The sequence below is a fragment of the Georgenia satyanarayanai genome (assembly GCF_009193135.1).
Lineage (GTDB): Bacteria > Actinomycetota > Actinomycetes > Actinomycetales > Actinomycetaceae > Oceanitalea > Oceanitalea satyanarayanai.
This window is the reverse complement of the sequence record NZ_VUKC01000009.1, coordinates 56085-113755: the sequence shown is the minus strand read 5'-3', so window position 1 is coordinate 113755 and position 57671 is coordinate 56085. Positions and strand designations below refer to the sequence as shown.

The 57671-nt window shown below is 73.4% G+C and carries 52 protein-coding genes and 1 pseudogene (2 of these 53 cut by a window edge); 39 read left to right on the top strand and 14 right to left on the bottom strand.

Translation table 11 applies throughout. From position 1 onward, the window contains the following. A protein-coding gene (locus GD632_RS11245; protein ID WP_152192151.1) for a DNA translocase FtsK crosses the window boundary here: on the top strand, positions 1 to 1388 show its 3' portion. It extends 1252 nt beyond the left edge of the window; 1388 of the gene's 2640 nt are visible here — the last part of the coding sequence; its start codon lies beyond the left edge, outside the window; its stop codon occupies positions 1386 to 1388. 144 nt (positions 1389 to 1532) lie between these two features. Here the strand turns inward: GD632_RS11245 and GD632_RS11240 are convergent, their stop codons facing one another. After that, positions 1533 to 2834 (bottom strand): CapA family protein, encoded by a 1302-nt coding sequence (locus tag GD632_RS11240; RefSeq protein WP_152192149.1) that lies wholly within the window; start codon positions 2832 to 2834, stop codon positions 1533 to 1535. 61 nt (positions 2835 to 2895) lie between these two features. Between GD632_RS11240 and pgsA the strand changes: the two genes are divergently transcribed. From pgsA to GD632_RS11225, 3 genes are all read left to right on the top strand, one after another. Next, complete coding sequence (gene pgsA, locus GD632_RS11235; protein ID WP_152192147.1) at positions 2896 to 3495, top strand: CDP-diacylglycerol--glycerol-3-phosphate 3-phosphatidyltransferase; 600 nt, start codon at positions 2896 to 2898, stop codon at positions 3493 to 3495. Then, entirely contained in the window at positions 3492 to 3983 is a 492-nt protein-coding gene (locus tag GD632_RS11230; protein ID WP_152192145.1) for a CinA family protein, read from the top strand. The genes pgsA and GD632_RS11230 overlap by 4 nt, the downstream gene beginning before the upstream one ends. Before the next feature lie 149 nt (positions 3984 to 4132). Next, the gene (locus GD632_RS11225; protein WP_226924811.1) at positions 4133 to 4444 is read left to right on the top strand and encodes a helix-turn-helix domain-containing protein; all 312 of its coding nucleotides are present in this window, start codon (positions 4133 to 4135) and stop codon (positions 4442 to 4444) included. 68 nt (positions 4445 to 4512) lie between these two features. Here the strand turns inward: GD632_RS11225 and GD632_RS11220 are convergent, their stop codons facing one another. The 3 genes from GD632_RS11220 to GD632_RS11210 form a co-directional block, all read right to left on the bottom strand. After that, positions 4513 to 5214 (bottom strand): hypothetical protein, encoded by a 702-nt coding sequence (locus GD632_RS11220; RefSeq protein WP_152192140.1) that lies wholly within the window; start codon positions 5212 to 5214, stop codon positions 4513 to 4515. A gap of 93 nt (positions 5215 to 5307) precedes the next feature. Further along, positions 5308 to 6087 carry an Fpg/Nei family DNA glycosylase gene (locus tag GD632_RS11215; RefSeq protein ID WP_152192137.1) on the bottom strand — a complete coding sequence of 260 codons (780 nt, stop codon included), beginning with the start codon at positions 6085 to 6087 and terminating at the stop codon, positions 5308 to 5310. Beyond that, the gene (locus GD632_RS11210; protein ID WP_152192135.1) at positions 6074 to 10792 is read right to left on the bottom strand and encodes a DEAD/DEAH box helicase; all 4719 of its coding nucleotides are present in this window, start codon (positions 10790 to 10792) and stop codon (positions 6074 to 6076) included. The genes GD632_RS11215 and GD632_RS11210 overlap by 14 nt, the downstream gene beginning before the upstream one ends. An 87-nt stretch (positions 10793 to 10879) precedes the next feature. Here GD632_RS11210 and GD632_RS11205 point away from each other — a divergent pair, with 87 nt between their 5' ends. The 4 genes and pseudogenes from GD632_RS11205 to GD632_RS16525 all read left to right on the top strand — a co-directional run bounded on the left by GD632_RS11205 (position 10880) and on the right by GD632_RS16525 (position 12958). After that, positions 10880 to 11110, top strand: coding sequence for a DUF3046 domain-containing protein (locus tag GD632_RS11205; protein ID WP_152192133.1), 231 nt, complete (start codon positions 10880 to 10882; stop codon positions 11108 to 11110). Positions 11111 to 11330: 220 nt separating this feature from the next. Continuing rightward, positions 11331 to 12371, top strand: a complete 1041-nt coding sequence (gene recA, locus GD632_RS11200) for a recombinase RecA (RefSeq protein WP_152192130.1) — start codon at positions 11331 to 11333, stop codon at positions 12369 to 12371. Further along, positions 12368 to 12529, top strand: a pseudogene (locus GD632_RS16530) (recombination regulator RecX); the annotation flags it as partial. The gene recA and the pseudogene GD632_RS16530, both read left to right, overlap by 4 nt. Positions 12530 to 12631: 102 nt before the next feature. Continuing rightward, positions 12632 to 12958 carry a regulatory protein RecX gene (locus GD632_RS16525; protein WP_452176654.1) on the top strand — a complete coding sequence of 109 codons (327 nt, stop codon included), beginning with the start codon at positions 12632 to 12634 and terminating at the stop codon, positions 12956 to 12958. 35 nt (positions 12959 to 12993) lie between these two features. Here the strand turns inward: GD632_RS16525 and GD632_RS11190 are convergent, their stop codons facing one another. The 4 genes from GD632_RS11190 to GD632_RS11175 all read right to left on the bottom strand — a co-directional run bounded on the left by GD632_RS11190 (position 12994) and on the right by GD632_RS11175 (position 16276). Next, positions 12994 to 13884, bottom strand: a complete 891-nt coding sequence (locus GD632_RS11190; protein WP_152192125.1) for an amino acid ABC transporter permease — start codon at positions 13882 to 13884, stop codon at positions 12994 to 12996. Then, a complete protein-coding gene (locus GD632_RS11185; protein ID WP_152192123.1) occupies positions 13881 to 14531 on the bottom strand; it encodes an amino acid ABC transporter permease in 651 nt (216 codons plus the stop codon). Before GD632_RS11185 ends, GD632_RS11190 begins: the two co-directional genes overlap by 4 nt. 70 nt (positions 14532 to 14601) lie before the next feature. Continuing rightward, a complete protein-coding gene (locus tag GD632_RS11180) occupies positions 14602 to 15459 on the bottom strand; it encodes a glutamate ABC transporter substrate-binding protein (RefSeq protein WP_152192121.1) in 858 nt (285 codons plus the stop codon). 46 nt (positions 15460 to 15505) lie between these two features. Next, entirely contained in the window at positions 15506 to 16276 is a 771-nt protein-coding gene (locus GD632_RS11175) for an amino acid ABC transporter ATP-binding protein (RefSeq protein ID WP_319633117.1), read from the bottom strand. Between the two features lie 117 nt (positions 16277 to 16393). Between GD632_RS11175 and miaB the strand changes: the two genes are divergently transcribed. From miaB to dapF, 3 genes are all read left to right on the top strand, one after another. After that, a complete protein-coding gene (gene miaB, locus GD632_RS11170) occupies positions 16394 to 17914 on the top strand; it encodes a tRNA (N6-isopentenyl adenosine(37)-C2)-methylthiotransferase MiaB (protein ID WP_152192118.1) in 1521 nt (506 codons plus the stop codon). A gap of 120 nt (positions 17915 to 18034) precedes the next feature. Beyond that, entirely contained in the window at positions 18035 to 18943 is a 909-nt protein-coding gene (gene miaA / locus GD632_RS11165; RefSeq protein ID WP_152192116.1) for a tRNA (adenosine(37)-N6)-dimethylallyltransferase MiaA, read from the top strand. Between the two features lie 71 nt (positions 18944 to 19014). Then, complete coding sequence (gene dapF / locus GD632_RS11160) at positions 19015 to 19926, top strand: diaminopimelate epimerase (protein WP_152192114.1); 912 nt, start codon at positions 19015 to 19017, stop codon at positions 19924 to 19926. On the opposite strand, the gene GD632_RS11155 is transcribed toward dapF, so the two are convergent. Further along, the gene (locus GD632_RS11155) at positions 19923 to 20528 is read right to left on the bottom strand and encodes a class I SAM-dependent methyltransferase (protein WP_152192112.1); all 606 of its coding nucleotides are present in this window, start codon (positions 20526 to 20528) and stop codon (positions 19923 to 19925) included. The two genes, dapF and GD632_RS11155, sit on opposite strands and share 4 nt — an antisense overlap. A 93-nt stretch (positions 20529 to 20621) precedes the next feature. Between GD632_RS11155 and hflX the strand changes: the two genes are divergently transcribed. The 7 genes from hflX (at position 20622) to GD632_RS11120 (ending at position 30243) form a co-directional block, all read left to right on the top strand. Then, on the top strand, positions 20622 to 22109 hold the full coding sequence (gene hflX, locus GD632_RS11150; RefSeq protein ID WP_152192202.1) for a GTPase HflX: 1488 nt from the start codon (positions 20622 to 20624) through the stop codon (positions 22107 to 22109). Then, on the top strand, positions 22106 to 24118 hold the full coding sequence (locus tag GD632_RS11145) for an ATP-dependent DNA helicase (protein ID WP_226924810.1): 2013 nt from the start codon (positions 22106 to 22108) through the stop codon (positions 24116 to 24118). Before hflX ends, GD632_RS11145 begins: the two co-directional genes overlap by 4 nt. Positions 24119 to 24402: 284 nt before the next feature. Beyond that, positions 24403 to 25413, top strand: a complete 1011-nt coding sequence (locus GD632_RS11140; RefSeq protein ID WP_193311448.1) for a TRAP transporter substrate-binding protein — start codon at positions 24403 to 24405, stop codon at positions 25411 to 25413. Between the two features lie 36 nt (positions 25414 to 25449). Beyond that, positions 25450 to 27360 carry a TRAP transporter large permease gene (locus GD632_RS11135; RefSeq protein ID WP_152192108.1) on the top strand — a complete coding sequence of 637 codons (1911 nt, stop codon included), beginning with the start codon at positions 25450 to 25452 and terminating at the stop codon, positions 27358 to 27360. Then, positions 27360 to 28562 (top strand): M24 family metallopeptidase, encoded by a 1203-nt coding sequence (locus GD632_RS11130; RefSeq protein ID WP_152192105.1) that lies wholly within the window; start codon positions 27360 to 27362, stop codon positions 28560 to 28562. The genes GD632_RS11135 and GD632_RS11130 overlap by 1 nt, the downstream gene beginning before the upstream one ends. A 7-nt stretch (positions 28563 to 28569) precedes the next feature. Next, positions 28570 to 29130: a MarR family winged helix-turn-helix transcriptional regulator gene (locus GD632_RS11125; RefSeq protein ID WP_152192103.1), complete on the top strand. Its 561-nt coding sequence runs from the start codon at positions 28570 to 28572 to the stop codon at positions 29128 to 29130. A 159-nt stretch (positions 29131 to 29289) separates the two neighbouring features. Continuing rightward, a complete protein-coding gene (locus tag GD632_RS11120) occupies positions 29290 to 30243 on the top strand; it encodes an L-lactate dehydrogenase (protein WP_152192101.1) in 954 nt (317 codons plus the stop codon). Here GD632_RS11120 and lexA read toward each other — a convergent pair. Further along, complete coding sequence (gene lexA / locus GD632_RS11115) at positions 30240 to 30908, bottom strand: transcriptional repressor LexA (protein ID WP_226924817.1); 669 nt, start codon at positions 30906 to 30908, stop codon at positions 30240 to 30242. The two genes, GD632_RS11120 and lexA, sit on opposite strands and share 4 nt — an antisense overlap. A 208-nt stretch (positions 30909 to 31116) precedes the next feature. Here lexA and GD632_RS11110 point away from each other — a divergent pair, with 208 nt between their 5' ends. Beyond that, positions 31117 to 31554: a LysM peptidoglycan-binding domain-containing protein gene (locus GD632_RS11110; RefSeq protein ID WP_152192099.1), complete on the top strand. Its 438-nt coding sequence runs from the start codon at positions 31117 to 31119 to the stop codon at positions 31552 to 31554. 91 nt (positions 31555 to 31645) lie between these two features. Beyond that, entirely contained in the window at positions 31646 to 32167 is a 522-nt protein-coding gene (gene nrdR / locus GD632_RS11105) for a transcriptional regulator NrdR (protein WP_152192096.1), read from the top strand. Between the two features lie 47 nt (positions 32168 to 32214). On the opposite strand, the gene mgrA is transcribed toward nrdR, so the two are convergent. From mgrA to GD632_RS11090, 3 genes are read right to left on the bottom strand one after another with little or no spacing between them, the layout of a single operon-like run. After that, entirely contained in the window at positions 32215 to 33240 is a 1026-nt protein-coding gene (mgrA, locus tag GD632_RS11100) for an L-glyceraldehyde 3-phosphate reductase (protein WP_152192094.1), read from the bottom strand. Positions 33241 to 33266: 26 nt separating this feature from the next. Then, complete coding sequence (gene serA / locus GD632_RS11095; RefSeq protein WP_264371889.1) at positions 33267 to 34475, bottom strand: phosphoglycerate dehydrogenase; 1209 nt, start codon at positions 34473 to 34475, stop codon at positions 33267 to 33269. 56 nt (positions 34476 to 34531) lie between these two features. Then, a complete protein-coding gene (locus GD632_RS11090; protein ID WP_152192088.1) occupies positions 34532 to 36742 on the bottom strand; it encodes a HelD family protein in 2211 nt (736 codons plus the stop codon). 116 nt (positions 36743 to 36858) lie between these two features. On the opposite strand from GD632_RS11090, the gene GD632_RS11085 reads away from it, so the two are divergent. The 5 genes from GD632_RS11085 (at position 36859) to GD632_RS11065 (ending at position 41454) form a co-directional block, all read left to right on the top strand. Next, positions 36859 to 37986 (top strand): SpoIIE family protein phosphatase, encoded by a 1128-nt coding sequence (locus GD632_RS11085; protein ID WP_193311447.1) that lies wholly within the window; start codon positions 36859 to 36861, stop codon positions 37984 to 37986. Further along, positions 37983 to 39596 (top strand): sensor histidine kinase, encoded by a 1614-nt coding sequence (locus tag GD632_RS11080; protein ID WP_226924809.1) that lies wholly within the window; start codon positions 37983 to 37985, stop codon positions 39594 to 39596. The genes GD632_RS11085 and GD632_RS11080 overlap by 4 nt, the downstream gene beginning before the upstream one ends. After that, positions 39593 to 40024, top strand: a complete 432-nt coding sequence (locus GD632_RS11075; RefSeq protein ID WP_152192084.1) for a response regulator — start codon at positions 39593 to 39595, stop codon at positions 40022 to 40024. The genes GD632_RS11080 and GD632_RS11075 overlap by 4 nt, the downstream gene beginning before the upstream one ends. A gap of 69 nt (positions 40025 to 40093) precedes the next feature. Continuing rightward, positions 40094 to 41044: a PAC2 family protein gene (locus GD632_RS11070; protein ID WP_226924808.1), complete on the top strand. Its 951-nt coding sequence runs from the start codon at positions 40094 to 40096 to the stop codon at positions 41042 to 41044. A gap of 206 nt (positions 41045 to 41250) precedes the next feature. Continuing rightward, positions 41251 to 41454: a cold-shock protein gene (locus tag GD632_RS11065; RefSeq protein ID WP_110852282.1), complete on the top strand. Its 204-nt coding sequence runs from the start codon at positions 41251 to 41253 to the stop codon at positions 41452 to 41454. Positions 41455 to 41509: 55 nt separating this feature from the next. Here the strand turns inward: GD632_RS11065 and GD632_RS11060 are convergent, their stop codons facing one another. Further along, on the bottom strand, positions 41510 to 42388 hold the full coding sequence (locus GD632_RS11060; protein ID WP_152192082.1) for a spermidine synthase: 879 nt from the start codon (positions 42386 to 42388) through the stop codon (positions 41510 to 41512). Positions 42389 to 42415: 27 nt separating this feature from the next. On the opposite strand from GD632_RS11060, the gene dinB reads away from it, so the two are divergent. From dinB to ftsZ, 14 genes are all read left to right on the top strand, one after another. Next, a complete protein-coding gene (dinB, locus tag GD632_RS11055) occupies positions 42416 to 43738 on the top strand; it encodes a DNA polymerase IV (RefSeq protein ID WP_152192080.1) in 1323 nt (440 codons plus the stop codon). Between the two features lie 52 nt (positions 43739 to 43790). Further along, complete coding sequence (locus GD632_RS11050; RefSeq protein ID WP_152192078.1) at positions 43791 to 44168, top strand: DUF3040 domain-containing protein; 378 nt, start codon at positions 43791 to 43793, stop codon at positions 44166 to 44168. A gap of 596 nt (positions 44169 to 44764) precedes the next feature. Next, positions 44765 to 45196 (top strand): division/cell wall cluster transcriptional repressor MraZ, encoded by a 432-nt coding sequence (gene mraZ, locus GD632_RS11045; RefSeq protein WP_152192191.1) that lies wholly within the window; start codon positions 44765 to 44767, stop codon positions 45194 to 45196. Positions 45197 to 45355: 159 nt separating this feature from the next. Then, positions 45356 to 46357, top strand: coding sequence for a 16S rRNA (cytosine(1402)-N(4))-methyltransferase RsmH (gene rsmH / locus GD632_RS11040; RefSeq protein WP_152192076.1), 1002 nt, complete (start codon positions 45356 to 45358; stop codon positions 46355 to 46357). Further along, entirely contained in the window at positions 46354 to 46737 is a 384-nt protein-coding gene (locus tag GD632_RS11035; RefSeq protein ID WP_152192074.1) for a hypothetical protein, read from the top strand. The genes rsmH and GD632_RS11035 overlap by 4 nt, the downstream gene beginning before the upstream one ends. Then, the gene (locus GD632_RS11030) at positions 46734 to 48485 is read left to right on the top strand and encodes a peptidoglycan D,D-transpeptidase FtsI family protein (protein WP_152192071.1); all 1752 of its coding nucleotides are present in this window, start codon (positions 46734 to 46736) and stop codon (positions 48483 to 48485) included. Before GD632_RS11035 ends, GD632_RS11030 begins: the two co-directional genes overlap by 4 nt. Positions 48486 to 48546: 61 nt before the next feature. After that, entirely contained in the window at positions 48547 to 49944 is a 1398-nt protein-coding gene (locus tag GD632_RS11025) for a UDP-N-acetylmuramoyl-tripeptide--D-alanyl-D-alanine ligase (protein ID WP_152192069.1), read from the top strand. Further along, complete coding sequence (gene mraY, locus GD632_RS11020) at positions 49938 to 51029, top strand: phospho-N-acetylmuramoyl-pentapeptide-transferase (protein WP_152192067.1); 1092 nt, start codon at positions 49938 to 49940, stop codon at positions 51027 to 51029. Before GD632_RS11025 ends, mraY begins: the two co-directional genes overlap by 7 nt. Beyond that, positions 51026 to 52483, top strand: coding sequence for a UDP-N-acetylmuramoyl-L-alanine--D-glutamate ligase (murD, locus tag GD632_RS11015; protein ID WP_226924807.1), 1458 nt, complete (start codon positions 51026 to 51028; stop codon positions 52481 to 52483). Before mraY ends, murD begins: the two co-directional genes overlap by 4 nt. Then, a complete protein-coding gene (gene ftsW, locus GD632_RS11010; RefSeq protein WP_319633116.1) occupies positions 52480 to 53748 on the top strand; it encodes a putative lipid II flippase FtsW in 1269 nt (422 codons plus the stop codon). Before murD ends, ftsW begins: the two co-directional genes overlap by 4 nt. Before the next feature lies 1 nt (position 53749). After that, positions 53750 to 54856 carry an undecaprenyldiphospho-muramoylpentapeptide beta-N-acetylglucosaminyltransferase gene (gene murG, locus GD632_RS11005; RefSeq protein ID WP_193311454.1) on the top strand — a complete coding sequence of 369 codons (1107 nt, stop codon included), beginning with the start codon at positions 53750 to 53752 and terminating at the stop codon, positions 54854 to 54856. Positions 54857 to 54891: 35 nt separating this feature from the next. Next, the gene (murC, locus tag GD632_RS11000) at positions 54892 to 56214 is read left to right on the top strand and encodes a UDP-N-acetylmuramate--L-alanine ligase (protein WP_193311453.1); all 1323 of its coding nucleotides are present in this window, start codon (positions 54892 to 54894) and stop codon (positions 56212 to 56214) included. Continuing rightward, positions 56211 to 57110: a cell division protein FtsQ/DivIB gene (locus GD632_RS10995; protein ID WP_152192059.1), complete on the top strand. Its 900-nt coding sequence runs from the start codon at positions 56211 to 56213 to the stop codon at positions 57108 to 57110. The genes murC and GD632_RS10995 overlap by 4 nt, the downstream gene beginning before the upstream one ends. Positions 57111 to 57509: 399 nt before the next feature. Beyond that, positions 57510 to 57671 carry the start of a cell division protein FtsZ gene (gene ftsZ / locus GD632_RS10990; RefSeq protein WP_152192187.1) on the top strand. 1044 nt of this gene lie beyond the right edge of the window, so 162 of the gene's 1206 nt are visible here — the first part of the coding sequence; it begins with the start codon at positions 57510 to 57512; its stop codon lies off the right edge, out of view.

The window sequence follows — 57671 nt, the reverse complement described above, 5'->3', positions numbered from 1 at the left end:
TCGCCTACGCCGTCGCCAGCGCCGACGTCCGGATCCTGTCGCCGATCCCGGGCAAGTCCGCCATCGGCATCGAGATCCCCAACGCCGACCGCGAGACCGTCTCCCTGGGTGACGTGCTGCGCTCGTCGGTCGCCCGCCGCACCGAGCACCCCCTGGTCATGGGCGTGGGCAAAGACGTCGAGGGCGGCTACGTCGTCGCGAACCTCGCCAAGATGCCCCACCTGCTTGTCGCCGGTGCGACCGGCGCCGGTAAGTCGAGCTTCGTCAACTCGATGATCACCTCGATCATGATGCGTGCCACCCCGGAGGAGGTGCGCATGGTCCTCGTCGACCCCAAGCGCGTGGAGCTGACGATCTACGAGGGCATCCCGCACCTCATCACCCCGATCATCACGAACCCCAAGAAGGCCGCCGAGGCGCTGGAATGGGTCGTGCGGGAGATGGACGCCCGCTACGACGACCTCGCCGCCTTCGGCTACAAGCACATCGACGACTTCAACGCCGGCGTGCGGGCGGGCAAGGTCAAGCCGCTGCCGGGCAGCGAGCGGACGATCTCGACCTACCCGTACCTCCTCGTCGTCGTCGACGAGCTGGCCGACCTCATGATGGTGGCCCCGCGCGACGTCGAGGCCTCGGTCCAGCGCATCACCCAGCTCGCGCGCGCCGCCGGCATCCACCTCGTGCTCGCCACGCAGCGGCCCAGCGTCGACGTCGTCACCGGTCTCATCAAGGCCAACGTGCCGTCCCGGCTCGCGTTCGCGACGTCGTCGCTCGCCGACTCCCGCGTCGTCCTCGACCAGCCGGGCGCCGAGAAGCTCATCGGCCAGGGGGACGCCCTGTTCCTGCCCATGGGCGCGCCCAAGCCGATGCGCGTCCAGGGCGCCTGGGTCACCGAGTCGGAGATCCACGCCGTCGTCGACCACGTCAAGAGCCAGCTGCAGCCCAGCTACCGCGAGGACGTCGTCGTCGCGGCCGCGAAGAAGCAGGTCGACGAGGACATCGGTGACGACCTCGACCTCCTGCTCCAGGCGGCCGAGCTCGTCGTCAGCTCGCAGTTCGGCTCCACCTCGATGCTCCAGCGCAAGCTGCGAGTGGGCTTCGCGAAGGCGGGACGGCTCATGGACCTCCTCGAGTCCCGGGAGATCGTCGGACCGTCCGAGGGCTCCAAGGCACGCGACGTGCTCGTCCAGCCCGACGACCTGCCCGCCACCCTGGCGATGCTCCGCGGGGAGATGCCCGCGCCGTCGGGGGAGGATGTGCCCTACGACGTCGCCGCCGAGGTCGACGCCACGACGGTGCTGCCCACCGGCGAGGCGGAGGTCGTCGAGGACTACTACGACGACGACGCCCCCTCCGACGAGGACGCCTGGAACCTCACCACCCGCTGACCCAGCGGCCCGCCCCTCTCTCGCGCCGACAGCTGGTCGGACAAGCGTCGTCGGTAGCAACTCGGCTGTCGGCGGTAAGTCGGCTGTCGGCGGTAAGTCGGCTGTCAGCGGTGGGGATGGGGCGGGATGCAGCCGTCGACGGGGTCAGCCCGTGGGGCGGGGGACCACGCGGGGCGGGGGGCCGGTCGGCTCGGGCGGCTCGGTGCGCTCGGGAGCGGCGTCCCCGACGACGTCGAGCACCTGCTGGTAGCGCGTGGTGATCTGCTCGTCGGTGAGGGTCAGCCCCTCCGGACGCTCCCCGGCGACGAGGTCGGACAGGACGTGCAGACGCTGCCCGCCGACGCGGTCGACGGTCACCGCCGTCCACTCCACCGACTCCACCCGGGCGGGCTCGCCGTCGGGCTTGAGGACGTGGGCGAGTGCCAGCAGGCCGGTGGCGGTCTGCGCCACGCAGCACAGCTCGTCCTGGTTGGAGATGAAGTTCCCCAGCCCGTAGGCCACCCACATCCCGTCGCCGCCGGGCCCACCGGGCAACCGCTCGATCGGCTGCGGGACGTGGGCGTGGTGACCGAGGACGAGGTCGACCTCACCGGAGTCGGCGAGGGCCTCGGTGAGGCTCGCCTGGTCGGGGTGCACGGCACCGCTGTACTCGCTGCAGCAGTGGATGCTCGCGACGACGAGGTCCGCGCCCGCCTCGCGGGCCTCGGCCGCCATCCGGACGAGCCGCTCGGCGTCGATGAGCTCGACCGCCCACGGGCTGTCGGCCGGTACCGGGATGCCGTTGGTGCCGTAGGTCGCCCCGATCTGGGCCACCCGGATGGTCTGCCCCTCGCGCTCGAGCTCGTACCACTGCGCGCTGTCCGCCTCCGCCTGGCTGCGCGCGGTGCCGACGTGCCCGAGACCCGCGGCGTCGAACACGTCCAGGGTGTGGGTCAGCCCCTCGATACCGCGGTCCAGGCTGTGGTTGGTCCCGGTCGAGCAGCCGTCCCAGCCGAGGCGGACGAGGTCCGCGGCCAGCTCCTCGGGGGCGCCGAACATCGGGTAGCCGCTCGGCTCCGTGCCGGACGGGGCGATGGGAACCTCCGCGTTGCACAGCGCGAGGTCGGCCCCCCGGGTGTACTCGGCGGTGGCCTCGAGCATGGGGACGAAGTCGTAGCCGTCACCGGTCCGCGCCGTGTTGATGACGGTCGTGTGGGGCAGGACGTCGCCGCCGCCGAGGACCGTGAAGCGGGCGTCGGGACGTGGCTCCGGAGTGGGGGTCGGCGTCGGCGTCGGCGAGGCCGTCGCGGTCGGGACGGCCGGTTGCGTCGGGGACGGGGCGGCGGTCGGTCGCTCCGGCCACGGTCGCCACAGGGCCGCGGCAGCGAGGAGGGCCGCGAGCACGACGACGCCCAGCACCACCCAGGGCACGGTCCGGGGGCGGGCGGGGAGGGCGTGGCGTCCCATGGCGCCGAGAGTACTGGGCTGCGGCGGGTAGGTCGCCACGGTGGCCCGTACCCTGGACCTCATGCCCATCGAGAATGCCGCGCACGTCCCGCTGTGGAACCTGGCGAACGTGCTGACGATGGTGCGGGTGGCGCTCGTGCCGGTCTTCGCCGTCCTCATGCTCGGGGACTCCACCGCTGCGCGGATCGCGGCCACCGTCGTCTTCCTCGTCGCCGCGGCCACCGACAAGCTCGACGGTCACATCGCCCGCAGCCGCGGCCTCGTGACGAACTTTGGCAAGATCGCCGACCCCATCGCCGACAAGGCCCTCGTCATCGCGGCTCTCCTGCTTCTGTGGGCCGAGGGCACGATCCCGTGGTGGGTGCCCGTCGTCATCATCGTCCGCGAGCTGGGCATCACGGCGCTGCGTTTCGTCATGGTGCGCCGCGCCGTCATGGCCGCCTCCAACGGCGGCAAGCTCAAGACGGTCCTCCAGATCGTCTTCATCACCGCCTACCTCATCCCGTGGGAGTCCCTGCTCCCGCAGGCCGCGGCCGACGTCGTGCTCACGTGCGCCTGGTGGGTCATGATCCTCGCCGTCGTCGTCACGGTCGTCACCGGCCTCGACTACGTCGTGCGCGCCGCGCGGATCGCCCAGGCCCCGGCCTCCGGACACCGGTGAGTGCCGGGGCCGTCGTCGAGCGCCTCCGCGGTGCGGGGCTCACCGTCGCCACCGGGGAGTCCCTCACCGGAGGCCTGGTCAGCGCCGCCCTCGTCGACGTCCCCGGCGCCTCCCGGGTGGTGCTCGGCGGCGTCGTCGCCTACGCGACGAGTCTCAAGGTGCAGCTCCTCGGCGTCGAGCAGGCCGTCCTCGACGACGGCGGCCCGGTCCAGGCGGAGGTCGCCCGCCAGCTCGCACTCGGAGCCGCCCGCCTCCTCGGCGCGGACTGCGGGGTCGGCACCACCGGGGTCGCCGGCCCCGGCCCGGCCGACGGTGCCCCAGCCGGCACGGTGCACGTCGCCGCCAGCCTCCGCGGCAGCGTCCGGTGCCGCCGGCTCACGATCGCCGGCACCCGGCCGCTCGTGCGACGCGCAGCGGTCGACGCCGGGCTCGCGCTCCTGCTCGGGCTGCTGGAGGACCGGGAACAAACGGTGACGACCGACCGTTGACACCATCGATGACGACGAACAGTGTTCCGGGCCGCACCCAGGTGCGACCGACACGCCGCCCAGTGGGACGGCGACCCACCCGACCCGCGGCCTCGCCCGCGTCGGGGTACGGTAAGACGACTTTCGGCGAGCGACAGGAGGTGGCCCCGGTGATCGTCCTACGACGCGAGATCGGTGATGTGCTCCGGACGGTGCGCCAGCACCAGGGCCGGACGCTGCGAGAGGTCTCCTCCGCGGCCCGTGTCTCCCTCGGCTACCTCAGCGAGGTGGAACGCGGCCAGAAGGAGGCGTCCTCCGAGCTGCTCGCCTCCATCTGCGCCGCTCTCAACATCCCGATGTCCTTCGTCCTGCGCAAGGTCAGTGACCGGATCGCAGTGGCCGAGGGCGTCCACGTCCCCGACACCGTGCCCGAGGAGCTCGTCTCCTCCCTCCGCGAGGAGCTGGCCGGCGTCGTCGCCTGACCTCCCGTCCCAGGTGAGCCCCCGGCTGGTCCGGGGGCTCACGTGTGCGCGGACCCGGCGGTGAGAGCTCAGGTGGGCGGTGCCGCGGACGTCGCCCTCCACCGTCGCGCGAGCCAGATCCCGCACGCCCCGACCAGGCCTGCCCCCACGGCCCCGGCGACAGGGAGCCACCTGCCTCCCTCCGGCTCCGGCTCGGCGGCGCCGCCGACCATCCCCTCGAGCTGGGCGGTGAGGGTCTCGGAGAAGGTGACCAGCGGCGCGGTCCGTGGCCCCTCGTAGAACCCCGGGACGAGCGTGGTCACCTCCTCGTCCAGGATCGTGAAGAACGCACCGAGCATGGGTTCCTCGACGACGGGCGACCCGGCCGACAGGGCCGCCAGGGCCTCAGCGAGCTCCGCGTGGTCGTCGATGCTCGCGAGGGTCACCCCACCGGCGTCCCGCCACGCGACGAGGGTCCCCGCCGGGGCACCGTCCCGGCTGTACGCGGCCACCCACTCCTCCCGCGGGACGAGGGGGACCTCGGTCGGCTCACCGGTGCGCACGGCCTCGCTCCACCGGTGCAGCGGGAACACGCCGCCCACCGCTGCCGGGCCGTCGGCCTCCTCGGTCAGGCCCGCGGTCATGGCCGTCGTGGCGGCGTGCTCGGCGAACCAGGCCGCGACGTCGTCCGGGACGGGGGGCCCGTCCGTCCCGGCACCCGCGAGGAGACCGAGCAGCGTCACGCCCAGGAGTCGACCGAGCGTGCGCACCGCGGGGCGGGACATCCTCATCTCAGGCCTCCGATCAGTGCCGCCAGCATGCCAGCGTGCCGACGACCCGGGGGAGCGTCGCCGGCAACGAACCGGTCTCGGTTCGCGGTGCGCCTACGCCGGCTGGCAGCGCGGGCAGAAGAACGCGGGTCGCTCCATGCCCGGCGGCCCGACCTGGAGCTCGGCGATCGGCGTGCCGCAGCGCCGGCACGGACGCCCGGCCCGACCGTGGACGTGCTTGTCGCGCCCCGGTCCGGTCTCCCCGGTGGCCGTGGGTAGCGGGGAGTCGGCCGAGCGCAGCATGAGGTGGCGGGCGGTGGCGCACACCGGCTCGCTCACCTCCCGTGCGGGCCGCAGCGGGTGGACGTGATGAGCCCACAGGGACTCGGCGAGGTAGAGCGTGCCGATGCCGGCGACGACGGTCTGGTCGAGGAGGACGGCGCCGATGGGGCGCTCACCCTGGGCCCGGACCCGCTCGCCGCACTCCTCGAGGTCGACGCCGTCGGCGAGCAGGTCCGGCCCGAGGTGGCCGACGACCAGGTGCTCGTCGCGGGTGCGGACGAGGTCGACCATCCCGAGCAGCCGGCCGATGCAGGTCCACCGCTCGGTGCCGAGCACGGCCCGGACCCGGTGGGCACGGTCCGCTCCGCGCTCCTCGCCGGCGCGGGTGATCCACCAGCTGCCGTCCATGCGCAGGTGGGTGTGGAGCGTGCGGCCGTCGTCGAGGCGGGTGAGCAGGTGCTTGCCCACGGGGTGGTTGCCGAGGACGACGGCGCCGGCGAGGTCCGTGTCGCCCAGTCGGCCCCACCGGAGCTCGCCGCGGACGAGCCGCTGCCCGGCAAGCGCGGCGTCCATGCGGCGGGCCACACGCAGGACGATGTCACCCTCGGGCACGCGTGGCTCCCTCCGCCGCCCGCCGTGCGGGGCCGTCCTCGCGCAGCCGCAGCCCGCGCGGGGTGGCGAAGAAGCCGGCCGCCTCGAGAGCCTCGCGCGCCGGGCCTCCTGCACCGAGCGCCGGTTCGCCGTCCACCCGCTGGAGGGTGACCCGGCCGAGCGTCCCTCGCGCCGCGGTCGCGGCGAGCTCCTGGGCCGCCGCCGACAGGCGGCCGGGGTCGGTGGTGAAGGAGAGCAGGGTCTTGCCACCGCGCTCGACGTAGAGGCACAGCTCCCCACCGACGAGGACGACGACGGCGCCCGCCGCCCGGCGTGGACGCGCGCCCTCGGTGGTGGCCACGGGCCAGGGCAGGGCGGCGCCGTAGGGGTTGGCCGGGTCGGTGGCGGCGAGGAGGAGCGGGGTGAGGTCCTCGCGCCGGACGGTGTCACGCAGGAGGTCGACGCACTCGGGCAGGGCGAACTGGGCGGCGCCCAGGCCCTCGACGAGGTAGCCGCGGCGGACCTTGCCCGCGTCCTCGAGCCGGGTGAGGACGGGGTACGCGGTGCCGAACCCGCCCGGAAGGTCCTCGAGTCCCGCCGCGCCGCGGGTGAGGACGCCGTGCCGCTCGAGGAGGGCGGCGACCTGCGCGAGCGCCGCGGTGGCGGTGTCCCCGCCCCGCGGGACCAGCGACCACCGGCCCGCCGCGGCGGGGGGCTGGGGGTTGCCCGGCCGGGTGCCGGCCGCGGCCATGAGCGAGCGACGGCGGGACAGGGTGCCGCCGGCCCGCGGCGGTCGCCGCGCCGCGTGGTGGGCCGGCCGGCCTCCGGAGAGGCGCGCGCGGACCGGGCCGAGGGAGTCGTTGGTGACGTGCCCGCCCCACGCGAGCTCCCACAGCGCCTCGAGCACCCGCTCGGTGCTCGCGAGGGCGTCCTCCTGCCGGCACGCGATGAGGAGGTCCCGGAAGAACTGCCCGCCGCCGGCCAGCGCCTCGAGGATCGCCCGCTGGAGGGGGTCGTCGGGCACCTCCTGGGGAGGGGGAAGGAGCTCGGGGCTGTCGGCGGGCGCGAGGACGAGGTAGCCGTCGACGCCCGGGAGCGCGCCGGCGCCGCACCACACGACCTCACCGGCGGTGGTGAGCTCGTCGAGCAGGGCCGCCCGGTACCCGCTCACGCGGGCAGGCAGGACGAGGGACTCCAGCGCCGAGGCCGGCACACGGGCACCGGCCAGCTGGTCGACGACCGAGCTGAGCGCCGCGGTGCCAGAGCCGGCCGTGCCCACCTGCTGCCAGCGAGGCAGGAAGGCGCCGAGGGTGGCGGCGGGGACGGCCTCGACCTCGCTGCGGAGCACGGCGAGGCTGCGCCTGCGGACGCGTCGCAGGACCTCGGCGTCGCAGTACTCGTCGGCGGACTCCGAGCCCGGGCGCAGCCGCCCGGTGACGAGTGCCGCCGTCGAGGTGAGCCGCCGCAGCACCGGCGCCAGGGCCGCCGTGCCCAGGCCCAGGTGAGCGGCGGCCTGGTCGGCGCGGAAGGGTCCGTGGGTGCGGGCGTAGCGGCGCACGAGGTCACCGAGCGGGTCGGGGACCGGTTCGAGCACCTCCTCGGGCAGTCCGACGGGCAGGGCGACGCCGAGCGCGTCGCGCAGGCGGCCGGCGTCCTCGAGCACCGCCCAGCGGGTCCCGCCGGCCACGGTCACCCGGATGACGCGCCGGGACCCCTCGAGCTCCTCGAGCCACCCCTCGGCCGCCGTGGGCGGGTCGCAGCGGGTGGCGAGCTCCGCCGTCGTCGCGGGACCGAGGCGGCGCACGAGGTCGGCGAGCGCCTCGACGTCCCGCGCCGGGTAGCGGCGCAGGCCCACCTCGGCCTCGATCTCGGCGAGCGCGGTGGCGTCGAGGAGGTCGGCGAGCTCGGTGGCACCGGGGCCGATGAGCTCGGCGAGGAGGCGCGGGTCCAGCGTGAGGGCGGCGGCGCGACGCTCGGCCGCGGGAGCGTCGCCGTCGTAGAGGAACTGACCGACGTAGCCCATGAGGAGGCTGCGGGCGAAGGGCGAGGGCGTGGGGGTGGCGACCTCGACCACGCGCAGCTCGCGGCGGGCGACCTGTCCCATGAGCTCGGCCAGCGCGGGGGTGTCGAAGTCGTCCTGGAGGCACTCGCGGACGGCCTCGAGGACGATGGGGAAGTCGGGGTGGTCGACGGCGACGCCGAGCAGCTGGGCCGCGCGGTGGCGCTGCTGCCACAGCGGCTGGCGGCGGTCGGGGCGGCGGCGGGGCAGCAGCAGCGCGCGGGCGGCGGCCTCGCGGAAGCGGGAGGCGAAGTGCGCCGAGCCGGCGAGCGCGTCGACGACCTGCCCGGTGAGCTCGTCGGGGTCGAGAAGGAGGTCCTCGGCGCTGACGGGCAGCTCGCCGCCCTCCGAGCCGACGTCCGGCAGGCGCATGACGATGCCGTCGTCGGCGGGCATCGCGGCGACGTCCATGCCGAGCTGCTCACGCAGCCGGGCGGCCAGGACGAGCGCCCACGGGGTGTGGACCCGCGAGCCGAAGGGGGAGTGGATGACCAGCCGCCAGTCGCCGAGCTCGTCGCGGAAGCGTTCGAGCACGATGGTGCGGTCGTCGCTGAGGTGGGCGTGCTCACGCTGCTCGTGGAGGTAGCCGAGGAGGTTGTCCCGGGCCCACTCGTCCAGGCCCTCCTCCGCGAGCCGCTCGTGGGCCCGCTCCGGCGGCAGGGCCGCGGTGGTGCGGACGAAGGCGCCCAGCGCCCGGCCGAGCTCGACGGGGCGACCGGGGGAGTCCCCCTTCCAGAAGGGCAGGCGCCCGGGCTGGCCCGGGGCGGGGGAGACGAGGACGCGGTCGGGGGTGATGTCCTCGATCCGCCACGTGCTCGAGCCGAGGGTGAAGGTGTCCCCGACCCGCGACTCGAAGACCATCTCCTCGTCGAGCTCCCCGACCCGGCGCCCGCCGCGCCCGGCGGAGGTGATGCCGTCGCCGCCGTCGGCGCTCACCGTCGCGGCGAGGAAGACGCCGTAGAGACCACGGTCGGGGATGGTGCCGCCGCTCGTCGTCGCCAGGCGCACCGCTCCGGGGCGGGCGGAGAGGGTGCCGGCGGCGCGGTCCCACACGAGGCGGGGACGCAGCTCGGCGAAGTCCTCGCTGGGGTAGCGGCCGGAGAGCATGTCGAGGACGGCGTGCAGCGAGGCGTCACCCAGCGACTCGAACGGGGCGCTGCGCCGGACGAGGGCGGCGAGCTCGTCCACCGACCAGTCCTCGACGGCGAGCATCGCGACGATCTGCTGCGCGAGGACGTCGAGGGGGTTGGCGACGACCTGGAGCGCCTCGATCGCGCCTTCCTGGGCACGCACGGAGGTGACGGACGCGGCGAGGAGGTCCCCGCGGTGGGTGGGCAGGACGACGCCGCGGGACAGCGCCCCGACCTGGTGCCCCGCCCGGCCGATGCGCTGGAGGGCGGAGGCGACCGACGGCGGGGCGCCGACCTGGACGACGAGGTCGACGGCCCCCATGTCGATGCCCAGCTCGAGGGTCGAGGTGGCGATGACGGCCGGCAGGGTCCCCGACTTCAGCGCCGACTCGATCCGGGTGCGCTCCTCGCGGCTCATCGAGCCGTGGTGGGCGCGGGCCAGCTCGCCGTCGGCGGCGGGGGAGGCGGTGCCGGACTGGCCGGGCACCTGCGCGGCCCATCCCGACGCGGCCTGCGACGGCGGTCGGTCCGCGGCGTCGTCGGCGGCGGGACGGGTGCGCTCGGCCCAGACCTCGTTGACCCGTGCCGCGAGCCGCTCGGCGCCGCGGCGGGAGTTGGCGAAGACGATGGTGGACCGGTGGGAGGTGATGAGGTCGACGAGCCGCTCCTCCACGTGCGGCCAGATGGAGGCGCGGTGCTGGGCGGGGAGGCGGCCCGCGGCGCTGCCGGACAGGTCCTCCTCGGCGGGTGCCGGCTCCCGGCCGGGGGCGTCGGGCAGGTCGGAGAGGTCGGGCACCGGGACGACGACGTCGACCTGGAGCTCCTTGGCGATGTCCGGGCGCACGACGCGGACCGGCCGCCCGCCGTCCTCCGGGGCGCGCGTGCCGCCGAGGAAGCGTGCGACGGCCTCGACGGGGCGGACCGTCGCCGAGAGGCCCACCCGCTGGGCCGGGCGGGGGAGCAGGGCGTCGAGCCGCTCGAGGGTGACGGCCAGGTGCGCGCCGCGCTTGGTGCCGGCGACGGCGTGGACCTCGTCGAGGATGACCGTCTCCACCCCGCGCAGCCCCTCGCGGGCGGCGGAGGTGAGGACGAGGTAGAGGGACTCGGGGGTGGTGATGAGGATGTCCGGTGGCCGGGTGGCCAGGGCGCGCCGCTCCGCGGGCGGGGTGTCACCGGTGCGGACACCGACCGTCACGTCGCGGACCGGGGTGCCCGCCGCGGCCGCCGCCCGCGTGATGCCGACGAGCGGGGAGCGGAGGTTGCGCTCGACGTCCGCGGCCAGCGCCTTGAGCGGGGAGACGTACAGCACCCGCGCGCGCCGCTCGGGCGCCGGGTCCGCCCCGGTGAGCAGCCTGTCCACCGACCAGAGGAAGGCCGACAGGGTCTTCCCGGAGCCGGTGGGCGCGACGACGAGGGCGTGGTCCCCGGCGCGCACCGCCTCCCAGGCGCCCGCCTGCGCAGCCGTGGGCGCGGCGAAGGCGCCGGAGAACCAGGCGCGTGTGGGCGCCGAGAAGCCGGCCAGCGCGTCGTCCACCATTCCGACATTGTGCAGGGGAGGTGTGACATCCACTCCTCGGCCGAGCTGCGCGGGCGGGGGACGGCGCCGGCGTGGCACGCTGGAGGCGTGAAGCACTCGGAGTTCCGGCAGGCGCTGGAGGAGACCTTCGGCTCGGCCTACGGGCGCACGCTCGCGGCCGAGCTCGTCCTCGTGCCCCTCGGCAACCGCACCGCGGACGCGGCGCTCGCGGCCGGGGTCGCCCCGCAGGAGGTCTGGGACGCGGTGTGCGAGGAGATGGATCTCGGCGAGCGGGTGCGCTGGCGCCACCGCGGCACCCTGGACCCCGAGCGGCGCTGAGCCGTCCCGCGTGTCGCGAGCAGTCGAACGCCCGTTCGGTCTACGCTGGTCCCCAGGGAAGGACGAGCCGCGGGTCCCCACAGCCACTGGGGCCCGCGACCCGGATGTCAGTGGTCGGACATAGCCTCCCCACAGGTAGCCGTCCGGAGAGGGCGGGCCCTGACAGACCAGCCCCGTCCCGCACGGCCGCGACCGCCGGCCACGACACAAGGAGACCCACATGGCCGCTCCCGTAGCAGACCGCAGCAAGGCCCTGGAGGCCGCGCTCAGCCAGATCGACCGCCAGTTCGGCAAGGGCTCGATCATGCGGCTGGGGGACGAGAACCGTCCGCCCGTCGCCGTCATCCCCACCGGGTCGGTGGCCCTGGACGTCGCCCTCGGCATCGGCGGGCTGCCGCGCGGCCGCGTCGTCGAGATCTACGGCCCGGAGTCCTCCGGCAAGACGACCGTCGCGCTCCACGCCGTGGCCAACGCCCAGCGCGCCGGCGGGATCGCCGCGTTCATCGACGCCGAGCACGCGCTCGACCCCGAGTACGCCAAGAAGCTCGGTGTCGACACCGACGCCCTCCTCGTCTCCCAGCCGGACACCGGCGAGCAGGCGCTGGAGATCATGGACATGCTCATCAGGTCCGGTGCGCTCGACATCGTCGTCATCGACTCCGTCGCGGCGCTCGTGCCCAAGGCCGAGATCGAGGGCGAGATGGGTGACTCCCACGTCGGTCTGCAGGCCCGTCTCATGTCCCAGGCCCTGCGCAAGATCACCGGTGCGCTGTCCGCCTCGGGCACCACGGCGATCTTCATCAACCAGCTGCGCGAGAAGATCGGTGTGTTCTTCGGTTCCCCGGAGACCACCACGGGTGGCAAGGCGCTGAAGTTCTACGCCTCCGTGCGCATCGACGTCCGCCGCATCGAGACCCTCAAGGAGGGCTCGGACCCGGTCGGCAACCGCACCCGCGCGAAGATCGTCAAGAACAAGATGGCCCCGCCCTTCAAGCAGGCCGAGTTCGACATCCTCTACGGCAAGGGCATCTCCCGTGAGGGTGGACTCCTCGACCTCGGTGTCGAGCACGGCATCGTGCGCAAGTCCGGGGCCTGGTTCACCTACGAGGGTGACCAGCTCGGGCAGGGCAAGGAGAACTCGCGCCGCTTCCTCAAGGACAACCCGGAGCTGGCCGTCGAGATCGAGAAGAAGATCCTCGACAAGCTCGGCATCGGGACCAAGCCGGAGGACGGCGCGGACGAGGCAAAGGTCGACTTCTGAGCCTCTCGTCCCGTCCCGGTGGTCGGAGGCCCGCGCAGGAGCCTCCGACCACCGGCGCTGCCGCCGAGGACGTCGAACCCCCCGGTGAGGAGGTCGCGCGCGCGATCCTCCTGCGTCAGCTCGCTGCCGCGCCCCGCAGCCGCGCGCAGCTCGCGGAGAAGCTCGCGGCCAAGGACGTCCCGGCCGAGATCGCCGAACGGCTCCTCGACCGCTTCGAGGAGGTCGGCCTCGTCGACGACGCCGCCTACGCCGAGATGCTCGTGCGCACCCGTCACGCGGAGCGTGGCCTGGCGCGGCGGGCGCTCACGCACGAGCTGCGCCGCAAGGGCGTGACCCCCGAGGTCGCCGCGCAGGCCCTCGAGCAGATCGACGACGACGACGAGCTCGCTGCTGCCCGCGACCTCGCCGTGCGCAAGGCCCGGGCGAGCCGCGGCCTGGACCGCGACAAGCGCCGTCGCCGGCTCGCCGGCATGCTCGCCCGCAAAGGGTACTCACCCGGCGTGGCCATGCGGGCCGTCGACGAGGCGCTCGCCGCCGACGGTGAGGACCCGGGCGGCATCGGCTCCCTGGGCGACGACCCGGCCTAGCCGACCGACGCGCGGCGGGCCAGGCCGGGTCGACCTCAGACCTTCTGCCCCGTCGCGAGCGGGTTGCCCGCGGACGCGAGCCCGCCGGGCGTCTCCACCTTCTGCCCCCGTTGGCGCAGGCGCCGCTCCACGGTGATCGCCACCCGGGTGAGCGTGAAGTTCAGGGTGAGGTAGATCGCCAGCGTCGCGACGAAGAACGGCAGCCGGCTCTCGTTGCCGAAGAAGTTGTAGTTGAGCTGGGACGCCCGGAGCAGCTCGTGGTAGGCGATGATGAAGCCGATCGAGGTGTCCTTGAGCAGGACGACCAGCTGGGCGATGAGGCTCGGCAGCATGACCCGCACGGCTTGCGGAAGCATGACGATGAAGAAGTTCTGGAACCACGAGAGCCCGATCGCCAGGCCCGCCTCGCCCTGTCCCTTCGCCAGGGAGGACAGTCCGGCACGCAGGATCTCGGCGACGATCGCCCCGTTGTAGATGACGAGCCCGAACACCACGGAGGCGAAGGGGCTGAAGCCGAAGACGAAGTACCCGAACATCATGAGCACGAGCACCGGCAGTCCGCGGAAGAGCTCGATGACGCCGGTGGTCGTGCCGCGGAGCGCCCTGCGCGGCGTGGTGCGCAGCATGACGAGGACGAGCGCGAGCAGCCCCGCCAGGGGCATGGCGAGCGCGGCGGCCTTGAGGGTGCCCTCGATGAGTCCGCCCCGCAGCAGCGAGTTCCACCACACGTCCTCGACCGTCTGACCACGCGGCGGGTCGACGAGCACGAGCCAACGGTCGTTGAAGATGTCGTTGCGGTACATCGCGAACAGGCCCCACGCGAGCACCGCGAGGATGAGGAGCCCGGCCAGCGCGGAGAGCATGCGCTGGCGTCGCCGGGTGACAGGGCCCGGCGCGTCGTACAGGACGGTGCTGACGTCACTCATCGTGCGAACGCCACCTTCCGCTCGATCCGGTTGGCGAGGGTACCCGCAGGCACGGTGATGAGGAGGTAGAAGACCGCGATGCCGCTGAACACCCACAGGGCGCTCCCGGGGTTGGCGAGCGACACCGTCCGGGCGGTCGAGACGAGCTCGGCCGTGGCGAACCCGGCGGCGATCGAGGTGTTCTTCACCATGGCGATGAGCACGTTGATGAGCGGCGGCACCACCGTGCGCAGTGCCTGCGGCAGGACGACGAGCTGCAGGGACTGGCCACCGGTGAGCCCGATCGCCCGAGCGGCCTCGGCCTGCCCGATGCCGACGCTGTTGATGCCCGAGCGCACCGCCTCGCAGACAAAGGCCGAGGTGTAGACGGACAGCGCGACGATCGCCTGGGTGCGGCCGATCGGGATGAGGACGTCCATGGTCAGCAGCACGCTCGAGACGAAGATGAACAGGAGCGTCAGCGGGGTGTTGCGCATGACCTCGACCCACGCGGTGGACACCCAGCGCAGGGTGGAGAGCGGGGACACCCGCATCGCGGCCAGGAGGACCCCGGCCACCAGCGAGATCGCGCCGCTGGCGACGGCCACGTACAGCGTGGTGAGGAAGCCGTTCCAGAAGGCCGGCAGGTTGTCGAGGACGACGTTCATTCAGTTCCCGATCGACGTGGGCGGCGGTCCGGGACGCCCGTGGCGCCCCGGACCGCCGAGGAGGTCCAGCTCAGTACCGGTCGACCGCCGGGGGCTCGGGCGTGTCGAGGACCGCGCCCGCGGTGTTCTCCCAGGCCTCGGCCCAGCGCCCGTCCTCGTAGGCCTCCTCGAGGACGTCGTTGATGAAGTCGCGGAACTCGTCGTCGCCCTTCGCGAGGCCGATGCCGTAGGGCTCCTCGGTGAACAGGTCACCGACGAGCTTGAAGTCGTCGGGCGACTCGTCGACGTACCCGGCGAGGATGACGTTGTCGGTGGTGACGGCGTCGACCTGGCCGCTGAGCAGCGGGTCGAGGCAATCGGTGTAGGCGCCGTAGGTGACGAGCTGCGCGTCGGGGTAGTTGTCCCGGATGTTCTGCGCCGGGGTGGAGCCGTCGGCCGAGCACACCGTCTTGCCGGCGAGGTCGTCCGGGCCGTTGATGTCGGTGTTGTCGGCCGCCACCATGAGCGACTGGCCGGCGACGTAGTACGGTCCGGCGAAGTCGATGAGCTCCTTGCGGTCGTCGTTGATCGTGTAGGTCGCCACGACGATGTCGACCGAGCCGTTCTGGATGAGCTGCTCGCGCTGGGCGGACTGGGCCTCGACGAACTCGGCCTCCACACCGAGGGAGTCGGCGATCAGCTGGCCGATCTCCACGTCGAAGCCCACCGGCACGCCGTCGGGGCCCTGGAGACCGAAGAGGGGCTGGTCGAACTTCGTCCCGATCGTCATGCTGCCCTCCTCGACGAGACGGGCCATGGTGCTGCCCTCGGGGAACTCCGAGGGGTCGACCGGCTCGGTCTCCGAACCACCGTTGTCGTCACCACAGGCGGACAGCGCGAGCATCCCCGCTGCCGTGAGGGCGATCATCGTCCTGCGTGTCTTCCGCATGCTTCTCTCCTTCGGTTGCCCCACCACAGCGGGTCGGGTCGGCTGGTCAGTGGGTGAGGATCTTGCCGAGGAAGTCCTTGGCGCGCTCCGTCTCGGCGTGGGTGAAGAAGGACTCGGGGTCCTTCTCCTCGACGATCTCGCCGGCGTCCATGAAGACGACGCGGTCGCCCGCGCGCCGGGCGAAGCCCATCTCGTGGGTGACGACGACCATCGTCATGCCGTCGCGGGCGAGGGAGGTCATGACGTCGAGGACCTCGTTGATCATCTCCGGGTCCAGGGCGGAGGTCGGCTCGTCGAAGAGCATGACCTTCGGCCGCATCGCCAGCGCCCGGGCGATCGCCACGCGCTGCTGCTGGCCGCCGGAGAGCTGGGCCGGCAGCTTGGACGCCTGGTTGGCCACCCCCACCCGCTCGAGCAGCCCCATGCCCAGCTCCCGGGCGTCCTTGGTCTTCATGCCCCTGACCTTGACCGGCCCCAGGGTCACGTTGTCGAGCACGGTCTTGTGGGCGAAGAGGTTGAAGGACTGGAACACCATGCCGACGTCGGCACGCAGGCGGGCCAGCGCCTTGCCCTCCTCGGGGAGCGGGGTGCCGTCGACGAGGATCTGCCCCGAGCTGATCGTCTCCAGCCGGTTGATGGTCCGGCACAGCGTCGACTTGCCGGAGCCGGAGGGACCGATGACGACGACGACCTCACCGCGGTGGACGGTGAGGTCGATGTCCTTGAGGACGTGCAGCTCACCGAAGTACTTGTTGACGCCGCGCAGCTCGACGAGCGGTTCATCGGTGGGCGGGGGCATGGCGTCGGGCTGACTCATAGGGGTCAACCTAACCAGTGCGGTGGGTCACGTCACGGATATCCAGGTCACAGTCCCGTCGCGGCGTCCCCACCGGGGCCGTGGGGTGCCGACCGGGCGAACTACACTTGTCCGACGATGACTGCCACCGCCAGCGCGCCCCGCACCTACGTCGTGCGCACCATGGGCTGCCAGATGAACGTCCACGACTCCGAGCGACTGGCCGGCATGCTCGAGGGCGCCGGCTACGTGCCCGCCGAGGCGGGCGCCGGCGAGGCGTTGGGCACCGGTGCGGACGTCGTCGTCATCAACACGTGCTCGGTGCGCGAGAACGCCGCCAGCCGCCTCTTCGGCAACCTCGGGCAGCTCGCGTCGGTCAAGCGCTCGCGGCCGGGCATGCAGATCGCCGTCGGCGGCTGCCTCGCCCAGCAGATGCGGGACGGCATCGTCGACAAGGCGCCGTGGGTCGACGTCGTCTTCGGCACCCACAACCTCGACGTCCTGCCCACCCTGCTCGAGCGGGCGCGGCACAACGCCGAGGCGCAGGTGGAGATCGAGGAGTCGCTCAAGGTCTTCCCGTCCACGCTGCCCACCAAGCGCGAGTCGGCCTACGCCGGCTGGGTGTCGATCTCCGTGGGCTGCAACAACACGTGCACCTTCTGCATCGTCCCCCACCTGCGCGGCAAGGAGCGCGACCGCCGGCCGGGCGACGTGCTGGCCGAGGTCGAGGCCGTCGTCGCCCAGGGCGCCATCGAGGTCACCCTGCTCGGGCAGAACGTCAACTCCTACGGCGTGGGCTTCGGGGACCGCGGCGCCTTCGCCAAGCTGCTGCGTGCGTGCGGCCAGGTCGCGGGCCTGGAGCGGGTGCGCTTCACCTCCCCGCACCCGGCCGCCTTCACCGACGACGTCATCGAGGCGATGGCCCAGACGCCCACCGTCATGCCGCAGCTGCACATGCCGCTGCAGTCCGGCTCGGACCGGATCCTGCGGGCCATGCGGCGCTCCTACCGCTCGGCGAAGTTCCTCGGCATCCTCGACCGCGTCCGTGCCGCCATCCCGGACGCCGCGATCAGCACCGACATCATCGTCGGGTTCCCGGGGGAGACCGAGGAGGACTTCCAGGCCACCCTCGACGTCGTCGCGGCCTCCCGCTTCGCCAGCGCCTTCACCTTCCAGTACTCCCCGCGGCCGGGCACGCCCGCGGCCGACCTGCCCGACCAGGTCCCGGCCGACGTCGTCGCCGAGCGCTACCAGCGCCTGGTCGCGCTCCAGGAGCGCATCGGGACGGAGGAGAACGAGCGTCAGGTCGGGCGCACCGTCGAGGTGCTCGTCTCCGACGGCGGCGGGCGCAAGGACGGGGCGACCGCCCGCATCAGCGGCCGTGCCGCCGACAACCGCCTCGTCCACGTCGCGCTGCCCGAGAGCGTGACGGACGCCCCGCGCCCCGGTGACATGGTGACGGCGACCGTCACCCACGGCGCCCCCCACCACCTCGTCGCCGACTCCCCGGCGCTCGGCGGCACCTACGCCCTGCGCCGCACGCGCGCCGGCGACGCGTGGGAGCGGGCCCAGCGCGGGGACCACGACCACGGCGGCGGTGCGTCCCCGGCCGTGGGCGGCGCCGTCACCCTCGGCATGCCGACCCTGCGCGCCCGCTGAGCGGCGTGCTCCCCGGACCTCTCGTCGCCCCTCCTCACCACGGCGCGCCCGTCCGCTCGGGCCGAGGTGAGCGGGAAAGACGACCGGTCCGCTGGTGCCGCGGTGGGTAGCCTGGACGCCGTGCCGGCCCCCGTCCTCGCTGTCGTCGGGTCCACCGCGACGGGCAAGTCCGACCTGGCCCTCGACGTCGTCGAGCTCCTCGGCGGCCCCGCGGCGGCGGAGGTCGTCAACGCGGACGCCATGCAGCTCTACCGCGGCATGGACGTCGGTACCGCCAAGCTCCCCGTCGCCGAGCGGCGCGGCGTCGCCCACCACCAGCTCGACGTCCTCGACGTCACCGAGGAGGCGAACGTCGCGGCCTACCAGCGCGAGGCCCGCACCGACCTCGCCGCCGTGGCCGGGCGGGGCCGCCGCGGTGTCCTCGTCGGAGGCTCCGGGCTCTACGTGCGGGCCGCCCTCGACGAGCTCGAGTTCCCCGGCACCGACCCCGAGGTGCGCGGGCTCCTGGAGGCCCGCGCCGAGGAGGAGGGGCCCGGGATGCTGTATCGGGAGCTCGCCGAGCGCGACCCGGTCGCCGCCGAGCGGATCCCGCCGGGGAACACCCGCCGGATCGTGCGGGCCCTGGAGGTCATCGAGCTGACCGGACGGCCCTACTCGGCCACGATGCCCGAGCACCGCTACCACCTGCCCGCCGTGCAGGTGGCCATCGACGTCCCGCGCGAGGAGCTCCTCACCCGCATCTCCGTCCGCGCCCGCGCGATGCTCGACGGCGGCCTGCTCGAGGAGACCCGCGAGCTGCTCGCCGCGGGGCTCGCGCAGGGCCGGACCGCGTCACGCGCCGTCGGCTACGCCCAGGCGGTCGCCGTCCTCGAGGGCCGGCTCAGCGTCGAGGACGCGCACGCCGCCATCTCCGTCGCCACGCGGCAGCTCGCCCGCCGCCAGCAGCAGTGGTTCCGCCGCGACCCGCGCGTCCACTGGCTGCCGCCCTCGGCGGACCTGCCGGAGCAGGTCGCCGCCCTCCTGGCGTAGCCCCACCCGGTCATCCGGGCAGGGATCGGACAGGTGCGGGGGAGGTGGTGGGGGCGCGTAGGCTCGTCCACATGTCGCCGCTGGCCCCGCTCCGGGGCGTCCCCCTCACCAAAGGGCACGCCACCGAGAACGACTTCGTCCTCCTCACCGATCCCGACGCCCGCCTCGACGTCGACGCCGAGACCGTGGCCGCCGTGTGCGACCGGCGCGCCGGCATCGGCGCCGACGGCCTCGTGCGCGCCGTCCGGTCCGCCGCGCTCGGGACGCCCGAGGCGCGCGCGGCGGCGGCGCAGGGCGCCGAGTGGTTCATGGACTACCGCAACGCCGACGGCTCGGTCGCCGAGATGTGCGGCAACGCCGCCCGGCTCCTCGCCACCTACCTCGTCGACGAGGGCCTCATCGCCCCCGCGGACGGCGAGGCGGTGCTCGTCGGCACCCGTGGCGGCGTCCGGGCGGTCACGCGCACCGGTGGGGACTGGACCGTCGACATGGGCCCGTGGCAGCTGCCCGGGGGTGGCGACGCCGTCACCCGCGGCTTCGACGTCGCCGTCCAGGTGCGTGGCCTCGAGGGCACGCGGGCCGGGCTGCGGGTCACCATGCCCAACCCGCACACCGTCGTCGCGCTGCCCGACGAGGAGGAGCTCGCGGCGGCTGACCTCGTCCCGCTCGTCGCCGTCGACCCCGAGCCCGCCGACGGCACGAACGTCGAGGTCGTCGTCCCGCTGGGGGAGACGACGACGGACGGCGAGCCCACCGGCACCGTCCGCATGCGCGTGCAGGAGCGCGGCGCGGGGGAGACCCGCTCGTGCGGCACCGGCGCGTGCGCCGTCGCGGTCGCGCTGCACGCGTGGGGCGGCGCGGGCGCGCCCCGCCTGTGGCGGGTCCTCGTGCCGGGCGGTGAGCTCGTCGTGCGGCTCACCGACGACGGGCGCGCGCTGCTCACAGGCCCCGCGACGCTCGTCGGGCGGGTGACGCTCCGCTAGGGGCGCCGCACGTCGAGCACCCGGAAGCCCTTGGAGCTCGACAGTCGCTCCGTCGGCATGCCGAGCTCGGTCTCGACCCAGCGCTGCAGGGAGTCGGCCCCGAGGTTCTTGCTCACCACCAGCCGCGCGCACCCGGCGGGTGCCAGCCGGCCCAGCCACGTGCGCAGCAGCGCGTGCAGCGCCTCCTTGCCGATCCGGATGGGCGGGTTGGACCACAGCTCGTCGATCCCGCCCGCGACGAGCGCCTCGGCCTCCTCGGGCGCGGCAACGACGACGTTGCCGAGCCCCAGGGCGGCGGCGTTCCGCGCGGTGAGGTCCCGGGCCCGCTCGTTGACGTCGACGGCGACGACGCGTGCTCCCGGGGAGGCGGCGGCCATCGCGAGGGTGACCGGACCCCAGCCGCAGCCGAGGTCCACGAGCGTCCCGGTGGGCGCCGGGTCGGGCACGGCGTCCAGGAGCACGCGCGTCCCGATGTCGAGCCGGTCGCCGGAGAAGACGCCCGGCGCGGTGCGGACCTGGACCGGCCGCCCGCGCAGGACGACGTCGAGGGTGCGGGTCTCCCCGGGGGAGGCCGGCCGCGCGGTGAAGTAGTGCTCGCTCACCCACCGAAACCTACCCCGCTGCTGGGGATAACTGGTCGCCGGACCGGGGCCGCCGTGGGATCCTGGGACGTGGTGGACGACGACTGGGAGACCATGGCAGATCACGACGACGACGCGGCGCAGGAACGCGACCCCGCACGGGACGTCGTGGCACGTGTGCTCGCCCGTGCCGGGACGGCACTCCAGACCGGCGACGCCGCGGGGCACGAGCTCGACGGCGACCAGCTCGACCGCGAGGAGCGCTCGGCGCTCCGTCGTGTCGCCGGCCTCTCGACCGAGCTCGAGGACATGTCCGAGGTCGAGTACCGGCAGCTGCGCCTCGAGCGGGTCGTCCTCATCGGCCTGTGGTCCGGACCGCAGGCGGAGCTCGCGGAGGTCTCGCTCCGCGAGCTCGCGGCGCTCGCGGAGACCGCCGGTTCCATCGTGCTGGACGCGGTGCTCCAGCGCCGCGCCACCCCGGACCCGGCCACGTTCCTCGGCTCGGGCAAGGCGGCCGAGCTCGCCGAGCTCGTCGCCGAGGTCGGTGCCGACACCGTCGTCGCCGACTCCGAGCTCAGCCCCTCCCAGCGCCGTGCGCTCGAGGACGTCGTCAAGGTCAAGGTCATCGACCGCACCGCCCTCATCCTCGACATCTTCGCCCAGCACGCCAAGTCCCGGGAGGGCAAGGCGCAGGTCGAGCTCGCCCAGCTGGAGTACCTGCTCCCGCGCCTGCGCGGGTGGGGCGAGTCGATGTCCCGGCAGGCCGGTGGCCGCGTCGCGGGCGGTGCCGGCATCGGCTCCCGCGGACCGGGTGAGACGAAGATCGAGCTCGACCGCCGCCGCATCCGCACCCGGATGGCGCGTCTGCGTCGCCAGATCGCCGCCATGGCCCCCTCCCGGGAGACCAAGCGCGCCTCACGGCACCGCGCGCAGGTCCCCGCCGTCGCCATCGCCGGCTACACCAACGCCGGCAAGTCCTCCCTCCTCAACCGGCTCACCGGCGCCGGCGTGCTCGTCGAGAACTCACTCTTCGCCACCCTCGACCCCACGGTGCGCCGGGCCGAGACCCCGGACGGGCGCGCCTACACCCTCGCCGACACCGTCGGCTTCGTGCGCTCGCTGCCGCACGAGCTCGTCGAGGCCTTCCGCTCCACCCTCGAGGAGGTCGCCGACGCCGACCTCATCCTCCACGTCGTCGACGCCGCCCACCCCGACCCCGAGGGGCAGGTCAAGGCGGTGCGCGACGTCCTCGCCGACATCCCCGGCGCGGACGACATCCCCGAGGTCGTCGTCCTCAACAAGGCCGACCTCGCCGACCCCGGCACCGTCGCGGGCCTGCGTACCCGCTACCCCGGCGCCGTCGCGGTGTCGGCACGCACCGGCGAGGGCATCGAGGAGCTGCGCGAGCGCATCGCCGAGCTCCTCCCGCGCCCCTCGGTGCGGGTCGAGGTCCTCGTGCCGTACTCACGCGGCGACCTCGTCTCGCGAGCGCACGCCACCGGTGAGGTGCTCGCCGAGGAGCACACCGGCGCCGGCACACAGCTGACGGCGCTCGTCGACCCGACCCTCGCGGCCGACCTCACCGCCGCCGCCTCGGCGTGAGCGGCACGCCCGAGCTGCTCGCCGCCGCGGTCCGGCGCCTGGGCGGCAGGGAGCGCGCGGGCCAGCTCGAGATGGCCGAGGAGGTGGCCCGGACCCTCCGCGAGCCGCGAGCCCTGCTCGTCCAGGCCGGCACCGGCACCGGGAAGTCCCTCGGCTACCTCGTGCCCGTCCTCGACCACGCCGTGCGCCACCACCAGCGCGCCGTCATCTCCACCGCCACCCTCGCCCTCCAGCGTCAGGTGCTCACCCACGACGTCCCGCTCGTCGCCGACGTCGTCGCCGCCTCCGGTGCACCGCGCCCCGAGGTGGCGCTCCTCAAGGGCTGGCACAACTACGTGTGCAGACACAAGGTGGCCGGCGGCTACCCGACCGAGGACGAGCCGGGCCTCTTCGCCGTCGACGCCGCCACGGCCGACGCCGCGGGCAGCGCCTCCCGGGGCCCGCTCGCCGAGCAGGTCGTCCGGCTGCGCGAGTGGGCCGAGGAGACCGACACCGGTGACCGCGACGACCTCGACCCGGGCGTCGGTGACCGCGCGTGGCGCCAGGTGTCGGTGACCAAGCTCGAGTGCCTCGGGGCGAGCTGCCCGATGCTCGAGGAGTGCTTCCCCGAGGCGGCACGCCGGGCCGCGCACGAGGCCGACGTCGTCGTCACGAACCACGCGATGCTCGGCATCGCCGCGGCCGGCTCGCCCCGGGTGCTGCCCGAGCACGAGGTCCTCGTCGTCGATGAGGCACACGAGCTGGCCGAGCGCGTGACGGCCCAGTCCACTCTCGAGCTGTCCACCGCCGTCGTCGACCGCACGGCGCGGCTGGCCCGCAAGCACACCGGGGTGGCCGTCGAGGCCCTCGACGCCGCCGGCCGCGCGCTGGGCGGCTGGCTGGAGACCGCGCCCACGGGCCGGCTGCGCTCGGTGCCCGCCGAGCTCCTCGACGCCGTCACCCTCCTCGAGGCCGGCAGCCGCGAGGCGATCAGTGCGATGCGCGGGGAGACCGACGCCGAGGCGGGCGGGCGGCTCATGGCGCGTTCGGCGATGGTCGTCCTCCACGAGATCGCCGAGCGCCTCCTCGGCGACGGCGTGGCCCAGCGCCGCGAGGTCCTGTGGTGCGAGCGCGGGCGCACCGGCTTCGAGTCGGCCCGCCTCCACCTCGCCCCCCTCGACGTCGCCCGCCCCATCGCCACCGAGCTGCTCGCCGGCAAGGCGGCCGTCCTCACCTCCGCGACGCTCTCCCTCGGCGGCAGCTTCACGCCCGTGGCGCGCACCCTCGGCGTCAGCCTCCTCGACCACCTCGAGGCCGACGACGACGCCCCGCGCCCCGCGCCCGGGCCGCGGTGGCAGGGGATCGACGTCGGCTCGCCCTTCGACTACGGCCGCCAGGGCATCCTCTACGTCGCCCGCCACCTCCCGGCGCCGGGGCGCGAGGGACCCGGGGCGGACGCGCAACGGGAGCTCGTCGAGCTCGTCCGCGCCTCCGGGGGCGGCGCCCTCGGGCTGTTCTCCTCCCGGCGCGCCGCGGAGGAGGCCGCGGAGCTGCTCCGGACCGAGATCGACACCCCGGTCCTGTGCCAGGGGGAGGACCAGCTGCCCTCGCTCGTGCGGCGGTTCGCCGAGGACGAGTCGGCGACCCTCGTCGGCACCCTGTCCCTGTGGCAGGGGGTGGACGTGCCGGGGCGCACCTGCCGGCTCGTCGTCATCGACCGCATCCCCTTCCCCCGGCCCGACGACCCCGTCCGCTCCGCCCGCTCGGAGGTCGTCGCCGCGGGCGGTGGCAACGGGTTCATGTCCGTGGCGGCCACGCACGCGGCGCTCCTCCTCGCCCAGGGCGCCGGACGGCTCATCCGCTCGACGGAGGACCGCGGCGTCGTCGCCGTCCTCGACTCGCGTCTCGCCACGGCCCGGTACGGCAGCTTCCTGCGCGGCTCCATGCCGCCGCTGTGGCCGACGACCGACGGCGAGGTGGCGCGCGCCGCGCTGCGTCGCCTGGCGGCACGGCCGGCGCTGACCCCCTAGCGGGGACTCGTTCTCGACAGCGCGGACGAAGCAGGTGGCTGCCTGCCGTCCGGCCCGCACCGGCCCGCGGGGCTGGCCCCACCCGAAGCGGTCGACGTTCCGTGGCAACAGATGGCAACCGGATTGACGAACGGTGTTGCCATGTCAACACTCAATGGTGTTGCAATGTCAACACGCAAGGTAACCCTCCCAGAGCGCCGGGCGCGGGGCACGCACACTCCGGCGACCAAAGGAAAGGCAGGACGATGCCGTCCCCATTGACCACCACGCGCAAGAAGACATTCATGCTCACCAGCCTCGGAGTCGGCGCAGCGCTCCTGGCAGCATGCGCCCCTGACACGGCTGACGACGGCGACATCGGTGAGGACGTCATCAGGTACCGGGTTGCGACCATCGAGGGCATCGGCACGCCCATGAACGACGGCTTCGACCGGTTCGTCGAGGAGGCCGAGACGTGCTCCGATGGCCGCCTCGTCGGCACAAACTACCCAGCTGGCCAGCTGGGTGGGTTCGTCGACCTGATCGACGGCAACCGCAACGGCACGTACGAGATCACCAGCGGCGGGTTCGACGTCGAGGACCAGCTCTCACCGACACTCGCTGCGCTCTCGCTCGGCTACGTCTTCGAGGACGAGGAGCACGTCGAGCGCGTCATCGACGGGATGCTGCCGCAGATGGCCGAGGAGCTTGAAGCGAGCACGGGCGCAACGATCCTGGGCATGGGCGAGGACGGCTGGCGCTGGACCTTCAGCTCAACACCCATCGAGACGATCGAGGACACCCAAGGCCTGGGCATTCGAGTGCCGGAGGCCGACATCCCCCTAGGGCTGTGGAACGCCCTCGGCGCCTCCCCGACCCCTGTGCCGTTCACCGAGATGTACAACGCCCTGGAGACCGGCGTCATCGAAGCTGGCGAGGGTGCCCTGGCGCAGATCGCCGCGAACGCCTTCCACGAGCCCGCCCCCTATCTCAACAACACCAAGCACTGGTTCAACATCAAGCCTGTCCGCGCGAACGCCGAGTGGTTCAACGGACTCGATGACGACCTGCAGGCATGCCTCCGGACCACTGCCGAAGACGTGTTCGCTGACGTTCGTGAAACCAGCCGCCAGCTCGAGGCCGAGACCGTTGCGGAGCTCGAGGCCGAGGGCGTCACGGTGTTCGAGGAGCCCGCGGACCTCGAGGTGTGGAAGCAGCGTTCGGCCACCTACGACGAGGTCTACTTCGGCGAGTACCCCGAGGCCGAAGAGTTCATCAACGACGTGCGGTCCTATGCCGCAGGCGACCAGGAGTAGGCCTTGACTTCCGCCGCGGCAACGAGCGGAGGAGGCGTGACCCACCCTCCGGACAAGCCACTCGTCCTCGAAGACATCGCCGAGTCCGAAGCCTTACCTCCTGCCCGGGATACCCGCCTCTCCCTGCTCCGGCAGTTTGATCGAGCCATCGACATCCTCGCCGCACTGCTCCTCATCATGATGGTCAGCGTCTCCATCGTTCAGGTGTTCATGCGGTATGTGCTCGGCTCGCCACTGCCATGGCCCGAAGAGATGGCCCGATGGGCGTTCCTCTGGCTCGTCATGATCGGCTGCGTGACCGTCACCCGCACAGGCAGCCACATTCGAATGTCGATGTTCGTGCACATGCTGCCTCAGCGGACACGCCCTTACACCGATCTCCTCGGTATCGCCCTGTCGGCTACGGCGCTGGCGCTGATCGGATACCTCGGCCTTCAACTCATGGGCCAGACGACCGGGGCATCGATCACCGGGGCGATCTCCTATCACTGGCTCTACCTCGCGCTGCCGGTTGGTAGCTTCCTGTCCCTGGCGACCTTGCTCCGCTCAGACGTGAAGGGTGTACCGCGAGGCGTCGTCTACGGGGTCGTCGCGTTAGGAGCGGGTCTGGCGTTCGTGGTCCTCGAGGGGGTCCAGCACTCCTACCTCGTCGTACTGGACCCCACCGCCACCTCCCTGGTCGCCTCGATGCTGCTCCTCGCCTTGGGAGCCCCCGTCGCTCATGCCCTGTTGGTCGGCGCCGCCGTCGCTTTCGCCGCAGGCGGGCTTCCCGACGTGGTCATCGCCAACCACTTCGCCTCACAGGTCTCCACCAACTTCACCCTCCTGGCGATCCCCTTCTTCATCCTCATGGGTGCGCTGATGAATGCGGGCGGGATCACGGCCGCCATCATCGATCTCGCCCAGCGATTCGTCGGCCACCTCACGGGAGGCCTCGGCCAAGTCAACGTCGCCACCTCGACGCTGCTGGGTGGCCTCTCGGGCTCGAGCTCAGCCGACTCGGCCATGGTGTCCAAGCTCCTTGTCCCGCCCATGGAGCGCGCAGGCTACCCTCGAGCGTTCGCCGCCGCCCTGACTGCGGTGGGAGCGATCACCACGACGATGATCCCGCCATCGATCTCGTTCCTGCTCTACGCCTCACTGGCGGGGGTATCGGTCGGGGCGCTGTTCATGGCCGGCATCATCCCGGGCCTGATCTTCGCGGCGTCCCTCATGATCGCTGTGAGGGTGCTGGCCGGTAGCCGGGTCTACCCAGGGATCCGAGCTGAGAAGCGATCAGGGTGGAGCGCCCGCGGTCGAGCTCTCGTGTTCGCGCTTCCTGCCTTGGTACTGCCGCTCGGCATCCTGATGCTTCTGCGCGGGGGAGCCGTCACCGCAACTGAGGCAGGCGCAGTTGCCTGTGTATTCGCCCTGATCATCGGCTTCGGGCTGTACCGCAAGTCATCGATCCGATCCACGTGGCAGGCGGCCAAAGAGTCAGCCAACGACACGGCGGTGATCTTGTTCCTCCTCGCCGCCTCCGGACCGCTGGCCTGGCTCCTGATCGCCGAACAGGTGCCAGCCACCGTGGCGGGTGCCCTCGAGGGTGTGGACAGTCAGCTGGCCCTCATGGCACTGATCGTGGTGTTTCTCCTCGTCGTCGGACTCATCCTCGAACCTCCACCCGCCATGGTCCTGGTCGTCCCCATCCTTGCTCCGATAGCCCAGGCCGCCGGCATCGATCTGGTGTGGCTCGGCGTCGTTCTGGTGCTGTCGATCATGCTCGGCCAGATCACCCCACCGGTCGGGGGCCTCATCTTCATCGTGGCTGGCGTCGTGCGCGCAAGAGTGGCCGCCGTCTACTGGGAGGCTCGCTGGCTGTACATACCTGTTGTCGTGGTGCTGGCACTGCTGGTACTCATTCCCGCCCTGTCTCTGTGGCTACCAGCCGCACTGGGTTTCGGCTGATGGACTCCATCAGCCCCGTGTTCGACACTAAGAAGGAGTTCCCATTGGTGACCGTTCCGCCCTCCACCCCCACACCGGCGTCCGAGCACGTCGAGCGCCAGCGCCGACTGCGTTCCGCCATGGCCGAGGAGAATATCGACGTCCTCGTCTGCTACGGCGATGCCTGGCGTACTGCCAATACCCGGTACTTCACCGACTTCCGCCCGGTGGACGGCATCAACGGCATCGAGCAGGCGGTGGTCCTGCTCCCCTTGCAGGACGAACCACAGCTCTTCGTCGCAGAGGGCTGCTTCGATGCCGCCCAGGAATCAACCACCTTTCCGGTCCGGTTGCTGGAGGAACTGCCCACTGTCTCAGCCGCACGGCTTGGTGCAGGCAGAGCTGGACTGATCGGCGTCGCCGGTATGGGACAACTGCCGGTGCCGGTGCACGCTGGCCTCGAACGGCTCACAGAGGGCCGCCGATCAGTCGAGACAGACATCCTTGCCAAGACCAAGGCAGTCAAGTCCGACTGGGAAGTTGAGCAGCTGCGTCACGCAGCGAGGCTGACTGACGCGGCTGTCTCGCGCATGAGGGAGGTCATCACCTCGGAGCAGCGCGTATCCGAACGGGAGCTCGCCCGCGAGGCAGACAGTGCCATGATTCAAGCTGGCGCCGACGGTGTGGCCTTCTTGTCGATGGTCCAGTCAGGAGAACGATCAGCCTACAGCCTGGCGCTGCCCTCGAACCGCGAGATCCGCGCGGGGGACCTTGTCCTGACGGACGTGGGTGCGCGCTACGGCAACTACGTTGCTGACGGTGGGCGGGGCTTCACAGTCGGTGACGTCTCGGACGAGGTGATGGACGTCGTGGACGCGTCGGTCTCGGCGGTGGAGGCCGGGCTGGCGTTCGCCCGCCCGGGCATCACCGCTGCCGCGCTGAACCATGAGATCCAGAGCGTCCTTCTCGACCGGGGCTATCGCGACTACTCCATCGAGGCACGCGGCCGCGGTACCGGTCACGGGACGGGCATGGACCCAGAGGAGGAGTTCCCGTGGATCGGCCCTACCAGCACGAACATTCTCAGTGCCGGCATGGTCTTCACCCTCAAGGCGACGATCAACAAGCCCGGGGTCGGTGGACTCCGCACGGAACGCGTGGTCCACCTGACCGACGAATCAGCGCAGCCGTTGGACGCCGCTCCGATGCGCAACCACTGGTGATACCGAAGTGACGGAGAACATCAGCATCGATGACGCAGAACGTAGTTCCACGAATGCCAAGGACCTCCGTCGGTCTCCCCTGCCACGCACCGCGGCAGGGGAGGCATCCACCCCCTACCACCTGGTGACCATCGGCAACGCGATCTCGTGGGGCAGCGCCAGGGAGTACCTGGACCGATTCGGGATCGGCGTGAACGAATGGCGGGTGATGGCTCACGTGGCGAATGACCCCGGCTGCACTGCAACGAGCGTCAGTCAGTTCTTGCGCATCGACAAGTCGGTCGTGAGCCGCAGTGTCAAGAGCTTGATCGGCAAAGGATACGTCGGTGTCGAGCCCGAGGGTGGAGCCCGCAAGATCTACCTCACCGAGTCTGGCGTGGAGCACCACGCTCGGGTCCTTCCGATCGCGTTGCGGCGAGAGGAGATCCTCCTGACCGGTTTCACAGCCGATGAACGCGCTGTTCTCATGCACATGCTACGAAGGATGCACTCGAACCTCGCCGCGATGAACGAGTTCGACCACCAGGCGGACCGCCTTGACCCGCCCCAAGGGCACCCTCCATCGTAAGCAGCCCGCCGAGGGCGGGCGCCCGTGTCCTACGGCACCGACGCGACGAGAGCTCGCCTGACTGTGAGGTGGCGCCGTCCTCCGCGCCATCACCATATGGCTCACAGCGTGAACAGATACCCCCTAGGCTCGGAGCCGTCGTCGACGGGAGGAGCAGCAATGGCACGCGCAGGAGCGAGCACGGTCGCGATCGTCGGGGCCGGTGCGGTCGGGGCGACCCTCGCCTACGCCCTCCTCATGCAGGGGGTGGCCGGGCGCGTGGTCCTCCACGACGTCAACCGCGCGAAGGTCGAGGCCGAGGCCCTCGACCTCGCCCACGGCATCCAGTTCATGCCGCACGCCCAGATCGTCGGCTCCGACGACGTCGAGGCCTGCCGCGGCGCCGACGTCGTCGTCATCACGGCCGGGGCCAAGCAGCGCCCGGGCCAGAGCCGCCTCGACCTCGCGGCCAGCACCGTGGGGCTCATGCGCACGCTGGTCCCGCGGCTCACCGCCGTCGCCCCTGACGCGATCTTCCTCATGGTGACCAACCCGGTCGACATCGTCACCCAGGCGGCCCTGGCGATCTCCGGGCTGCCGCGTGAGCAGCTCTTCGGCTCGGGCACCGTCCTGGACACCTCGCGCCTGCGCTACCGCATCGCCCAGGAGACCGGCATCGCGGCGCCCAACGTCCACGCCTACGTCGTCGGCGAGCACGGTGACTCCGAGCTCGTCCTGTGGAGCTCGGCCATGGTCGGCGCGGTCCCGCTCCTGGACTGGAGCAGCACGCACGCCCCGCTCCTCGACGAGCCCTCCCGGGCGGCCATCGCCGAGGAGGTCGTCACCGCGGCCTACAAGATCATCGAGGGCAAGGGCGCGACGAACTACGCCGTCGCGCTCGCCGCGGTCGGCATCATCCAGGCGGTGCTGCGGGCGGAGAACCGGGTCATGCCGGTCTCGACCCTCCTCACCGACTACGTCGGCATCTCCGACGTGTGCCTGTCGGCGCCCACCGTCGTGGGTGGTGACGGCGCCCAGGAGCGTCTCCTGCCGCCGATGACGCCCAGGGAGCAGGCCGGACTGCGCGCCAGCGCCGAGCACATCCGGGCCGTGGCCCGCGAGCTGGGGTTCTAGAGGCTGCGCAGCACCGACACGACGCGGCCGAGGATCTGGGCGGCGTCACCGTCGATCGGCGAGTACGCCTCGTTCGCCGGCATCAGCCACACGTGCCCGTCACGGCGCTGGAACGTCTTGACCGTGGCCTCGTCGTCGAGCAGGGCCGCGACGATCTCCCCGTTCTCGGCGACCGGCTGGCGCCTGACGACGACCCAGTCGCCGTCGCAGATCGCGGCCTCGAGCATCGAGTCCCCGCGCACCTTGAGGAGGAAGAGCTCCCCGTCCCCGACGAGCTGGCGGGGGAGGGGGAAGACGTCCTCGACCGCCTGCTCGGCGAGGATCGGGCCGCCGGCGGCAATCCGTCCGACGACCGGCACGAAGGTCGGGGCCGGGGCGTCGCTCGCGTCCTCCGGGCTGCCGAGCTGCGGCCCGCGCACCTCGCTGCCGACGATCTCGATGGCGCGCGGGCGCTTCGGGTCGCGGCGCAGGTAGCCCTTGCGCTCCAGGGCGGTGAGCTGGTGCTTGACCGAGGACGGGCTCTGCAGTCCGACGATCGTACCGATCTCACGCATCGTCGGGGGGTAGCCGCGCTCGTCGACGCTGCGCCGGATGGTGTCGAGGACGAGCCGCTGACGCTCGGTGAGTGCGCCGTCGAGGGGCTCCTGCTCCGGGAGCTCGTGCACCGTCGCGCCGCTGTCGGGCTCGTCCTGGCCTGGGTTCACGGCACGTGCTCCTCGAATGTCAGTGGTCGGTGATGGGCTCGTCCTCGACAGCGTAGAAGGCTCCCGGGCTGAGATCAAACATCTGTTCGACGGCGTGTCGACAGCGGCGGCCTCGGGTAGTACGGTGTCGCACAGACGTTCGACGTACAGACGTTCGAAGGAGTAGACGATGAGTGCACTAGCGATTCCCACGGCCCCGGTCCGGCAGGTGCCCGCCCGGCGCCGGGGGCACCTCCAGCTCGTCGGCCCCGGCTACGTGGCCCCCGGCCCCCAGCGCGTCGCGCCCGCGCGTCCCGTCCCGCGCCCGGCCGTCCGTCTCACCGCGCGCGGGCGGCTCGTGCGGTCCCTCCTCGTCCTCACCGTCGCCCTCACCGCGGCCGTCACCGGCGGCAGCTGGCTCGGGGGGCTGACCGCGGACGCGCAGGGCTACCAGGGGCCGGTGGAGCGGGTGAGCGTGTCGGCGGGGGACACCCTGTGGGCGATCGCCGCCGGCACGGCGGGGGAGGGGCAGGACGTGCGCGAGGTCGTCGACGACATCCTCGAGCTCAACGGGCTCGCCTCCGGCGACCTCGTCGTCGGTCAGCAGCTGGTCGTCCCGGCGGGCTGAGTCCGCGCAGCCTTGCACCTCGCGCTCGGGCGCCCGTACCGTGCTCCCAGCGGTGCCACACGGTGGCCTGCCCAAGCAGCGAGGAGCTCACGTGCACTGTCCGTTCTGCCGGAATGCGGACTCGCGGGTCATCGACTCGCGCACGGCGGACGACGGTTCCGCGATCCGTCGGCGTCGCGAGTGCACGGCCTGCCACCGTCGCTTCACGACGATCGAGACCTCCAGCCTGTCGGTCGTCAAGCGCTCCGGTGTGGTCGAGCCCTTCAGCCGCGAGAAGGTCGTCGCCGGGGTGCGCAAGGCGTGCCAGGGCCGGCCCGTCTCCGACGACGACCTCGCCCTCCTCGCGCAGCAGGTCGAGGAGACCGTGCGTGCGGCCGGGGCCGCGCAGATCAACGCCCACGAGGTCGGGCTGGCGATCCTCGGACCGCTGCGCGAGCTCGACGAGGTGGCCTACCTCCGCTTCGCCAGCGTCTACTCGGCCTTCACGTCCCTGGAGGACTTCGAGACGGCGATCGCGGCACTGCGTGCGGAGCGCCCGCTGGACCCGCCGTCCGCGGCGCCCACCGATGACGCCTCCGCTACTGTGGTGGCCAGCGAGCCCGGCTCGCGCTGACCACCGGTGACGGTGGCGGAGGGGAAGCCGCCACCGTCACCGGTCTCTCAGCGTCGCGCCCAGATGTTGATGCCGGCGTCCACGGCGTGCATGTCGATACGCTCGAGCTCCTCCGCGCCGAGGGCGAGGTTGTCCAGCGCCGCGAGGGAGTCGTCGAGCTGTCGCACGCTCGAGGCGCCGACGAGCGCCGTCGTCACGCGGGGGTCGCGCAGCACCCACGCGATGGCGAGCTGGGCCAGCGTCTGGCCCCGCTCCCGCGCGATCTCCGCCAGCGCCCTGATGTGGGTGAGCGTCTCGGCGGTGAGGAACTCCTCGCGCAGCGACCCGCCTCGGGCGGCGCGTGAGTCCTCGGGGATGCCGTCGAGGTACTTCTCGGTGAGCATCCCCTGCGCGAGCGGGGAGAACACGACGTTGCCCATGCCCGCCTCCTCGGTGACGTCCAGCACCGAGGGGCTGCCCTCCTCGACCCAGCGGTTGAGCATCGAGTAGGAGGGCTGGTGGACGAGCAGCGTCAGGCCGATCTCCTCGGCCACGGCGACCGCCTCGGCGGCGCGCTCGGCGGTGTAGGAGGAGATGCCCGCGTACAGTGCCCGGCCGGAGTCGACGGCGGTCTTGAGCGCCCCCATCGTCTCGCGCAGCGGCGTCCTGGGGTCGTCGCGGTGGGAGTAGAAGATGTCGACGTAGTCCAGTCCCAGACGGCGCAGGGAGGCGTCCAGGGAGGACAGGAGGTACTTGCGCGAGCCCCACTCGCCGTAGGGCCCGGGCCACATCCGGTACCCCGCCTTGGTGGAGATGACGAGCTCGTCGCGGTAGGGCGCGAGGTCCTCGGCGAGGAGCCGCCCGAAGAAGGACTCGGCCGCGCCGGGCGGCGGGCCGTAGTTGTTGGCGAGGTCGATGTGCGTGACGCCGCGGTCGACGGCGTGCAGGACGATCTCGCGCTGGGCCTCCTCGGCGTTGCCGTGGCCGAAGTTCTGCCACAGCCCCAGGGCGATCGCGGGGAGGTCCAGGCCGCTGCGCCCGCAGCGGCGGTAGGTCATCGTGTCGTAACGGTCGGGCGCGGGCTGGTAGCTCATGGCCTCACCGTAGTGCGGCCCGGCGGTCAGCGACCGGCGAGGAGGACCCGCAGCCGGATCGTGTCGGGTACCTCGTCCAGCGCCTGGCGGGCCTCGTCCGGCAGCTCCCCGCCGATGTCGGTGACGACGTAGCCGAGGTCGCCGCGGGTGCCGAGGATCTGGCCCTCGATGTTCGCGCCGCTCTCGGCGAAGGCCTGGTTGACCAGCGCGAGCGCGCCCGGCGTGTTGCGGTGGAGGTAGGTCACCCGGTAGCGGGCCGTCGGCGCGCGGTCCAGGGCGAGCGGCGGGACGTTGACGCTCATCGTCGTCGTGCCGTCCAGGAGGTAGGAGACGAGCTTGTTCGACACGAACGCCCCGATGCCCTCCTGCGCCTCCTCCGTGGAGCCTCCCACGTGCGGGGTGAGGATGACGTTGGGCAGGCCCCGCAGGTCGGAGTCGAAGGGGTCGCCGTTGCGCTTGGGCTCCTCGGGGAAGACGTCGACGGCGGCGCCGGCGATCTCGCCGGTCAGCACCCGCTCGCGCAGGGCGGCGTAGTCGACGAGGAAGCCGCGTGAGAGGTTGAGGAAGATCGCCCCGGGTCGCATCCGCTCGAACTGCTGGCGCCCGAACATCCCGGCGTTGCCCGCCCGGCCGTCGACGTGCAGCGTGACGACGTCGGCGACCTCGAGGAGCTCCTCGAGGCTGCCCATGCGCCGGGCGTTGCCCAGGGCGAGCTTCTCGGCGGTGTCGTAGAAGACGACCCGCATGCCGAGTGCCTCGGCGAGCACGGAGAGCTGCGTGCCGATGTTGCCGTAGCCGACGATGCCGAGCGTGCGGCCGCGGACCTCGTGCGAGCCGGCCGCCGACTTGTCCCAGCGGCCCGCGTGCAGCGCGCTGTCCTGCACCGTGAGGCGACGGTTGAGCGCGATGATCTCCCCGAGGGTGAGCTCGACGACCGAGCGCGTGTTGGAGAAGGGCGCGTTGAACACCGTCACCCCGCGGTGGGCGGCGGTGGCGACGTCGACCTGGTTGGTGCCGATGCAGAAGGCACCGATGGTGAGGAGGTCCGGCGCGGCCTCGAGGACGCGCCGCGTGACGGTCGTCTTCGAGCGGATGCCGAGCACCTGGACCCCGTCGAGGGCGGCGATGAGCTCGTCCTCGTCCATGGCGCCGGTGTGGCGCACCACCTCCAGCCCGGCGGACTCGAGGGCGGCGTCGGCGTTCTCGTGGGGGTTCTCCAGTAGCAGTGCGCGCACCCGCCCATGGTGGCGCACCGGTGGGCGTTCGGGGAAACCGATCCGCCCTGCGGACGTCAGTCGGCCAGGCCCGGGGGCAGTGCGCCGCGGTGCAGGACGTGGAGCAGCCGCGTCGGGCGGGTCATCGCGACGTAGAGGTCACCCGGCCCGCCCGTGGCGACCTCCTGGGGCTCCACGAGGACGACGACGTCGAACTCCAGCCCCTTGGCGGTGACGGCGTCCAGGACGACGACCGGTGCGGCGAGCACGTCCCCGCCGGGAGCCTCGAGTGCGGTCCCGAGCCGGGGGGCGAGCAGCTCCCGCACCTGCGTCACCCGTCCCGCGCCCGTGATCACGGCGAGGCGTCCCTGGCCCATGGCCGCGTGCTCGGCGACGACGACATCGGCCACCTCACGGTCGCCGGCCACGCTCGTCGTGCGCAGCGAGCCGGGGACCGAGCGGGCCGAGCGCGCCGGGGCGGCCTGGGCGCCGCCGGCGGCGCGCAGCACCCGCACGGCGGCGCTCATCACCTCGGCCGGCGTGCGGTAGTTGATCGTCAGGGCGGCGGTCCGCACGTGCTCGCTCGCCGCGGTCCCGAGCAGCTCACCCCAGCTGCGCGCGGGCTGGTGCCCCGAGCGCTGGTCGAGGTCACCGACGAGCGTCATCGACCGGCTCGGGTTGCGGCGCAGCAGGGCACGCCACGCCATGGGGGACAGCTCCTGCGCCTCGTCGACCACGATGTGGCCGTAGGTCCACTCGCGGTCGGACGCCGCCCGCTCGGCGAGCGAGCGTCGCGCCTCCGGCGCCGCAAAGCGCGCGGCGAGGGTCTGCGCGTCCACCATCCCGCCGCCGATGCCGTCCTCGCGGATCGCGTGCTCGGCGTAGGCGACGGCGGACGCCCGCTCGGCGGCGCGCGCCAGACGCGCCCGCTCCTCCTCGGGGTTCTCCAGGCGCCCCAGCAGGACGGCGAGCTCGTCGAGCAGGGGCAGGTCCGCCGGTGTCCACGGGGCGTCGGCGGGGCGGCGGAGCAGGCGACGGTCCGCCGGGCTCAGGCCGCGGCCGTGCCGGGCGAGGAACGCCGGATCGGCGTAGAGGCGGCGCAGCAGCTGCTCGGGCGTCGTGGGCATCCACCGCAGGTTGATCTCGCGGCGGGCGTCGCGCGACTCCCGCAGCGACTGGAGCAGCCAGCCCTGCTCGGACTCGAGGTCCAGTCCCTTCTCCTCCGCCCAGCGCCGGACGAGGGTGTCGAGCACGGCGGTCGCATACGTGCGACGTGCCACGTTGTACGGCCGGGAGCTGCGCCGGGCCCGCTCCTGGGCCGCGCGCACGTCCCCCGGCTCCAGGCGCACCCGCTCGCCGTCGACGTCGAGGAGGACCGGCTGCTCCAGGCGCCGGGGCAGCCCGCGCACGGCGTGGCGCAGCACCTGTGCCATCACCGCCCGGCCCTTGACCGCCGCGACCTCCTCCGGCTCCGTACCCGTCGCGGGGACGTCGGCGAGGAGGTCGTGGAGCGTCGTCGCGACGACGCCGCTCTCCCCGAGGGAGGGCAGGACCTGCTCGATGTAGCGCAGGAAGACCCGGCTGGGGCCGACGACCAGCACGCCCGAGCGCTCCAGACGCTCGCGGTGGGTGTAGAGGAGGTAGGCGGCGCGGTGCAGCGCGACCGCCGTCTTCCCGGTGCCCGGGCCACCCTCGACGACGAGCACGCCCTCGGAGTCGGCGCGGATGATCTCGTCCTGCTCGGACTGGATGGTCGCGACGATGTCGCCCATCCGGCCCTCACGGGCGGCGGCCATCGCTGCGAAGAGGGCGCCCTCACCGGTGAGTCCCTCGACGTCGGCCTCGGTGTCGAGCAGCTCGTCCTCCACGCCCGTGACCTGACGGCCACGGGTCATGAGGTGGCGCCGTCGCACGACGTCACCGCGCCGGGCGGCCGTGGCCTGGTAGAAGGGGCGCGCGGCCGGGGCACGCCAGTCGATGAGGAGCGACTCCTGGTCCTCGTCAGCGATCCCGATGCGCCCGATGTAGCGGCGCGCCGCGTCGGCGAGGTCGAGCCGGCCGAAGACGAGCCGGTTCTCCACCTGCTCCAGGCGCGCCAGCGTGTCCTCGTAGTGGACCGCGAAGGCGTCACGCTCCGAGCGGTTCTGCGGCGTGCCGCTCGCCCCCTGGCGGCGGACGTCCTCCAGGCGCTCGCGGTAACGGCGCCGGAGGTCGTCCAGGCGCCCGTAGACGTGGTCCACGAACTCCTGGTCCGCCTGCCACGTCGTCTCTACCTCGTTCGGCTGCACCGCGTCCCCGCTTCCGTCTCGACCGGCAGACCATTATGGACGACGGCGCGCGTGCCGTGCGTCGGTTGCCCCTGCCGCCGCTGCGTACGATGGCGCCACCGACCGGAAGGACGACTGTGACCGCTAGTGAGGCCCCCGCAGCCCTCCACCTGCTTCTCGTGGAGGACGACGACGGCGACGCCGTGCTCGTGGAGGAGCTCCTCCACGACGCCGGCATCGACACGGACGTCACGCGGGCCTGGAGCCTGGAGGCGGCCCTGGACGCCCTCGTCATGCCGGTCGACTGCATCCTCCTCGACCTCGGCCTGCCCGACGCCTCCGGGCTGGACGCCCTCCTCCAGCTGCGCGGCGCCTCCAGTGCGGCCGTCGTCGTGCTCACCGGTCTCGACGACGCCGACCGCGGCCTCGAGGCCGTCGGCGCGGGCGCGGACGACTACCTCGTCAAGGGCACGGTGGGAGGCGAGGCCCTCGGGCGCGCGGTCCGCTACGCCGTCGAGCGCCGCCGTGGCGACCGTGAGCAGCGCATCGAGGAGGAGCAGCGTGCCCACGTCGAGGCCGTCACGCGCCTCGCCGACGAGCTGCGGCCACCGCCGCGCCTCGCCGGGGCACCGGTCCGGGTCCTCGTCCGGAACAACGACGGCGGCCCGCTGTCCCCGCAGCTGTGCGACGTCGTCGAGCGGCCCGACGGCACGGTGCTCACCCTCACCGGGACCGCGCTGGGGGGCGGGCCGGAAGCGGCGGCGCTCGCCGTCGGAGTGCGCGGGGCCTTCCGCGGGCTCGCGCTGAGCGAGCTGCCCGCCGCCGAGGTGCTCACCGTCCTGGACCGTCTCGTCGCCTCCCACGGAGGCTCGGTGAGCGCCGTCGTCGTGGAGCTCGTGCCCGCCACCCGGGAGACGGTGTGCCACCTCGCGGGCCACCACGCCCCCCTGCTCCTGTCCCCGGACGCCGGCCCGCTCACCGCCGACGGCGAGCGCGGCGCGCCGCTCGGCTCGGGGCCGGCGCCGCGCCCCGCCGTCCAGACGCAGCTGCGTCAGCCCGACCGGCTCCTCGTCCTCCACGCCGCCGTGCTGGACCAGGCGGTCAGCGCCGCTCACGAGGGCTCCTCGCTCGCCGCGGTGCTCGAGGCCGCCTCCCGCGGCGCCGGTGACGACGCCGCGCTCGCGGACACGGTCGAGCGGGCGGTGCGCGCCTACGGCCCGGACGGGCAGGTCGAGTTCACCCTCCTCGGCTGGGCGCCGGCGTGAGGCCCGCACCCGGGGCGTGGACGCTGCGCAACCGGCTGCGGACGGCGATCGTCGTCGCGGGCATCTCGCTCGGGCTCGCCCTCATGGTCGCGCTCGCCGCCTTCAGCCAGCACTCCCGCTACCAGGACGAGGTGACGGGCGTCGTCTTCAACGCCGTCGTCGAGCTGGAGGAGCTGCAGGCCGACCTCATCGACGCCGAGGCCGCGGTCCGCGCGTACGCCCTCAGCGGTGACGAGGAGCTCCTCGCCCCCTACTCCGACCTCGCCTACGGCCGCCCGGACCGCGTGCGCGCCGGGCTCGCCGACATCATCGCGCGGGTCCCCGAGCTCGGCACGCACGTCGACGCGCTCGCCGACGCCACCGACGACTGGCGCGCCGGCTACGCCAAGCCCCTCGTCGACGCGACGCGCTCGCCCGGCGTCGAGGTGGACCTCGGCGAGTGGCAGGCCCCGGGAGCCGAGCTCTTCGACGAGGTGCGCGGGTCCCTGCGTGCGGCGCTCGACGACCTCATCGCCTACCGCTCCGAGGGCGCCGCCGCGATGGAGGCGTGGCAGCGGGTGCTGCTCGGCTCCGTCATGGCGCTGGCGGTCCTCGGCCTGGTCACCGGCGTCCTGCTGTGGCGCTACCTGCGCCGCTGGGTCACCGACCCCCTCGACGAGCTCGCCGAGGCCAGCCGGGCCGTGGCTGAGGGCGAGCTCGACCGGCCGGTGGCCGTCTCCGGGCCCGACGAGGTCGTCGCGCTCGCCCACGACGTCGACCTCATGCGCCGCCACCTCGTCGCCCAGATCGCGACGACCGAGCGCGCCAGGGTCGAGCTCGAGGCCTCCAACCGCGACCTCGAGCAGTTCGCCTACGTCGCCTCCCACGACCTCCAGGAGCCGCTGCGCAAGGTCGCGTCCTTCACCCAGCTGCTCGAGCGGCGCTACGGCGACCAGCTCGACGAGCGCGGGCACCAGTACATCGCCTTCGCCTCCGACGGCGCGCGGCGCATGCAGCGTCTCATCCAGGACCTCCTCGCCTTCTCGCGGCTCGGGCGCGGGGACGCGGAGCCGACGCAGGTCGACGTGGGGAGCTGCCTCACCGAGGCCCTGGACAACCTCTCGGAGATGGTCGAGGAGACCGGCGCGCAGGTCACCGCCGACGAGCTGCCGGAGGTCCTCGGCCACGCGGGCCTCCTCACCCAGCTCCTCCAGAACCTCGTCGCCAACGCCGTGAAGTTCCGCCGCCCGGAGCAGACACCGCACGTGCACATCGGGGTCCAGCGGGTGGGCTCGGAGTGGCTCTTCCGCTGCAGCGACAACGGCATCGGCATCGAGCCGCGCCACGCCGAGCGCGTCTTCGCCATCTTCCAGCGCCTCCACGCCAAGGACGCCTACAGCGGCACCGGCATCGGCCTGGCGATGTGCAAGCGCATCGTCGAGCACCACGGGGGTCGGATCTGGGTGGAGCACCAGGACCCGAGCAGGGGCACCACCGTGCGGTGGACCGTCCCCGTGTCCGCGCCCCGGGGGCTGCCGACCGTCGGGACACGCGCGGAGACGGGCGACGAGCGTGCCATCATGACCCCGGGCGCCGCCGGCGGCCCACAGACGAGTGAGGTGGACCGATGACCGACATGATCGAGGTGCTGCTGATCGAGGACGACCCCGGGGACGTCCTCATGACCGAGGAGGCCTTCGCCGACTACAAGGTCGCTAACCAGCTGACCGTCGTCGCCGACGGGGAGTCCGCCATGGCCTACCTGCGCAAGCAGGGGGAGTACGCGAGCGCACCGACCCCCGACCTCGTGCTGCTCGACCTCAACCTCCCGCGGATGGACGGCCGTGAGGTCCTCGGCGAGCTCAAGGCCGACCCGGAGCTGCGCCGCATCCCCGTCGTCGTCCTCACCACCTCCGACGCGGAGGAGGACATCCTGCGCAGCTACAACCTGCACGCGAACGCCTACGTCACCAAGCCGGTGGACTTCGAGCGCTTCATCGAGGTCGTCCGCAAGATCGACGACTTCTTCGTGTCGGTCGTGCGCCTTCCCGGCCGCTGAGCCGCCGGGAATGCGGGCCGGGGCCCGCGTGTTCCATCGGGTGACCGAAGCCTGAGGAGGAGAACCGTGGTGGAGCTGTACGACGTGCACCCCGAGGCAGGGGACATCCGTGCGCGCGTGCTCGTCAACGCGCTGACCGGGGCGATGGACGCGGGACACGCGGCCGCGCTCGCCGCGCGCCACCTCACCGCCACCCTCGAGCACCAGCGGCTGCTCACCTTCCGCGTCGACGAGCTCGTCGACTTCCGGGCGCACCGGCCGCCGATGACCTTCGAGAGCTGGCACTGGACCGACTACGAGGAGCCCTACGTCGTCCTCGACGTGCTCCGCGACGACGAGGGCACCGAGCTGCTGCTCCTCCACGGCACCGAGCCGGACCTGCGGTGGCACGCCTTCGTCGACGCCGTCATCGACGTCGTCGAGCGGTACGGCGTCCAGCGCACGATCAGCATCCACGGCGTGCCGATGGGGGTGCCCCACACCCGGCCCACGACCGTGACGGCGCACGCGAGCGAGCCCGGCCTCATCGCCGCGCAGCCCGAGATCATCGGCACCGTCCAGGTACCCGGCAGCGTCACCGGGCTGCTCGAGTACCGGCTCGGGCAGGCCGGCCACCAGGCTGTCGGCTTCTCCGCCAACGTGCCGCACTACCTCGCGCAGAGCCACTTCCACCAGGCGGCCGCCGAGCTCGTGCGGCAGACCGCCCGCTCCGCCGAGCTCGCCCTGCCCGTCGGTGACCTCGAGGAGGCGGCCACCGAGGCGGCGAACGAGATCGAGCGCCAGGTCTCCGCCTCGCCGGAGGTCACCGCGGTGGTCAAGGCCCTGGAGCAGCAGTACGACGCCTTCATGCGCGGCGTGAACCAGGAGACCAAGGCGACCCTTCTCGCCCAGCCGGTCGACCTCCCCACCGCGGACGAGATCGGCGCGGCCGTCGAGGCGTTCCTCGCCGACCAGGAGCTCACCGAGGGCCCCGACGACACCGCCGGGGAGGGCCTTCCCGGGCCCCGCGGGGACGGGTAGCACCCCGGCCCGCAGCACGGAGACGGGTGTCACCCAAGCGCTAGTCACGACGGCGCGGACGTGCCACACTTGGCGTCGTTGCAGTTGCAGTTCGCTTACGTATGACCCTGGCCATGGCTGGGCCTAGCACGACGTGGGACGAGGCATTGCGGCACGACGGAGCCGGCACACGGTCGGTTCCACAACGTCCCCGGAAGGACACTCACATGGCACAGGGAACCGTGAAGTGGTTCAACGCTGAGAAGGGCTACGGCTTCATCGCCCAGGACGGCGGCGGCGCCGACGTCTTCGTCCACTACTCCGCGATCGAGTCCGACGGCTACCGCTCCCTCGAGGAGGCGCAGCGCGTCGAGTTCGAGATCACGCAGGGCCCCAAGGGCCCGCAGGCGGAGAGCGTCCGCCCGCTCTGACACTCGTGGAGGGGCCCGTACCGGTGACGGTGCGGGCCCCTTCGTCGTCCCCGGCTCACGGCTCGCCGGGGGAAGCGACCGGGACGTCGTCGTGCCGGGGGGCGTGGGAGCCGGCGAAGTCGACGAGCTCCTCGCCGGCCACGAGCCGCACCGGCAGCGGCAGCCCGCGGAGCGCACGGGCCAGTCCGGGGGTGGCCACGGGGCGGGCCGAGCCGACCAGCACGACGTTGCCGTAGCGGCGGCCGCGGAGGATCGCAGGGTCGGCGATGAGCGCGACGTGGGGGAACACCTCGCGCAGCGTGGCCACCTCGGCCCGGGCGACGGTGAGCGGGGGCCGGTCGGTGAGGTTGACGAGGTACAGGCCGTCCTCGCTGAGTGCGCTGCGGGCCTCCGCGGCGGCCTCCACGGTCCGCACGTGGCCGGGGACGACGACGCCCGCGAAGACGTCCCGCACGACGACGTCCCAGGACCCGGGGACGAGCGTCCCGAGAGCGGCGCGCGCGTCGGCCACCCGCACGCGCAGGCGGGGCGCACGGGGCAGGTCGAACCACAGCCGCGACAGCCGGGCGAGCTCGGCGTCGATCTCGACGACGAGCTGGGTGGAGCCCGGGCGCGCGGCCTCCAGCGCCCGCGGCAGAGCGCAGCCGGCACCGCCGAGGTGGACGGCACGCAGCGGCGCGGGCGCCGGCGGTCCGGCCTCGTCGAGCACGACCGTCATCTGCTGCATGTACTCGAACTCGAGGTGGGCCGGGTCGGCGAGGTCGACGTAGGAGCTCTCGGCGTCGTTGATGAAGACGGTGACGGCCGACGGTCGCGACGGGTCGCGCAGGAGCTCGACCACCCCGGTGGAGGTCCGGACCGGGCCCTCGGGCAGGTCGGGGAGCGGCAGTCGCCTGCTGCGGCCGCGCCGTCGGGAGGCTGGGCGCTCGGGCATGCGCCCCAGGCTAGCCTTGAACACGACATGAGCAGAGGCGAGCGCAGCGCCGCGGCCCGGCGCGACTGGGGCGGCGACGACACGGGCACGAGCGTGCTCCACGTCGACATGGACGCCTTCTTCGCCGCCGTCGAGCTCCTCGACCGCCCGGACCTCCTCGGCCGGCCCGTCATCGTCGGTGGCGAGCAGCGCGGCGTCGTCCTGTCGGCCACCTACGAGGCCCGGCGTTTCGGCGTGCACTCGGCGATGCCGATGTCGCGGGCCCGCGCCCTGTGCCCGCAGGCCGTCGTCCTGCCGCCCCACCACGACACCTACACGCGCGTGTCCCGGCAGGTCATGGCGATCCTCGGTGACGTCACCCCCGTCATGGAGAAGGTGAGCATCGACGAGGCCTTCCTCGACGTGTCCGGCGCCCGGCGGCGGCTGGGGACGCCGGTCGAGATCGCGCGCGCCGTGCGCGAGCGCATCCACCGTGAGCTCGGCGTGCCCGCCTCGGTCGGGGTGGCGGCGACCAAGTTCGTCGCCAAGCTCGCCTCCAGCCACGCGAAGCCCGACGGGCTCCTCCTCGTGCCCCGGGAGGCCACCGTCCCCTTCCTCCACTCCCTTCCCGTGGGGGCGTTGTGGGGCGTGGGGGAGCGCACCCGCGAGCGACTGCACGTCCACGGCATCGACACCGTCGAGGCGCTCGCGGCCCAGCCGGTGCGCACCCTCCACCGGATCCTCGGGGTGGCCGCCGGCCAGCGCCTCCACGACCTCGCGAGCGGCCGCGACCCGCGCGCCGTCGAGCCCGAGCGGGTGGAGAAGTCGGTCGGGACCGAGACGACCTTCGCCGCCGACGTCAGCGACCGTGCCACCCTCGAGGCGGTCCTCCTCGACCAGGCGCACCGGACCGCGGCCCGCCTGCGGGCCGCCGGCATGGTCGGACGGACCGTCGCGGTCAAGGTCCGGTTCTCCGACTTCAGGACGATCTCGCGGTCGCGCGCCACCGAGGCGACGGACGTCGCCCACGACGTCTTCGCCGTCGCCCGCTCCCTTCTCGACGACGTCCCCCTGCCGCCGAGGGGCGTGCGGCTCCTCGGGGTGCGGGTCGATCAGCTCCAACCGGCGGGCGAGGGCGTCCAGCTGCGGCTCGGCGAGGACGAGAACCGGCGTGAGGCCGAGACGGCGATGGACACGATCCGACAGCGTTTCGGCCCCTCCGCGCTCCGCCCCGCGTCCCTCCTGGACCGCGCCGGGGAGCCGGGCGCGGGCCGCCCCGAGAGGCCGGAGCCGGCGGCGAGCAGCGACCGCGGCCGCCCGCGGGGAGAGTCGGACGCGGGTCGGCTTTCCCCCGGCGCTCCGGCGACCTAAACTTGGGTCAGTCGCCCTCGTGGAGGGCACACCCGACCGGATCGGAGGACCGATGCCTCTTTCTGAGTATGAGCAGCGGGTGCTCAGCCAGATGGAGCAGCAGCTCCGTTCCGACCCCCGCCTGGTGAGCACCTTCACCTCCGAGCAGCGCTACTCGGGCCGTCGCCTCGCCCTCGGGACCCTGGCGGTCCTCGCCGGCCTCGCGATGCTCGTCGGTGGTGTCGCCGCCTCCCTCGTGTGGCTCGGGGTCCTCGGCTTCGTCGCCATGCTCGGCGGGGTCATGCTGGCCATCTCCAAGCCGCGTCACGCCGCACCCAAGGCGCCGGTCTCCCGCCCCCGGGGCGGCAGGCCCGCCGCCCCCCGTGGCGGCGGCTTCATGCACCGTCTCGAGGAGCGCTGGGACCGCCGCCGCGACGAGCGCGGCCGCTGACCCGGACTCCCCGCACCCCGCCGCGAGAGCCGGACTCCTCCTGAGGAGTCCGGCTCTCTGCCGTCCGAGCCCGTCGCGCCGGCAGCCGGCCCCGGCGCCGACAGTCCGACGCTCCAGCGCACCGCCGCCCGACCCCTCCAGCGCGTCACCACCCTCCCCCTACGCGGGCTGTCGGCACGGAGAAGCGCCCTTCGCCGGGGGCCTCCACAACGCCCCACCGGATCTGAGACCACACGGGGGAGGGTGCGGGCGCTGAGGCCCGCGGAGGTTCGCCCGTCGACAGCTGAGGCGGAGGGATCCGGCCGTCGGGGGGCGCGAGGCGGCGCTCCACCTCCCTCCACCGCGCGGCCCCACTGAGCTCCACCGCTCTCGCGGCCCGGCCGACCGGGGCCTCGCGTGCCGCCGGACCGGGGGCGCGACGACGCGCCGGTGCCGCTCCGCCGCGAAACCTCCTCCACTTCTCTCCACCCGCGCTGACCTGCGACGACGGCGGGTAAACCGGCCAGTGTGACCCGCGGTTCCATTGACGGGGGAGGGAAGTGGAGTAATGTGGGGCGCATTGGCGGCGAGTGGTTTGGGGAAGGGTGGTGGCCTGCGTGTTCCTCGGCACCTACCACCCGCGGCTGGACGACAAGGGCCGCCTCATCCTTCCCGCCAAGTTCCGCGACCAGCTCGCCGGGGGGCTGGTCCTCACCAAGGGCCAGGAGCGCTGCCTGGCGGCCTACCCGATGCGGGAGTTCGAGGAGATCCACGAACAGCTGCGCAAGGCGCCGATCACCGACCGGCGCGTGCGTGACTACTCCCGTGTGCTGCTCGCCGGAGCCACCGACGAGCAGCCGGACAAGCAGGGCCGCATCACCATCCCGACCCACCTGCGCCAGTACGCCGGCCTCGAGCGGGAGCTGGCCGTCATCGGGACGGGTTCCCGCGTCGAGATCTGGTCGGCGGCCGCGTGGGACGACTACCTCGCGGCCTCCGAGGACGCCTTCGCCGACACCGCGGAGGAGGTGGTCCCCGGACTCTTCTGACGCGCCCGACCTCCGCACGACGAGGTCTCTCACCGCGACTCTGACGCACTTCCCCGGCGCCAGAGCCCGACGGCGGGAGTCCTGGTCGGGTGGTGGAGGGCCCCCGACCGCCCCAGTGGCACGACCGAGCAGCACCAGACCGAGAGAGGGAGGAGGGACATGACCGAGGACCGCAGCGCCGCCGAGCGTCATGTCCCTGTGCTCGCCGCACGCTGCCTCGACCTCCTCGCCCCGGCCCTCGATCGGCCGGGTGCCGTGCTCGTCGACACGACCCTCGGCATGGGTGGGCACAGCGAGCTCGCGCTGCAGCGCTTCCCCGAGGCGCGGGTCGTCGGCATCGACCGGGACCCGCAGGCCATCGCGCTGGCCGGTGGCCGGCTGGCCCCCTTCGGGGATCGCTTCACCGCCGTCCACGCCGTCTACGACGACATCGACCGGGTCGCGGCCGACCACGCGCCCGGGGGAGTGGACGGGATCCTCATGGACCTCGGCGTCTCCTCCCTCCAGCTCGACGAGGCCGACCGCGGCTTCGCCTACGCCCAGGACGCCCCGCTCGACATGCGGATGGACCCGACGCGGGGAATCAGCGCCGCCGAGCTCCTCGCCACGGCACCCGTCGGCGAGCTGCGCCGCATCCTGCGCGACTACGGGGAGGAGCGCTTCGCCGGGCGCGTCGCGTCCTCCATCGTCCGCCGCCGGGAGCAGCAGCCGATCCTGCGCACCGGCGAGCTCGTCGACCTCGTCCGCGCCTCCATCCCGGCCGCCACCCGCCGTACCGGTGGCAACCCCGCCAAGCGGACGTTCCAGGCGCTGCGCATCGCCGTCAACGACGAGCTGGCCGTCCTCGAGCGGACCCTGCCGCGGGCGCTGGAGTCGCTCGCCGTCGGCGGGCGGATCGTCGTCATGTCCTACCACTCCCTCGAGGACCGGGCCGTCAAGCGTGCGCTGGCCCGCGGGGCCACCTCCTCCGCGCCGCCGGACTTCCCGGTCGAGCCCGAGACCCACCGGCCCTACCTCCGGCTGCTCACGCGTGGCGCGGAGGAGGCCGACGAGGCCGAGCGCGCCGCGAACCCCCGGGCCACCTCGGTCCGCCTCCGCGCCGCCGAGCGCACCCGCCCCACCCCCGACCACATGCGTCCACGATCAAGGAGCGCCGCATGAGTGCGATGCCCGCCCGTACCGCCGCCGTCGAGCCGCGCCGGTCCTGGCGCCCGCGGCTCCAGGTCGTGCGCAGCCCCGCGCCGGCCCGGTCCCTCGTGCCCTACCTCCTCCTGTGCGCGACGATCCTGCTCGGCTCGCTCGTCGCGGCACTGCTCATCAACACCCAGATGGCGGTGGACGCCTACGCGATCCACGACGCCACGCGGACCCTCAACCGGCTCGAGGAGGCCCAGACCTCGCTCGTCCAGCAGGTCGAGCAGGCCGGCTCGCCCGCCAGCCTCCAGCGCCGCGCCGAGGACCTCGGCATGGAGCCCGCCGAGCGGGTCGACTTCATCTCCCTGCGGGAGGGCACGATCCTCGGCGGGAGTGACGCGGAGTGACCGGGCGCTCCCTCGTCCGGCGCCACAACGCCGTCCTCGCCGTCGTCCTCGCGATCGTCATCGTCTTCGCCGGCCGCCTCGTCTACGTCCAGGCGCTCGAGGGACCGCGCCTGGCCGAGGACGCCCTCAACACCCGGCTCTCGCACAAGACGATCCAGGCCATGCGCGGGGACATCCTCGACGCGAACGGGGAGGTGCTGGCCACCTCCGTCCAGCGCTACAACGTCGGCGTCAACCAGCTCAAGGTCCGGGAGTTCACGGCGGAGATCGACGGCGAGGAGAAGGAGGGCGCGGTCGCCGCGGCTGCCCTGCTCGCCCCGCTGCTGGACCGCGACCCCGCCGAGCTCGGCGCGGACATGGTCGGCGACTCGACCTTCGCCTACATCGCCCGGGGCCTCACCCCGGAGGAGTGGCGCGAGGTCCAGGCGCTCAGGATCCCCGGCATCGAGCCGGAGCAGACCTCCGAGCGGCTCTACCCCAACGGCAACACCGCCGGGAACGTCCTCGGCTACGTCGGGCGGGACAACGAGGGACTGGCCGGCCTCGAGCTCACCTTCGAGGAGCAGCTGCGCGGCGTGCCGGGCAGCAGCGTCGTCGAGATCGGCCGCACCGGCCAGTCCATCCCCACGGGTCTGCGTGAGACGGTCCCGGCCGAGCCGGGCGACACCGTCCACACGACGATCGACCGGGACATCAACTTCCGGGCGCAGCAGATCATCGACGAGACGGTCGACCGGTACAAGGCGTCGTGGGGCGCCATGGTGGTCCAGGAGATCGACACCGGCCGGGTCCTGGCGATCGCCGACTCCGACGCCGTCGACCCGAACAACTACCAGGCCAGCCCGCCGGAGAACCGTGGCTCGCGCGCCGTCCAGGCCGCCTACGAGAACGGCTCGACCGGCAAGCTGCCGACGTTCGCCGCCGCGATCGACCTCGGCGCGGTCACCCCGACGACGACCTTCACCACCCCCGACCGCTTCACGACGCCGTCCGGGCAGACCTTCTCCGACGCGGACCCGCACCCCACCGAGGAGATGACGGTCGCGGGGATCCTCGCGACGTCGTCGAACACCGGCACCGTCATGATCGGTGACCGGATCGGCGACGAGGAGCGCTACGAGTACTTCCGCTCCTTCGGCATGGGCGAGCGCACGGGCATCGAGCTCCCCGGCGAGACCCCCGGCATCCTCGCCCCGCCCGAGTCCTGGGACGGCCGTCAGCGGTACACGACCATGTTCGGCCAGGGCATGGCCGTCAACCTCGTCCAGAACACCGCCATCGCCGCCGCTCTCGGCAACGGTGGCGTCTACCACGCGCCGCGCCTGGTCGACGGGACGACCGACGAGACCGGTCGCTTCCACGCCGCCGAGGTGCCCGAGGGCAGGCAGGTGGTGAGCGAGGAGACCGCCGCGCAGATGGTGACGATGATGGAGGGCGTGGTCACCCAGGAGGGGACCGGTGTCCTCGGCCAGCTCGACGGCTACCGCCTCGCCGGCAAGACCGGGACGGCGCAGGTCCCCGACGAGAACGGCAACCTCACCCGCACGGTCGCGAACTTCGTCGGCGTCGCGCCCGCGGACGACCCGCAGTTCGCCGTCGGCATCGTCGTCTACCACCCGCGCCACCAGGTCCCGTCCTCGATCATCGCCGCCCCGGCGTTCAAGGACATCGCCGGCTACACCCTGCAGCACCTCGGCATCCCGCCGTCAACGACGCCAGCGTCACTCTTCCCGATGCGGGCAGAGTGAGCCCGCTGCGGATAGATTGTCGAGACGTGACTCCAGACGACCAGCTCCGGTGGGTGCAGCCGTGATCCAGCTCACCGTCGCCCAGCTCGCCCAGGCCGTGGGAGGACGCCCGGTGGGCGTGGACCCCCAGCTCCTCCTCACCGGGGGGGTCGTCACCGACTCCCGTCTCGCCGCGCCGGGCTCGGTCTTCGTCGCCGTCCGCGGCGAGCGCACCGACGGGCACGAGCACGCTGCCGCGGCGCACGCCGCCGGCGCGGCCGTCGTCGTCGCCGAGCACGCGGTCGACGCCCCGCACGTCCTCGTCGAGGACTCCGTCGCCGCCCTCGGCGAGCTCGCCCGCGAGGTCCTCGCCCGCCTGCGCGCCGAGGGCTCCCTCAGCGTCGTCGGCCTCACCGGCTCGGTCGGCAAGACGACGACGAAGGACCTGCTGGCCCAGGTGCTCGCCCACGCCGGGCCCACCGTCGCCCCGCGCGAGTCCTTCAACAACGAGATCGGCCTGCCGCTCACCGTGCTCTCGGCCACGCGCGAGACCCGCTACCTCGTCCTCGAGATGGGTGCGAGCGGGCCCGGGCACATCGACTACCTCACCCGCATCGCGCCACTCGACGTCGCCGTCGTCCTCGTCGTCGGCCACGCCCACATGGGTGGTTTCGGGACGATCGACGCCGTGGCCCGCGCCAAGGCGGAGATCGTCGCCGGGCTGCTACCCGGTGGCACCGCCGTCCTCAACGCCGACGACGCGCGCGTGGCCGCCATGGCCGCCGCGGCGCCCGGGCCGGTCACCTTCTTCGGGCTCGGCGAGAGCGCCGGCGTCCGTGCCACCGACGTCGTCCTCGACGCGCAGGCCCGCCCCTCCTTCGTCCTCCACACCGACGCCTCCGGCGCGCGCGCCAGCCACCCGGTGCGCCTCGCGCTGCACGGGGAGCACCAGGTGGCCAACGCCCTCGCCGTCGCCGGTGCCGCGCTCGCGCTCGGGCTGGACGCCGGGGCGGTCGCCCAGGCGCTGGGTACGGCCGAGCGCGTCAGCGCGCACCGGATGGCCGTCACGGAGCGGCCCGACGGCGTCGTCGTGCTCGACGACGCCTACAACGCCAACCCCGACTCCATGGCCGCCGCGCTGCGTGCCGCGGCGGCGATGCCCGCCCGCCGCAGGGTCGCCGTCGTCGGGGAGATGCTCGAGCTCGGCCCGGAGTCCGGGCGCGCCCACGAGGACGTCGGCCGTCTCGCCGCGGCGCTGGGGATCGACGTCGTCGTCGCCCTCGGCCCGGCCGGCGAGCCGGTGCGCGCCGGGGCGGGCGACGGCCCGCAGGTCCACTGTCCCGCCGACGCCGACGCCGCCGCGGCCCTTCTCGACGAGCTCCTCCAGGAGGGTGACCTCGTGCTGCTCAAGGGGTCCAACGGCTCAGGCGTGTGGCGCCTGGCGGAACGGCTGACCCAGGGGGGTGGCGCCGCGTGGTGACCGTCCTCGTGGCGGGGGCCACCGCCCTCGTCGTCGCGCTGTTCGGCACGCCGCTGTTCATCCGCTTCCTCACGAGGCGGAACTACGGCCAGTTCATCCGCCAGGACGGTCCCACCGCGCACTACACCAAGCGCGGCACGCCGACGATGGGCGGCGTCGTCATCATCCTCGCCACCCTCATCGGGTACGCGGTCGCCAACCTCGCGGCGGGGCGCACACCCAACGCCTCCGGGCTGCTGCTCCTCTTCCTCATCGTGGGCCTGGGCGTCATCGGCTTCGCCGACGACTACATCAAGATCAGCCGGCAGCGCTCGCTGGGACTCAGCGCCCGCTGGAAGATCATCGGCCAGGCGTTCGTCGGCATCACCTTCGCGGTGCTCGCCCTCCAGTTCCCCAACGAGAACTTCCGGACCCCCGGCTCGACCCACGTCTCCGGCGTCCGCGACACGTCGATCGACCTCGCCTTCGCCGGGGCCTTCCTCGGGGTCATCCTCTTCATCCTGTGGGCGAACTTCCTCATCACCGCCTGGTCCAACGCCGTCAACCTCACCGACGGCCTGGACGGCCTGGCCACCGGTGCCTCCGCGATGGTCTTCGCGGCCTACACGGTCATCGCGATGTGGCAGTCCAACCAGAACTGCCAGTTCCTCTCCGACCAGAGCGCGGCCTGGTCCGCGTGCTACGAGGTGCGCGACCCCCGCGACCTCTCGCTCATCGGCGCCGCGCTCATCGGCGCCTGCCTCGGCTTCCTGTGGTGGAACGCCTCCCCGGCGCAGATCTTCATGGGCGACACCGGCTCCCTCGCCCTCGGCGGCGCGATCGCCGGGTTCTCGATCCTCACCCACACGCAGTTCCTCGCCATCGTCATCGGCGGGCTGTTCGTCATCGTCGTCATGAGCGACGTCATCCAGATCGGCTTCTTCAAGGCGACCGGCAAACGCGTCTTCCGGATGGCCCCCCTCCACCACCACTTCGAGCTCGGTGGCTGGGGAGAGGTGACGATCGTCATCCGCTTCTGGCTCGTCGCCGCCCTGTGCGTCGCCCTGGGCCTGGGCATCTTCTACGCGGAGTGGGTGACGGCGTGAGCGGGCTCGGCGACGCGCACGTCGTCGTCGTCGGCCTGGGCACCTCCGGGCGCGCCGCCGTCGACGTCCTCACCACCCTCGGCGCCCGCGTCACCGGCGTCGACCGCAGCGAGGCCGCCGTCGAGGCCGCCCGCACCGCGCTCGGCACCCGTCCCACCCTCCTCGCCGCGGGCGACGACGCCGCCCTCGCCGACGCCGTGCTCGCCGCCGGGGCCGACCTCGCCGTCGTGTCCCCGGGCGTGCCCGCCACCTCCCCGCTCCTCACCCGGGCGGCGGCCGCCGGCCTGCCGTGCTGGAGCGAGGTCGAGCTCGCCTGGCAGGTGCAGCGGACGGCGACGACGACGGCGCCCGCCTGGCTCACCCTCACCGGCACCAACGGCAAGACGACGACGGTCGGCATGCTCAGCTCCATCCTCACCGCGGCGGGCCTGCGCGCCCCCGCGGTCGGGAACGTCGGGACCCCCGTGGTGCAGGTCGTGGCCGACGGTGGGGTCGACGCCCTGGCCGTGGAGCTGTCCAGCTTCCAGCTCCACCTCACCCACAGCGTGGCCCCCGAGGCCTCCGCCTGCCTCAACGTCGCCCCGGACCACCTCGACTGGCACGGCTCCTTCGCCGCCTACCGCGACGCGAAGGCGCGCGTCTACGAGCGCACCCGCAAGGCGTGCGTCTACACCGACGCCACGACCCGCGCGATGGTCGAGGAGGCCGACGTCGCGGAGGGGGCACGCGCCGTCGGGACGGTCCTCGGCACCCCGGCCGTCGGCGAGCTGGGGATCGTCGAGGACGTCCTGTGCGACCGCGCCTTCGAGCCACGCAGGCAGACGACGGCGGCCTCCCTCGCCACCCTCGCCGACCTCGCCCACCTCGCGCCGCTGCCCGGCGGGCAGGTCCCGGGGCACGTCGTCGCCGACGCGCTGGTCGCCGCGGCCCTGGCCCGCGCCCACGGGGTGCCCGCCTCCGCGGTGACCGCCGGCCTGCGCGCCTACGACAGCGGGGGCCACCGCATCGAGCTCGTCGCCACCCGCGGCGGCGTGGCCTGGGTCGACGACTCCAAGGCCACCAACGCGCACGCCGCCCGCGCCAGCCTCGCCGCACTGCCCGCCGGCCGCGCGGTGTGGGTGGCCGGGGGGCTGGCCAAGGGCGCCACCTTCGACGGGCTCGTCGCGGACGTGGCCGACCGGCTGCGCGCCGTCGTCCTCATCGGGGTGGACCGCGGGCCGCTGCGTGAGGCACTTGCACGACACGCGCCGGATGTGCCCGTCACCGAGGTCGAGCCTGGTGACACTGGGCAGGTGATGACCCTCGCCGTCTCCGCGGCCGCGCGGCTCGCCCGCCCGGGTGACACCGTGCTGCTCGCCCCGGCGTGCGCGTCCATGGACCAGTTCGCCAGCTACGCGGCCCGCGGGGACGCCTTCGCCGCCGCGGCCCGTGCCCTGCCCGGGGAGCCGGCGTGACCGCCGTCCAGCCGGGCCGCCTCCCGCGGGCCGCCGCCCCGGTCACCGGCTCGCTGCGGACCGGCGCGCGGGACGCCGCCCACCCGGCCACCCGCGGACCGGCGGTGCTCAGCTACTACCTCGTCGGCGGGGCCACCCTCCTGCTCCTCGCCATCGGCGTCGTCATGGTGCTCTCCGCCTCGTCGATCACCTCGATCCGGGAGACCGGCAGCCCGTACGGCTTCTTCCTCGACCAGGCGGTCTTCGCGCTCGTCGGCATCCCGCTCATGGTCGTCGCCAGCCGTGTCCCGGTGGCCTGGTACCGCCGGCTCGCGTGGCCCGCGCTCGGGCTCGGGCTCCTGCTGCAGGCGCTCATCCTCACGCCTCTCGCCCGCGGCGAGAAGGGCAACACGAACTGGATCTACATCCCCGGCGCCGGCCAGACGATCCAGCCCTCGGAGTTCCTCAAGCTCGCCCTGGCGGTGTGGCTGGGGCTCGTCCTCGCCCGCAAGGCCCACCTGCTGCACCGCTGGCAGCACATCCTCGTGCCGGGGCTCGCGGTCGCCGTCCTGGCGCTCGGGCTGGTCCTCGTGGGCCGGGACCTCGGGACGGCGATGGTCGTCGCGCTCGTCGTCGCCGGCGCGATGTTCGTCGCCGGAATCCCGCTGAAGTGGTTCGGGGCCGCCCTCGTCGGTGCCGCCGCCGTCGTCTCCTTCCTCGTCATCTCCTCGCCCAACCGGATGCAGCGCATCGTGGCGGTCTTCGGGGGCGAGTGCGACGAGAGCGCCGCGTGCTACCAGACGCTCCACGGGCTCTACGGACTGGGCACCGGCGGCATCTCGGGCCTCGGGCTCGGTGCCTCCCGCGAGAAGTGGGCCTACCTGCCCGAGGCGCACAACGACTACATCTTCGCCATCCTCGGCGAGGAGCTCGGGCTGTGGGGCACGCTGCTCGTCCTGGGGCTGTTCGCCGCCCTCGCCACCGGCATGTTCCGCATCGTGCGGCGCCACCCCGACCCCTTCGTCAAGATCACCACCGGCGCGATCGCGGCCTGGATCCTGGGCCAGGCGCTCATCAACATCGGCGTCGTCATCGGCTTCCTCCCCGTCATCGGTGTGCCGCTGCCGCTCGTGTCCGCCGGTGGCTCCGCGCTCATCGCCACCCTGCTCGCCATGGGCGTGGTCCTCGCGTTCGCACGCGACGAGCCCGGCGCCGGGGCCGCGCTGCGCGCCCGCCGCGGCGTGGTGCGCCGCTCGCTGGCCGTCGTGGGGCGCGGCCGTGGCTGAGCTGCGTGCCCTCCTCGCCGGCGGTGGGACCGCCGGCCACGTCAACCCCCTGCTCGCCACCGCCAGCGCGCTCCAGGCGCTGCCCGGCGGCGCGGACATCACCGTGCTCGGCACCACCGCGGGCCTCGAGGCACGTCTTGTGCCCGACGCCGGACTGCCGCTGCGCCACGTCCCGCGCGTGCCGCTGCCGCGCCGCCCCTCCCCGGACCTCCTGCGCCTGCCGGGGCGGCTCGGCTCCGCGGTCCGCGCCGCGGCGGAGGCGATCACCGACTCCCGCGCGCAGGTCGTCGTCGGCTTCGGGGGGTACGTCGCCACCCCCGCCTACCTCGCCGCGCGGCGCCTGGGAGTGCCCGTCGTCGTCCACGAGCAGAACGCCCGGCCCGGTCTGGCCAACCGCCTCGGCGCCCGCTGGGCACGGCACGTCGCCGTGTCCTTCCCCGGGACGCCGTTCCCGCGGGCGGAGCTCACCGGCCTGCCGCTGCGCGCCGCCATCGCCGAGCTCGTCGCCGAGCGGGAGGCCGACGCCGTCGCCCGACGGATCGCCGGGGCCGCCGCCCTGGGCCTGGAGCCGCAGCGCACCACGCTCCTCGTCACCGGCGGCTCCCTCGGGGCGCAGCGCGTCAACGAGGCCGTCTCCGCCGGGGCCCGTGCCCTCACCGGCGCCGGCGTCCAGGTGCTCCACCTCACCGGGCAGGGCAAGGACGAGCCCGTCCGCGCCGCCACCGCCGGACTCCCCGGCTACCACGTGCGCCCCTACCTCGACGACATGGCCAGCGCCTACGCCGTCGCCGACCTCGTCCTCGCCCGCTCCGGGGCCGGCACGGTGAGCGAGCTCGCGGCCCTCGGCATCGGCGCGGTCTACGTCCCCCTGCCCATCGGCAACGGTGAGCAGCGCCGCAACGCGGCGGACGTCGTCGCCGCCGGCGGCGGGACCGTCGTCGCCGACGCCGAGCTCACCCCCGCCTACGTCACCGGGCCGCTCCTCGAGTTGCTCTCCGACCCCGGCTCCCTCGCCGCGATGGGTCGCGCCGCGGCGGGCGCGGGCATCCGCGACGGCGCCGCCCGGCTCGCCGAGCTCGTCGTCGACGCGGCGCGGGTGTCGCCGTGAGCCGCTACCACCTCATCGGTATCGGCGGGGCGGGCATGGCCCCGGTCGCCGAGCTGCTCGCCGCGCGGGGCCTGGAGGTCTCGGGCTCCGACGCGCGGGACAGCGCCACCCTCGAGCGCCTGCGCGGGCTGGGGGTCAGGGCCCACGCCGGGCACGACGCCGCCCAGGTGCCCGACGGCGCGACCGTCGTCGTCTCCACCGCGGTCCGCCCGGACAACCCCGAGCTCGTCCGCGCGCGGGAGCTCGGCCTGCCGGTGGTCCACCGCTCCGAGGCGCTCGTCGTCGCGTCGGGTGACCAGGACTTCGTCGCCGTGGCCGGTGCGCACGGCAAGACGACGACGTCGGCGATGCTCGCCGTCGCCCTCACCGAGGTGGGGGCCGACCCCAGCTACGCGATCGGGGGGCAGGTCGCCGGGCTCGGCACCGGCGCCCACCTCGGCACCGGACGCGCCTTCGTCGCCGAGGCCGACGAGTCCGACGGCTCCTTCCTCAACTACCGGCCCGCCGTCGCCGTCGTGACGAACGTCGAGCCGGACCACCTCGACCACTACGGCTCGCGCGAGGCCTTCGAGCAGGCCTTCGTCGACTTCGCCGGGCGGGTCACCGGGCTGCTCGTCGCCTGCGCGGACGACGACGGCGCGCTCCGCCTGGCCCGACGCGCCCCCGGCCGGGTGCTCACCTACGGCACCGGCGCGGCGCCGGGCCTGGGGGAGGGGCACGTGCGGATCACCGGCCTCGACGTCGGCGCCGTCGGCGCCTCCGCCACCCTCGAGCGCGCGGGCGAGCCGCCGGTGCGCCTGGAGCTCGCGGTCACCGGCGCCCACAACGTCCGCAACGCGACCGCCGCGTGGTGCGCGGGCGTCGCCCTCGGCGCGGACCCGCGGGCCCTGGCCGCCGCGCTCGGCGCCTTCCGCGGCACCGGACGGCGCTTCGAGGCGCGCGGGGAGGCCGCCGGCGTGCGTGTCGTCGACGACTACGCCCACCACCCCACGGAGGTCGCCGCCACGCTCGCCGCGGCGCGTCTCGCCGCGGGCGAGGGTCGCGTCGTCGTCCTCTTCCAGCCCCACCTGTACTCGCGCACGCAGGCCTTCGCCGCCGAGTTCGCCGCCGCGCTCGGCGCCGCGGACGAGGTCGTCGTCACCGACGTCTACGCCGCCCGGGAGGACCCGGTCGCGGGCGTGGACGGCTCCCTCATCACCGCCCTCGCCGACGGCGCACGGTACGTGGCCGACCGCCACGGGGCTGCGGCGGCCGTCGCCTCGCTCGCGCGCCCCGGTGACCTCGTCCTCACCATGGGCGCCGGGGACGTCACCGAGCTCGGGCCTCGAGTCCTGGCGCTCCTGGCGGAGCGGGCGTGAGGCCGCCGGCAGCGCCGCGCCAGCCGCGCCGCGGGCCGGACGCGGAGCAGCCGGCCCCGCCGCGGGACGCCGAGACCGCCGAGGTGGCGCCGGCGGCGGAGCCGGCCGAGCGGCGGCGCTGGCTGCCCGTGCGCCAGCAGCCCGACCCGAGCCTGCCGCAGCGTCCCGGGTTCCTCGAGCGCCTCGCCGAGCAGGCACGTGCGCGGCGTCGCCTGGCCTGGCGCAAGGTGCTCCTCGTCGTCGGCGTCCTCGCCGTCCTGGGTGGGATCGCCTGGGCGCTGCTCCTGTCCCCGCTGCTGGCGCTCGACGTCACCGAGGTCGCGGTCTCCGGCGTCGGCGAGGGGACGACCGTGCCCCGCGAGGAGGTCGTGGCACTCGTCGAGGAGCGCGCCGGCACGCCCCTGACCCGGCTCGACACCGGCGCCCTGGCCGACGACGTGCGCGCGATCACGACGGTGCGCTCGGTGACCGTGACGCGTGAGTGGCCGCGCGGCCTCGCCGTCGACGTCGTCCCGCGCGAGCCGGTGGCAGCCGCGACCGCCGAGGACGGGCTCGTCCTGCTCGACGCCGACGGCGTCGTCGTCGGCACCGCCCAGGAGACCCCGCAGGACCTGCCGCGGGTCACGGTGCCGCTGGAGGGGGCGCGGGCCGGGCAGACCCTGAGCGCGGTGCTCTCCGTCCTCGCCGAGCTGCCCCCGGACCTGCGCGCCGAGGTCGACACCGCCGGCGCGGTCAACCCGGCCTCCATCAGGCTCGAGCTCACCGACGGCGCGGAGGTCCTGTGGGGCAGCGTGGAGGAGTCCGAGCTCAAGGCCGCGGTCCTCGCCGTGCTCCGCGAGCGGGAGGCCTCCGTCTACGACGTCACCGTCCCCCGTGCCCCCACCCTCTCCGACTGACCCCGCCCTTCCCGCGCCGACAGCCGACTTCCCGCCGACAGCCGACTTTCCGCCGAGAGTCGACTTGCCGCCGAGAGTCGACTTGCCGCGGTCGATGAGTTGTCGCCGGTGGGCGACAAGTCGGCTGTCGGCGGTAAGTCGCTGTGGGTGACAAGTCGGCTGTCGGCGGTAAGTCGGCTGTGGGTGACAAGTCGGCTGTGGGTGACAAGTCGGCTCTCGGCGGTAAGTCGGCTGTGGGCGGGGTTGGGGGAGATCGCGTGCGACACACCCACGGAGGTCGTTGCCGGGGGACCGGTCGGCACCTAGCGTTCCGGGTGCGCAAGAATGACATAAGTCTAACGCTCAACTAGAGGTTGAGGGTTGGCCGAGGACCAGCAGCAGACAAGTGAGGGGGCCGACGTGGCGGCACCGCAGAACTACCTAGCAGTGATCAAGGTGGTGGGCATCGGAGGCGGCGGTGTCAACGCCGTCAACCGGATGATCGAGGTCGGGTTGAAGGGCGTGGAGTTCATCGCCGTCAACACCGACGCACAGGCGCTGCTCATGAGCGACGCCGACGTC

Coding starts and splice junctions, on each gene's coding strand:
- GD632_RS11240 (WP_152192149.1), bottom strand. CDS start 2,834: ATGGGACGCCACGCCCTCCCCGCCCGCCCCCGGACCGTGCCCTGGGTG.
- pgsA (WP_152192147.1), top strand. CDS start 2,896: ATGCCCATCGAGAATGCCGCGCACGTCCCGCTGTGGAACCTGGCGAAC.
- GD632_RS11220 (WP_152192140.1), bottom strand. CDS start 5,214: ATGAGGATGTCCCGCCCCGCGGTGCGCACGCTCGGTCGACTCCTGGGC.
- GD632_RS11210 (WP_152192135.1), bottom strand. CDS start 10,792: ATGGTGGACGACGCGCTGGCCGGCTTCTCGGCGCCCACACGCGCCTGG.
- recA (WP_152192130.1), top strand. CDS start 11,331: ATGGCCGCTCCCGTAGCAGACCGCAGCAAGGCCCTGGAGGCCGCGCTC.
- GD632_RS11190 (WP_152192125.1), bottom strand. CDS start 13,884: ATGAGTGACGTCAGCACCGTCCTGTACGACGCGCCGGGCCCTGTCACC.
- GD632_RS11185 (WP_152192123.1), bottom strand. CDS start 14,531: ATGAACGTCGTCCTCGACAACCTGCCGGCCTTCTGGAACGGCTTCCTC.
- GD632_RS11180 (WP_152192121.1), bottom strand. CDS start 15,459: ATGCGGAAGACACGCAGGACGATGATCGCCCTCACGGCAGCGGGGATG.
- GD632_RS11175 (WP_319633117.1), bottom strand. CDS start 16,276: ATGAGTCAGCCCGACGCCATGCCCCCGCCCACCGATGAACCGCTCGTC.
- miaB (WP_152192118.1), top strand. CDS start 16,394: ATGACTGCCACCGCCAGCGCGCCCCGCACCTACGTCGTGCGCACCATG.
- dapF (WP_152192114.1), top strand. CDS start 19,015: ATGTCGCCGCTGGCCCCGCTCCGGGGCGTCCCCCTCACCAAAGGGCAC.
- hflX (WP_152192202.1), top strand. CDS start 20,622: ATGGCAGATCACGACGACGACGCGGCGCAGGAACGCGACCCCGCACGG.
- GD632_RS11140 (WP_193311448.1), top strand. CDS start 24,403: ATGCTCACCAGCCTCGGAGTCGGCGCAGCGCTCCTGGCAGCATGCGCC.
- GD632_RS11130 (WP_152192105.1), top strand. CDS start 27,360: ATGGACTCCATCAGCCCCGTGTTCGACACTAAGAAGGAGTTCCCATTG.
- GD632_RS11120 (WP_152192101.1), top strand. CDS start 29,290: ATGGCACGCGCAGGAGCGAGCACGGTCGCGATCGTCGGGGCCGGTGCG.
- GD632_RS11110 (WP_152192099.1), top strand. CDS start 31,117: ATGAGTGCACTAGCGATTCCCACGGCCCCGGTCCGGCAGGTGCCCGCC.
- mgrA (WP_152192094.1), bottom strand. CDS start 33,240: ATGAGCTACCAGCCCGCGCCCGACCGTTACGACACGATGACCTACCGC.
- GD632_RS11075 (WP_152192084.1), top strand. CDS start 39,593: ATGACCGACATGATCGAGGTGCTGCTGATCGAGGACGACCCCGGGGAC.
- GD632_RS11065 (WP_110852282.1), top strand. CDS start 41,251: ATGGCACAGGGAACCGTGAAGTGGTTCAACGCTGAGAAGGGCTACGGC.
- GD632_RS11060 (WP_152192082.1), bottom strand. CDS start 42,388: ATGCCCGAGCGCCCAGCCTCCCGACGGCGCGGCCGCAGCAGGCGACTG.
- dinB (WP_152192080.1), top strand. CDS start 42,416: ATGAGCAGAGGCGAGCGCAGCGCCGCGGCCCGGCGCGACTGGGGCGGC.
- GD632_RS11050 (WP_152192078.1), top strand. CDS start 43,791: ATGCCTCTTTCTGAGTATGAGCAGCGGGTGCTCAGCCAGATGGAGCAG.
- rsmH (WP_152192076.1), top strand. CDS start 45,356: ATGACCGAGGACCGCAGCGCCGCCGAGCGTCATGTCCCTGTGCTCGCC.
- GD632_RS11035 (WP_152192074.1), top strand. CDS start 46,354: ATGAGTGCGATGCCCGCCCGTACCGCCGCCGTCGAGCCGCGCCGGTCC.
- murC (WP_193311453.1), top strand. CDS start 54,892: ATGGCCCCGGTCGCCGAGCTGCTCGCCGCGCGGGGCCTGGAGGTCTCG.